Below are 53,980 nucleotides of genomic sequence, written 5' to 3'. Positions count from 1 at the left end.
TGAGCCAGGGCGCAACGCTATGCCCTCAGAGCCACTTACGACGTTTGAAATACCCCACCAGGACCAACCCGATCAGCAGCATCACGGCCAGGGTGGCGTGGTATCCGAGCGGCCACTTCAGCTCCGGCATGTTCTCGAAGTTCATGCCGTAGACACCGGCGATGAATGTGAGCGGAATGAAGATCGATGACATGATCGTTAGGGTCTTCATCACCTCGTTCATCCGGTTGCTGATGCTGGAGAGGTAGGTGTCGTGCATGCTGCCGAGAATGTCGCGGTAGGTTTCCACCATGTCGATCACCTGGATGCTGTGATCGTAGAGATCGCGCCAGAACACCTTCGTGGCGGGCCGAAGAACCGTTGATTCACTCTTCTCGATCGCTCCCAGCACTTCTCGGCACGGCCAGGCGGCCTTGCGCAGGCCCAGGATGCCGCGCTTGAGATGGTGAATCTCATTCATGTCGCCTTTCTGCGGGTCTTCCAGGATCCGGTCGTCGATCTCTTCAATGCGATCGCCAACGCGCTCGATCGCCAGGAAGTAATGATCCACGATCGTATCCATGAGGGCAAACGCGAGATAGTCGGCCTTCATCAGGCGCACCCGCCCCTTGGCGGCGCGCAAGCGCTCCCGCACGGAATCGAACACGTCCCCCTCGTCCTCCAGGAAGGTGAGCAGATAGTTGTTGCCGAGAATCATGCTCACGTGTTCGGTGGCGATCGTCTGGCTTGCCTCGCTGAACTCCATCATCTTGAGCACGATGAAGAGATAGTCAGGGAAATCTTCGAGCTTGGGGCGTTGTGCCGTGTTCACGAGATCTTCCAGCGTCATTGGATGCAGGCCGAAGTGCTCCCCGATCGCCTGGATCACGCCGATGTCGTGAACGCCGTTCACGTTGATCCAGACCACGCTGCTCTCATCGATGTTGAGGTCGAAGCAGTCCTGCAGCCCGACATCCGGGAGTTCTCTCACCGCCTCGGCGTTGAAGTCGAAGATCTCGATCCGCGGTCTGGCGAGCTTCTGCTCGCCGATGAACACCATCGTGCCAGGGGCCATCCCGGCCTTCCCGGAGGCTTGCCTGATCGCCTTCGCGATGCTCTCGCCTCGCACTTTGCGCTTCTGAGCTCCCACTTGGTTCGAACGTTTTCGCGAGGAACCGGGCATGGCGTGTTCTCCGGGTTCAGCTTTCATTCGATACCACCAGCTTGCCGATGGTGGATCCGGTTTCGAGCTGGGCGTGGGCCCGCCTCAGGTTGGCGGCATCGATCGGCCTGAGCACGGAGGTCAGTGTGCTGCGCAGCTTGCCGCTGTCCGCCAGCGTGGCGATGGCCTCCAGGATCGTGCCCTGCTCCGCCAGATCGGGCGTCCCGTAGAGCGAGCGGGTGAACATGAATTCCCAGGCGAAGCGCACGCTCTTGTTCTTCAGTTGGTCGAGATTCACGGGCTGGTTGCAGCTCACCAGTGCCGTGATCGCCCCCTGCGGCCGGATCACCTCGGCCATGGCGTCCCAGTAGGCAGCGGTGTCGTGGAGGTTGGCGATCGCATCCACCTGCGGCAGGCCAAGCTCTGCCAGCTGCGGCGGCAGCGCGGCGTTGTGGTCGATCACGAAGTCGGCCCCAAGTTCGCGCACCCAGGCCTGACTCTCGGGTCGCGAGGCGGTGGCGATCACGGTGAGGCCGGCCTGCCTGGCCAGCTGGATGGCGATCGAGCCCACCCCACCGGCTCCGCCGATCAGCAGCAGTGAGCGGCCAGCGTCGCCGCCGTCGGGATCCAGCCCCAGCCGCTCGAACAGCGCCTCCCAGGCCGCCAGGCCCGTGAGCGGCAGGGCTGCCGCCTCGGTGAAGGAGAAGGAGCGCGGCTTGCGGCCCGTGATCCGCTCGTCGACCAGCGTGAATTCGGAATTGGTGCCGGGCCGGTTCAGGGCTCCGGCGAAGATCACCGCATCACCGGCCCGGAAGCGGCGCACCGCCGGACCCACGGCCTCCACAACGCCGGCGGCATCCCAGCCGAGCACGCGCGGTTCAGGGTTGCCGCCGGCGGGCAGTGACGCCCGCACCTTGGTGTCGATCGGGTTCACGCTCACCGCCGCCACCCGCACGAGCAGGTCGTGCTCGCCGGGCACCGGCAGCGGCAGTTCCAGATCGATCAGGCAGGCGGGATCGTTGCTGGGCAGGGATCGGATGGCGGCGACGGCTCTCATCGGCTCAGCTCGAAGGCCTCCGGGCCTGACGGCGCGAAGTTGACGCTACGCCCCCCGCCCCGGCCGGCGGCGGCAGCCTCCGTAACCTCTTGGTCGCCCTCCACCGCTTGCCATGTCCGTGCTCGATCGCTGGTCGGACGCCGAGGCCGCGGCGGCGGTGACGCGCTACGCCGCCGAGGGCGTGGGGGAGGATCTGGCCCTGCGCACCTATTCGGCCCGGCTGCTCGGCGCCGACCCTGCCCTGGTGCTGCATGGCGGCGGCAATACGTCCGTCAAGACCACCGTCACGGGCCTCCTGGGCGAGACGATCCCAGTGCTGTGCGTGAAGGGTTCCGGCTGGGATCTGGCCACGATCGAGCCCCCCGGCCACCCGGCGGTGCGCCTCGAGCCGCTGCAGGCCCTGCGGGTCCTGCCGGCCCTCAGCGACGAGGAGATGGTGGCGGCCCAGCGCTGCAACCTGATCGATCCGGCGGCCCCCAACCCTTCGGTGGAGGCTCTCCTGCATGCCTTCCTGCCCCACAGGTTCGTTGACCACACCCATTCGATCGCCCTGCTGGCTCTGGCCGATCAGCCGGACGCCGCCGAGCTGTGTCAGGCGGTGTATGGCGAGCGGGTGGCGCTGGTGCCGTATGTGATGCCTGGCTTCGATCTGGCCCTGGCCGCGGCCAGCGCCTACGAGCAGGCCGCAGACCGGGCCCGCTCCGCTGGTGTGGAGCTGGAGGGGATGGTGCTGCTCAAGCACGGCCTCTTCTCCTTCGGCGCCACTGCGAAGCAGAGCTACCAGCGGATGATTGCGCTGGTGAGGCAGGCCGAGCAGCGCATCGAGCAGGCGCGGGGCGCCGGGGGCTTCAGCCTGCCGCCGTCCGTGCCGGAGCCCGCGGGTGGCGCGGCGGCTGTGCTGCCGCTGCTGCGCGGGGGGCTCAGCCGGGCCGCCGAGGCGGAGGGGGCACCAGGCCGCTGGCTGCTGGCGCTGCGTGACACGCCGCTCACCCGCGCCGTGACCGACGATCCCCGTCTCAGTGACTGGGCCAGCCGTGGTGTCGCGACCCCCGACCACGTGATCCGCACCAAGGCCCGGCCGCTGGTGCTGCCGGCCGGGCTCGGGGCTGGCGCGGGGGCCGCGATCGAGGCGGCGCTCGCGGCCTATGGGGCCGACTACAGCAGCTATTTCGCGCGCCAGAACGCCCGCGCCGGAGGCCAGAAGAAACCGCTCGATCCGCTGCCGCGACTGGTGGCGATCCCCGGCCTGGGGCTCGTCGGCATCGGCAGATCGGCCGCTGAAGCGGCCGTGGTGGCCGACGTGGCCGAAGCCTGGGCGCAGACCCTGCTGGCTGCCGAGGCCGTCGGCCGTTTCGAGCCGGTGAACGAGGCCGACACCTTCGACATGGAGTACTGGAGCCTGGAGCAGGCCAAGCTCGGCAAGGCAGCCGAGAAGCCCCTGGCCCGCCAGGTGGTGCTGGTGACCGGCGGGGCCGGCGCCATCGGCGAGGCCACCGCACGCGCCTTCGCCCAGCGCGGCGCCGATGTGGCGGTGCTGGATCGCCAGGGGGAGCAGGCGGAGGCGGTGGCCGCCGCCTGCGGGCGCCGCGCCCTGGGTCTGGCCTGTGATCTCACCGATCCCCAGGCGGTGCGTCAGGCGCTGGCGGCGGTCGCGGCCCACTTCGGTGGCCTCGACATCGTGGTCAGCAATGCCGGTGCGGCCTGGAGTGGTGCCATCGCCGAGCTCAGCGACGCCGACCTGCGCGCCAGCTTCGAGCTCAACCTCTTCGCCCACCAGAGTGTCGCCCAGGCGGCGATGGCCATCTTCCGAGCCCAGGGCATGGGTGGTCAGCTGCTCTTCAACGTCAGCAAGCAGGCGCTCAACCCCGGCCCCGGCTTCGGCGCCTACGGCATCGCCAAAGCGGCCCTGCTGGCCCTGATGCGCCAGTACGCCCTCGAGGGTGGCAACGAAGGGGTGCGCGCCAATGCCATCAATGCCGATCGCATCCGCTCCGGCCTGCTTGATGAGGCCATGATCCAGGAGCGGTCGGCCGCCAGGGGCGTCAGCGAGGAGGCCTACATGGCCGGCAACCTGCTGGGCGAAGAGGTGCGGGCCAGTGATGTGGCCGAGGCCTTCGTGGCCCTGGCCCTGCTGCAGCGCACCACCGGCGCGGTGCTCACAGTTGATGGGGGCAACGTGGCGGCGATGGTGCGCTGAGGGCCTCAGCTGGCGCTTCGGGAGCCGGCCATCAGCCCCAGCCCTAGGCCGACCCAGATCAGCACCAGGACCAGGCAGAGCCCGGTCCAGGCCGGCAGGCCCCAGCTGCTCACCGCCAGCGGCGCCACCACGGTGATCAAGCCGCCGGCCACGAACGGTTGCAGCAGCAGTTGCTTGATCGAAAAAGGCTGCAAAGCCTCGCTCTGATCCAGAGGATCAGCCATGCGCAGCAGCAGCAGGCCGCTGGCCGCCACTCCGGTGGCCTGGCCGAATTCGAGGATCCCCCGCTCGAACCAGGCCGAGGGCAGGATCCGCGGACCCAGCAGCAGCACGACCCCCAGATTCCAGGCCAGCCCTGCCACGGCCAGCGTCGTCAGTGACTTCCAGTCGTGGGCCAGCAGGGACAGATCCAGGCAGGCCGTTGCCGCCGCGATCAGCAGATCAGCCGACACAGTTGCCAGGCGGTTCTGCACCCGGGTCGAAACCCAGTGGTCCTTGCCGAAACGCTCCAGCAGCCAGCGCACCAGCAGCGATCCCACCAGGGCCAGGGGAAACACCGGGAACACATCGACCACCAGCGCCAGTCCACCGCCCACGTGGTCGGAGACGAGGCGAAGGGCAGCCAGAGCCACCACGCCGATCGCCACGGCGATCCCCGTCAGGGCCAGGTTCACGGCCAGGGCCGAAAATCTCAGCTCCGGTGGTGGTGGCAGCGGCAACATGGCCTGGGCTGGCGCGATGTTCCCCTGATCGGAGCTTGCACCGGGTTCTGCTTCGGGGGGGGGCGCCACCCCTGAGGCGATCGTGGAGCCCCCCATCAGCCAGCCCCGGCTGCGGGCCAGCAGCACCACCAGTCCCCCCACCACCGTGGAGATGAGCAACCCCACCGTGGCCATGGCCAGACCCAGGGCCTCACCGCCTTCGAAGCCCAGGCTGGCGTAACTGGCGCCCATCGCGGCAGCCGAGCCGTGCCCACCCTCGTAGGCCACTTCGATCAGGCAGGCCATGAGGGGATGGACTCCCAGCCATGGCTGGAGCACCAGCAGCACCACCAGGCCTCCCACCATGTACTGGCCGAAGGCAAGAGTGAGGGCCAGCAGCACCTGGGCTGACAGCGGCCGCCAGAGCCCGGCCAGCCTGGGCAGGGGCTTGGCGAGCAGCAGCGTGCCGAACACCAGGGTGAGCAGCACCATCGGCAGCTGCTCCCAGATTTCGATCACGGGTTGGCTGAGCAGGGGCACCAGTCCCGCCGGTGCCACCAGCAGGCCCAGCACGCCGGCCAGGAGAGCTTCCGGGATGCCCCAGTGGCGCAGCCCGAGCACGTGGCCCAGGCTGCGGCCCACCACCAGCACCAGGCCCAGAGCCACCAGCGCCACGGCTGGGGTCTCGACGGCTTCCACCAGAATTCTGATGCTGACGGGTAAGAAGGGCATCAGAGGGCGAGGTGTTTCCGGAAGAAGGCTTCCGTTGACTCCAACACCTCAATCTGCACGGCGCCGCTGCGGAATCCATGCCCTTCAGCGGCAAATCGATGCAGCTCCACCGGAATCCCGTTGGCGGAGAGCGCCGCGACGATCCTCTCGGTCTGCTCCGGGGGCACCACCTGGTCCTGGAGTCCCTGAAAGAAGATCACCGGGCAGCGGATCCGATCGGCATGGCTTAAGGGTGAGCGAGCCTCATATGTGGACCGCTCCGCTGGCCATGGTCCCACCAGACCATCGAGGTAGCGGGCCTCGAAGCGGTGGCTGCTGCTGGCCAGGCCGGCGAGGTCGGCCACGGCGTAGCGGCAGGCACCCACACGGAACACATCGCTGAAGCAGAGGGCGGCCAGCACGGTGAACCCGCCGGCGCTCCCCCCCTCGATCGCGATCCGCTCTGGGCTGGCCCGGCCCGCCGCCACCAGGGCGCGGGCCGCCGCGTCGCAGTCGGCCACATCCACCACACCCCAGAGCCCATCGAGCCGTTCGCGATACGCCCGCCCGAAACCCGTGGAGCCGCCGTAGTTCACATCCACCACGCCCCAGCCCCGGCTGGTCCAGTACTGGATCGCTGGGTTGAGGCCGGTGTGGGCCATGCCCGTGGGTCCGCTGTGACCCTTCACCAGCAGCGGCGCGTTGGCGTTTCCCCCCCTCTGGGGCGGGTGATACCAGGCATGGGTGGGGCGGCCGCCGTAGCCATCGAACCAGAGCGCCTCAGCCGGGCTGCCGCTCACCGCTGCCTGGCCCGGCGCCGCCGGCTGGTGCCTCCAGCGGTAGCTGTTCAGATCCAGGCTGAGCAGGCCGGCCTCGGTGCTGCCGTTGGCGGCCACTGCCACCAGCTGGCCGTTCTCGGCCCAGAGCGCCTCAAGATCATCGAATGGACAGGGGATCGGCTCCCAGCGCGCCAGGGCCCCATCCTTCGAGCCGCCTGGAACTGGGTCATTGAGCAGCACGCGGCCCAGCTGCCAGCGGCCCTGCACGCAGGCGGCAGCCACCAGCTGCTGGCCATCCCAGGCAGTGGTGCGCATCCCATACACCCACTGGGGCATGGCGAACTCCGCTTCCATCGGCAACAGCCGCTGCCATGGCCCCGAGCCGTCGGCCTCCAGCCGCTCCAGGTTCCACCAGCCATACCGGTCGTTGGCCACCACCAGATCCCCGTTCGGCAGCCAGAGGGGCTGGAAGACCGAACAGGCCACCGGCTGCCCTGGTGCGCCTGAGCCGGCGATCAGACGAGCAGGGCCCAGTCCTCCCCCGGGCTCCACGTCCGCCAGCCATAACTGGCTGCGGTCCCAGGGCATGTGCGGCTGCTGCCATTCCACCCAGGCCAGCTGGGAGCCATCGGAGCTGAGCGCGGCATAGCCGCAGAAGTCGAGGGCCTGGCGCAGCAGCTGCGGTTCACCCCCCTCCAGCGGCACGGCCACCAGCTGATCGAGCCCACCGGCCTCCATCACTCCGATCCAGCGCCTCCGCCGTCCATCGATCAGCCCATCGGCAAAGGCCCGCTCCCCCGGCTCGGTGAGCCGCCTGGGCGCCCCTTGCGGCTGGTCGGTCTCCAGCCGCCAGAGGCAGCGATCGCGATCGTTCACCACCACCACCAGTTCGCCCGTGTCAGGCCCAGCGGGCCCCCGGTCCACGGCCACCACCCCGCCGCCGTACTCATGGACGCGGCTGCGCAGGTTCCACTCGCCGGGGGTGAGCTCGATGGCCTCAGCTTCCGGCGAGGGCCTCAGCATCAAGGTGGTTCGTCCCTGCTCGGTGGGGCGTTGCTCCAGCCAGAACAGCCGGCCTCGGTGTAACTGGGGCTCCTTGATCCGTGGTGTGCGACCCACCACAGCCCTTGCCGGCAGGGGGCGGCCCGGGTTGGCGCCTGAACCCTGGCTTGAACCGTGCCCCACCAGCGGCTCCTACAATCACACCATCGTTTCAGGTGACGCTTTGGCCAGCAGCTTCGCCAAAATGGCCCGCCAGGCGGAGCAGACCAGCCGCACGGTCCAGGTTCCCAAGCAGGTGCTGGACGCCCCACCGCTGACGATCCACAAACTTGGTGATCAGGTTTTGCGCCAACCCGCAAAGCGCATCAGCAAGGTGGATGAAGCGGTGCGCGAGCTGGCCCGCGACATGCTGCGCAGCATGTACAGCGCCCACGGCATCGGCCTGGCCGCTCCTCAGGTGGGCGTCCACAAACAACTGCTGGTGATCGACCTCGATCCGGAGAATGCGGCCACGCCGCCGATGGTGCTGGTGAACCCGGAAATCAACACCACCAGCGCAGCGCTCACTACCTATGAGGAAGGCTGTCTGAGCATCCCCGGTGTGTACCTCTCTGTGGTGCGTCCGAGCGAGGCGGAGGTGAGTTATCGCGATGAGCAGGGCCGTCCTCGCCGCATCAAGGCCGATGGCCTGCTCGCCCGCTGCATCCTGCACGAGATGGACCACCTCAAAGGTGTGCTTTTCGTCGATCTGGTCAGCGATGAGCTCAGCCTCAACGAGGAGCTCAAGGATCACGGGTTCCACCGTGATGATGTCCACTCCCAGCGCTGATCCCCCATGCCGATGCAACCCCTCGCCGGGGTCTTTCTCGGACTGGCCTGCCTGCTTGGCATCGCCGCCACCGGTTCCGTTTTCGAGCTTTCCTACGGCGACCCGGACCTGGGCGTACTCACCACACGGCTGATCCTGGCGGCCTGCCTGCCGGGCACGGTGATCAGCCTGCTGGTCGCAATTCGTCTCAACAAGGCCAGCTGATCCCCCCTGGCGCCGCTGGATCTCACTTCTACGATCGGGCTCACCTTGCCTCGTCCGCCGATGCGCGTCGCACCATTGCCGCTCCTCCTGCGATCGCTCAGCGCGCTGGTGCCGACCCTGCCGGTATTGCTGGGCCTCGCGGCTGTTGGACCCGTTGCGGCCCAGGGGGCTCTCTTCAGTGCCCGTGATCTGGATCAGTCGAAGTTCGTGCTGGTGGCGGCACCGATCGGTGATGGTGTGCGCGCCCAGCTGAACATCTACGAGCAGGTGAGCGATCGCCGCCCCTGTTTTTCCACCAGCGGCTCGTTCCCGGCCCGGGTGGAGCCCCTGCTGGGCAGCTTTGATTTCACCGGAATCTGCTCCCGCTACATGGATGCCAACGGCTACTCCCTGCGGGTGGGTGGCAGCGATCTGGCCACTGTGTACAGGCTGAGCGTGGTGCGGCAGGGCAGCGACAACATCCTGCTGGCGGCACCGGGCCGCAACCAGGCGGGTCCCGAGGTGGTGGTGGCCCGCACCCAGGGTCACAGCGATGGCTTTCTGCAGTTCGTTCCCGAACCGGGCTGGAAGCTCATGCGCCGCCACTACGGCAACCGCGCACTCGGCCACGTCTACATCTACCGAGACACCTGGCCCGGCCAGGAGACCTCCTTACCCGAGGCTCAGGCCCCAGCCCTCACCACTCCCTCCAGCCAGGCTCCCGCAACCATTCCGCCTGTCGTTGGTGCTTCAGCAACCAATCCTCCTGCTTCCGTCGCGCCTGGGGCCCCTGTGACCCCGGTTGCCCCTTCACCGATGCCCATCCCCAGCATCAAGGCCCAGCCGTGATTGGGACCCGCTGAGCCGATTGCTACATTGACGTTCAACTTGCCCCACTGCGTGGTTCATGACCCAGGTCACCGTCGGCGAAAACGAAGGCATCGAATCGGCCCTGCGCCGCTTCAAGCGGCAGGTGTCCAAAGCCGGCATCTTCGCCGACCTCAAGCGCCTGCGTCACCATGAGACACCCACCGAGAAGTACAAGCGCAAGGCCCAGCAGCGCCGTCGTCGTCGCTGATCACCTTCAAACGGTGCTCGGCAAGAGCTGAATCAGTCCCGAAAGCTGATCAGTTCCGAATCTTCCTCTGACCGTGTGCTCTCATTTGCACTCGGCTTCAGCCCTTCCAGCCGTTGTCAGCGACGAGTCGTTGCCGATCTGGTCGAACGATCGGTACGACAGCGCTTCGCCCAGGTGCTGAGCGCTCACTGCCTGGGTGTCCTCCAGATCCGCCAAGGTGAGGGCCACCCGCAGCAGGCGTTCTCCAGCCCGTGCACTCAGACCCCGACGGGTGATCGCCTGCTGCCATAGCTGCAGGGACCCTTCACCGAGCTGCACCACGCTCCTGAGGCATCTGCCCGTCAATTGGCCATTGGCCCTGCCATCAGGATTGCGACGGACCATCCTCTGTCGTGCTTTCAGTACCCGCGCTGCCACCACAGCAGAGTTCTCGGGCCGCTTCCCCCTCCCGGCCGCCCGCTCTGCCTCCAAGCCGTAGCTGCGTGTCAGGGCGGCGGGCTCCAGCCTGCCCATCACCACCTGCAGATCGAGGCGATCGAGCAGAGGGCCTGAGAGCCGTGACCAGTAGCGCCGCTGCTGAGCCTCGCCGCAGACACAGGTCCGCTCAGGATCGCCGAACCAGCCGCAGGGACAGGGGTTGGTGGCTGCCACCAGGGTTGCGCGGCAGGGGAAGCGGCTCTGCTGCCTTGAGCGGCTTATCCACACCTCTCCCTCCTCCAGGGGTTGGCGCAGCTGCTCGAGCACCTCGCGGCGAAACTCCGCCAGTTCATCGAGGAAGAGCACGCCGTGGTGGGCCAGCGACAGCTCCCCCGGTCTTGGCATGGCGCCGCCGCCCACCAGGGCCGTGGCCGTGCAGCTGTGGTGGGGCGCGCGGAAGGGCCTTGAGCCCATCAGGGCGCCACCCTCAGGCAGCAGTCCTGCCACCGAATAGAGCTGGGTGAGCTCGAGAGCCTCCTGGCGTGGCAGGGGCGGCAGCAGACCCGCCAGGCGTCGAGCCAGCATCGTTTTGCCGCTGCCCGGTGGACCCACCAGCAGCAGGTGGTGGCCACCGGCCGCGGCGATCTCCAGGGCCCGCCGGCCGTGGGCCTGACCGATCACCTCGGCGAGGTCTGGTTGGCCTGAGGCCGGCTGGGCCAGGGCGGGCACCGGGACCGGTATGCCCCGTGGATCGGCCAGCCAGCCCATCAGCTGCGCCAGATCATTCGCCGGCCACACCGCCAGCTCCGTCACCAGCGCCGCCTCGCCGCCATTGGCCTTGGGCACCACCAGGGCCCTAGCCCCGCCACGCCTGGCGGCCAGGGCCAGGGCCATCACCCCTCGCACGGGCCGCAGGCTGCCGTCGAGACCCAGCTCTCCGGCGCTCCAGATCCCCTTCATTCGCTCGGGCGGAAGCTGGCCAGAGGCCAGCAGCAGCCCCAGGGCGATCGGCAGATCGAAAGCCGGCCCCTCCTTGCGCAGATCCGCCGGGGCCAGGCTCACGATCACCCGGGTGAGGGGCACGCGAAAGCCGCTGTTGCGCAGGGCGGCTCGCACCCGCTCACGGGCGTCGCGCACAGTCGCTTCCGCCAGACCAACGATCTGGAGCCCGGGCAGACCTGGGGCGATGTCCACCTCCACCGCAACCTCTCGGCCTTCCAGTCCCTGGAGGGCGGCGCTGCTGCAGCGTGCCAACATCGGCATTGGGGCATCGGACACCCAGTGAGTGCCCTGCCTGTCTCATCCTCATCCGTTGCCGGGTTCCGGCGGAGGCGCCATGGCCGAGAGCGAGACGATCTTTGCGCGCATCCTGCGCGGTGACATCCCCTGTGATCAGGTTCATGCCGATGAGCTGTGCCTGGCCTTCCGCGACATCCAGCCCCAGGCACCGGTGCATGTGCTCGTGATTCCGCGCGAGCCCCTGGTGAACCTCACCGACGCCGAGCCGCGCCATCAGGCCCTGCTGGGCCATCTTCTGCTGGTGGCGGCTCAGGTGGCGAAGCAGGAGGGTCTTGTCGGCTGGCGCACCGTGATCAACAACGGCGCTGAAGCCGGACAGACGGTCTTTCACCTGCATGTGCATGTGATCGGAGGCCGGCCCCTGCTCTGGCCCCCCGGCTGACGCCCGCCAGCGGCGACAATGAGCCGACTTGTAACCATTCATGCGACCCCTCAAGGCCCTTCGCGAGCAGTTGGCCAAGCTGCAGCGCCTGGCCCAGCCCTACTTCCTGCCTCTTGACGAAGGCGGCGGTGGCAACGGCCAGTTCCTGCTTCTGGTGGTGGCCCTGCTGGCGGTGGTGGTGGGCTTCACCCTGCTGCTGCTCACCGGTGTGGTCGCTGCGGCCGGTGCCTGGATCCCCGAGCTGCGCAATCGCTTCCTGCCCGGGGTGCCCGAGCAGGTGGCCGCGGTCTGGAGCGGGCCGATCGGCATCGTGGTGATGGTGCTGTTTGCCGCTGGGCTTGCCGCCTTCATCAGCCTGCGGGCCAAGCTGCGTCAGGGGCGCTGGCTGCCCTGGTTGCTGCTCGGTGTGATCGCCCTGCTGATCCTGGTGATCAACGGCATCAACGTGGGCATCAGCTTCATCGCCCGGAACATCGAAAACGCCTTGGTGGGCTACAAGGAGGAGGAGTTCTGGAAGATCGTCGCGATCTACGCCTTCTGCCTGGTGCTGGCCCTGCCGATCCGCGCCATCCAGAGCTATCTGATTCCCAAGCTCGGTTTGCTGTGGCGGGAGTGGCTCAGCGGACGCATGCTGGGCCGCTACCTCACCAACCGGGCCTACTACGTTCTCAACCCCAACGATGAAAGCGTTGAGGAGATCGATAACCCTGACCAGCGGATCTCCCAGGACGCAGCCAGCTTCACCGCCACCAGCTTGAGCGTGACGGTGGAGATCATCTCTGCCCTGCTTACTTTCTTCAGCTTCATCATCGTTCTCTGGAGCATCAACCAGACGCTGGCCCTGTGGCTGCTGGGCTATTCGGTGGGCGGCACGGCTCTGATCGTGTTCGCCAGCCGCAAGCTGGTGAATCTGAACTATCAGCAGCTGAAACTGGAGGCGGATTTCCGCTACGGCCTGGTTCACATCCGTGACAATGCCGAATCGATCGCCTTCTACCAGGGCGAGCGCCAGGAGCAGAAGGAGGGCGAACGCCGCCTTGACGGGGTGATCGTCAACTACAACCGGCTGATCATCTGGGAGGCGCTGATCAGCGTCATCCAGCGTTCCTACGACTACTTCTCCCGCTTTCTTCCCTGGTTGGTGATTGCGCCGATCTACTTCGCCAAGCAGGTCGACTTCGGTGTCTTCGGCCAGGCCAGCATCGCCTTCTCCCAGGTGCTGTTCTCGGTCAGCTACATCGTCAACAACATCGATCGTCTGGCCGCCTTCTCCGCCTCCATCAGCCGCCTCGAGGGCTTCCAGGGAAAGGTGGAGGCGATCAGTGAAGAGATGGCCGAGTTCGTGGCCGCCGAGCAGGCCTCAGCTGGTGGCGCCATGGGCGCCGGGGCCGGCGCGGTGCGGCCCGAATCGATCCTTGTGAGCCACGTGGATCTGGTGCCGCCCCGCACCAACCGTCTGCTGGTGAGCGATCTCAGCCTGGAGGTGACCGCCAACCAAAGGCTGCTGGTGGTCGGGCCTTCGGGTTGCGGCAAGACCTCCTTCCTGAGGCTGGTGAGTGGGCTCTGGCCTGCGGCCGCGGGCCATGTGCAGCGCCCGCCTGTGGGCGAGCTGATGTTCATTCCCCAGAAGCCCTACATGCTGCTGGGCAGCCTCAGGGAGCAGCTCTGCTACCCCCAGCCCGCCGATCGATTCAGCGACGAACAGCTGCGCCACGTGCTCGAGGAGGTGCGCCTGCCCGAACTGGTGGGGCGCTACCCCGATCTGGACATCAAGCAGGACTGGCCCCGGTTGCTCTCGCTCGGCGAGCAGCAGCGCCTCGCCTTTGCCAGGCTGCTGCTCAACTCCCCCCGCTTCGTGGTCCTCGATGAGGCCACCAGCGCTCTTGATGTGAACACCGAGAAGGCCCTTTATGAATTGCTTGTGGAGCGGGAGATGGCTTTTGTGAGTGTGGGTCACAGGCCCACCCTGGTGGCCTTCCATGACACCGTGCTTGAGCTCGACGGCCAGGGTGGCTGGCGGCTGCTGCCAACCGACGGCTATGACTTTGGCCGCAACCGTGAGACCTGAATGCCTTCCCCAGCTCCTCCTACTGAACCTGAGGCAACCCCAACCACCAGTGCCACCACCTCTGACGTTCCGGCGTTCGGCTGGAGTGGCTATGCGGAGCGGGTCAACGGCCGCTTCGCGATGCTCGGCTTTGCTGCCGTGCTGCTGATCGAGGCCCTCAGCCGCGACACCTTCCTGCACTGGGCGGGCCTGGTGCCCTGATCTTCAGGGCAGCTCAATCAGGTCCACCTGCCAGAGGCCGCCGCGGCTGACCTGAACGGCCAGCACGCGCCCATCGGCGCTGAGCTTCACCTGCCTGGGCACCCCTGGCGGCTCCAGAGGCAGCGGCTGCAGATTTTCCCTGCTGCGTCGATAGAGCGCCAGTTCGGTGCGGCCGTCGCGCTGGCGGATCAGGGCCATGCGCTCCCCTGCGGCATCGACACTGACGTTCAGGGGCTGGGCATCAGGGCGGTTCAGGCCCGGCAGGGGTACGGGCCGGTTCTGATCCAGGTCCACCAGTTCAATCCGCTCGCGCCCGTCGCGGCCTCTGATCAGGGCCAGCCAGCGACCGCCCAGGGAAGGGTCGCGGTTGCCGCCACTCTGCTCCAGCTGTTGGTTGATGGCGGCCAGGGGGCGCATGGGCGTGGATACACAGGCTCCGAGCAGGCTGACGGCCATGAGGGCCAGGCCCAGCTGCACCAGCCTGATGGCCTTGGCGATGTCATGGTCATGGCGCTCCAGGGGTGTCACGGTGGCGCCACAGCTGGAGTGCGCAGCACCTCTCCAGCCGGCGGGTCGATCTCAAGGATCCCGCCCAGATCGAACAGCTCCACTTGCCAGCGACCAGCGGCCACCAGTTGAAGCGCCAGGCGCTGGCCGTCGGGTGCCAGGCTCAGCCTCACCGGCTCCAGTCCGCCCGGCAGGGGCAAAGGCACAAGCCGATTGGTGAGGCGGTCTTCAATCACCGCCAGGCGCCGGTCACCCCGCTGCACGATCAGGGCCAGATAACGGCCCCTCCAGCTGAGGGAAGGGGAGCTGTGGGGCTGCCAGCGGCTGAGGTGGCGCAGAGGCAGCACCCTTCCACTGATGCGCTCCTGAAGCAGCACAGTCGATCGGCCCTGGCGTTCGATCACGCTGGCCAGGAGGCGGCCGTCACCACTCAGGGCTGGATCCTGACGGCTGAGGTTCGATTGCCAGCCAGGCGATGGAGCCGGACGGGAACGGCCGGACCAGGGAAGTGAGCAAGCACCTAGAAAAGTTGCCAGGGCTGCCGCCACGATCGCCGCCAGGGAGGCGGTCCTCGGTGTTGTGATCAGCTGTCGAAACGGGAGCTGTTGTCCCGAGGGCGGCTGCTGGAGGGGGCGGGCCGCAGGGGGGTGTAGTCGGCGTCGCTCACGGGGGTGGCAGGGCTGGCTGCAGGGCCGGCACCGGCAGCGGAGCTTGAGATCGGGTTGTTGGTGGTTGCGGCGCTGGGGCGGCTGCGGATCGGTGTGCCCTGGGGAACACCAGGGGATGGGCTGGAGGGTTCAGTGGCACCCGCAGGTCCGGGTCGGCGGCTGGAGCGGGGCATGGACTCGGAGCTGGGCATCGGACGGCTGCCGCGGCGGGGCTCTACCCCGCTGTCGCGCTCGCGGCGGCGGGAGCCAAAGGCCGCTCCTGAGGCTGCGGCACTGGATGGGGCAACGCTGCGGCTGCCGTAGGACTCAGATTCACGGCGGGGGCTGGGCTCGTCTGCATCCCAGCTGCTGTCGGTTGGGGGGCGACGGCTGGCGGCCCGCTCGGGAATGGCAGGCCTGGCCGCCTCACGACGGGGCCGGTAGAAGCTGGCATCGTCCTCCAGTTCTTCGGTGAGGGGTGATCGGATCCGTCGCCGCAGGGGCTGGGGTTCCTCGAAGCGGTCAGTGTCGTCGTCCCAGCCGGCGCGGCCGCCCATCCTGGGTTTGGCAGGCAAGGGTTCGTCGTCGTCGAAATAGGAGGAGCGCCGCGCCTGCTCAGTGGTCACGCCCCGCAGGCGAACGCTTTCGTATGCGAAAAAGACCGTTGTGCCCGCCAGCAGGAACTGGCCGAATTGAAGGATCGGATCGAGCCGCCAGCCCTGGAAGAAGAGAATTCCGCCGCAGAGCAGACCGATCGCAGCGAAGAAGACGTCGTAGTCGCGGGCGAGGGCTGGCTTGAAGCTCCTCATGAAATAGAGGAACGCACCACCGACGGCCAACACGATGCCGACGATGCTGGCCCAGTTCAGGCTGGCATTGACCACGTCTGAAACCTCAGGCGAACGACTTTTCCCGTCCGCCAGGGGTGAACGGTTGAAACCAGTTTAGGGACCTTGACCCGCGATACCAGCGTCAACTCAAAGCTTGCGGTCAACTTGGTCGTTCTGGCTGATCAGAACCAAGGCGATGCTGATCGGAATCACAACGATCATCGCTCCGTAGACGAGGCTGCTCAGGAAGTTGGAGAGGGAGGGGGTCATGGCGCCATGAGATCCGAGTGGGATCTTAGGCAGCTGCGCCCACTTCCTACGATGGCCCCGCCCCTGCTTACCGCTTTGTGACGGCCGTTTCCGTGCTGGCGTCTGGCCTGCCGTTGCTGCATGCCGTGTTGGCCCTGGCCCTGGCGGCCTGGACCCTGCTGTTCCTGTTCCGCATCGTGCTCACCTGGTATCCGCAAGTGGACCTGAACCGGGGGGCGATGCAGCTGATCGGCTTGCCGACGGAGGGTCTGCTGCGCTTCAGCCGGCGATTGATCCCCGCCATCGGCGGTGTCGATGTGACCCCGGTGATCTGGGTGGGGTTGATCAGCCTGCTGCGGGAGCTGGTGGTTGGTCAGCAGGGATTGCTCACCCAGGTGCTGCGCCACAGCCAGTCCCTGGGCTGAGCCTGGAGTTTCGTGACCGAACAAAGCCAGCGGATCAGCTGGGCGGCAGCATCTCCTGCTCCACGAATTTCGTGTGCAGATCGCCGCGCTGGAACTCGGGCCGATCCAGCAGGGCCAGGTGGAACTCGATCGTGGTGGGGATGCCCGTGATCGCACATTCGCTCAGGGCCCGGCGCATGCGCTTGATGGCCGCCTCTCGATCGACCCCCCAGACGATCAGCTTGCCGATCAACGAGTCGTAGAAGGGGGGGATTTCGTAGCCCGTGTAAACGTGGCTGTCGACCCGCACGCCCGGCCCACCCGGTGGCAACCAGCCGGTGATGCGCCCCGGGGCAGGCCGGAAATTCTGCTGGGGATCCTCGGCGTTGATGCGGCATTCGATCGCATGGCCCCGCAGCTTCACGTCCTCCTGGCGCATGCTCAGGGGCTCACCTCCGGCGATGCGCAGCTGCTCGGCAATCAGATCGAAACCGGTGACCATCTCGGTGACGGGATGCTCCACCTGGATGCGGGTGTTCATCTCCATGAAGTAGAAGCTGCCGCTGCGATCCACCAGAAACTCAACGGTGCCGGCGCCCTCGTAGGTGATGCTCCGGGCCGCCGCCACCGCCGCCTCGCCCATGCGCCGGCGCAGCTCCGGATCCAGGGCCGGACTTGGGGCTTCCTCCAGCAGCTTCTGGTGGCGCCGCTGGATCGAGCAGTCGCGCTCGCCGAGGTGAACCACGTTGCCGTGACGATCGGCCAGGATCTGCACCTCAACGTGGCGGGGCCGCTCGATGAACTTCTCCATGTAGAGGCCCGGGTTGCCGAAGGCCGCTTCCGCTTCACCCTGGGCCGCCTTGAACAGGCCCTCGAGCTGCTCGGGCTCCTGCACCAGGCGCATGCCACGACCGCCGCCGCCGGCCGTGGCCTTGATCATCACGGGGAAGCCCATGCGCGCCGCCAGCACGGAGGCCTCCTGGGCGTCCTCCAGCAGACCTTCACTTCCGGGGATGGTGGGAACGCCCACCCGCTGCATGGTGGTCTTGGCGGTGGATTTGTCCCCCATGGCCCGGATCGCCTCTGGGGAGGGACCGACGAAGGTGAGGCCGTGGGCCGCGCAGATCTCCGCGAAGCGGTCGTTCTCGGCCAGGAAGCCGTAACCGGGGTGGATCGCATCGGCGCCCCTGGAGATCGCCGCGGCAATGATGTTGGGGATATTGAGATAGCTCTTGCTGCTGGGAGCTTCCCCCACGCAGACCGCTTCATCGGCCAGCTGTACGTGCAGGGCGTTGCGGTCGACGGTGCTGTAGACCGCCACCGTGCTGATGCCCATCTCGCGGCAGCTCCGCAAGATACGGAGAGAGATCTCGCCACGGTTGGCGATCAGCAGCTTGCCGATGGGCATCCGTGGTGGGTCCAGGCCGCTGCGGACTGTATCAGCGCTGACCCTTGGCACCTCCGTGGGGCGGAGTCCGGAACGGGTGATGGGTATATTGACGAGCCGAAGGGAGTTCAGACTCCTGACGGCCACGCGGATGTGGTGGAATTGGTAGACACGCACGTTTGAGGGGCGTGTGGCTTCGGCCTTGCGAGTTCAAGTCTCGCCATCCGCATTTTTCTTTCCCACAACTTGAGAGAGCCGCCCCCGAGCCTCCCGCCCACCACAGCGATCGTGCTGGTGTGCAACGGACCGGGCGAGCTCACCACCTGGGTACGCCCCCTGGCCCAGCGCCTGCACAGGCAGCTCGCGCTTCAGCCTCTTGTTCCTGGAGCGGCCTGCTCTCTGGAGCTGGTGCTCGTGCCCTGTCCCAACGCCACCGGATCCGAGGCGCGGGTGGCTCGCGAGCTTGGCTTCTTCTCCCGCATCGTGCCCGCCCGCCGGTTCTGGGGGCTCCTGCTCAGCCCCCGCCGCCATGGGCCCTGGCCGGCCCATGGAGTGGTGGTGTTCCTGGGGGGTGATCAGTTCTGGACCGTGCTGCTTTCGGCTCGCCTTGGCTACCGCCACCTCACCTACGCCGAGTGGGTGGCCCGGTGGCCGCGCTGGAACGACCGCATTGCTGCCATGGGCCCCGAGGCCGCCACCCGGTTGCCTCCCCGCTGGCGCCAGCGCTGCACCGTGGTGGGTGATCTGATGGCCGATCTCTCCGAGGAGGCGCGGGCGGTGGCCCCCCTGCCCGAAGGCGAATGGGTGGCCCTGCTGCCCGGCTCCAAGCGGGCCAAGTTGCAGGTGGGCGTTCCCTTTTTGCTCGAGACAGCCGATCGCCTTGCCCGCCTGCGGCCTGGGTGTCGGTTCCTTCTGCCGGTGGCGCCCACCACCAGCGTGGCCGATCTGCTGGCCTATGGAGACAGTGGTAACCCGATTCAGCGTTATTACGGCGGCCAGCCGCCGCGGCTGCTGGTGCCGGAGCCGGATTCCGGCCAGCGCTGGCTGATCAGCGGTGCCGGCACGCCCATTCTGCTGTTCGAGCAGCACCCGGCCCACGCCGCCCTCAGCCAGTGCGCTCTGGCGCTCACCACCGTGGGGGCGAACACCGCCGAGCTGGGGGCCCTCGGGGTGCCGATGATCGTTCTGGTGCCCACCCAGCATCTGCAGGTGATGCAGGCCTGGGACGGCTGGCTCGGTCTGGTGGCGCGCCTGCCCCTGTTGCGCTGGTTGCTGGGCCTGGCGCTGACGGCCTGGCGGATGCGCCAGCGGGGGTTTCTGGCCTGGCCGAACATCTCGGCAGGTCGTGCCGTGGTGCCTGAGCGGGTCGGGGCGATCACGCCGGCGGAGATTGCTGCCGAGGCCAACGAGTGGCTGGCCCACCCCGAGCGGCTGCGGGGTCAGCGCGACGATCTGCGCAGTCTGCGGGGGCAGCCCGGGGCTGTGGCGGCCCTGGCGGCGATGGTGCAGGAGCTTCTGCCCGCTGCCTAAATTGACACCAACAGAATGTTGCGCACCATGGCCAGCCCCGACGCGGTCGCCGACTCGCCATCCCCTTCAGATCCCGACTGGCGCGAGCGCCTGACTCCGGAGCAGTACCAGGTGGCCCGTTGCGGTGGGACCGAGCGGGCCTTCACAGGCGCTTACTGGAACACCAAGCAGGAGGGCCGCTACGACTGCATCTGCTGCGGGTCTCCCCTGTTCGGCTCCAATGCCAAGTTTGATTCCGGCACGGGCTGGCCCAGCTTCTGGGACGGGCTCGATCCCGCGGCGATCACCACCATCGAGGACCGCAGTCACGGCATGGTGCGAACGGAAATCCGCTGTGCCAAGTGTGAGGCCCACCTCGGTCACCTCTTTCACGATGGCCCCGGTCCCACGGGCCTGCGTTACTGCGTCAACTCGGCTTCTCTGAACTTCAACCCGGCCTCGTAAGGCCTGGCTGGCCGCCGGCTGGCCGATCCCTGGCCTCACTCACCAGGGATCGCTGAACCGCTCCTCATTCGTGCGGGGCCGAACTGGGGTATCCAGCACCTCCGGTTCAGGGTCCTGCATCTCCCGGTAGGGCTCGGGCTCCACATCGAGGGGCTGGCGCTCATCTTCTCTGGGGCGCAACGATGCCTGGCGGGGCTGCTGGGGCAAGGGGCTGCGGCGGCGCGGCTCGTCGTCGTACTCGTCCTCGTCGAGGTAGCGACGCTGGCGCAGGGGTTCCTGCCGGCGGCGTTCAAGCTCCACATATTCCAGTTCCTCCTGCTCCTCCACCTGCACGGCGCGGCTGGAGGCGGGCTGGATCCTGCGTTGCTCCTGCGCAATGGGCTGACCGGAGGCCAGCTGGTTCTCGACCGGCACCATGGTCTGGCGGAAGCGATCCCGTTCCTCCTGCTCCCAGCTGGGTCCACCGATGCCCAGTTTCTCGAGCAGGCCGCTGCCCAGTTGCTTGAGTTTCTCTTCGGCGCCCTCGTAGACGATGATCCGATCAGGGCCGCTGCTGACGATCTCCTCGACGCTCAGTTCCCAGGTGCTCAGCACCCCTTCGCCGAGCAGGGGAACACCGAGGGCTCCCAGCACCAGGGTGGTGAGCTCGCCGGTTTCGATGTCGAAGCTGAAGCCGAGCACCCGGCCCAGTTGTTCGCCCGATTCGCTGATGACCTGGCAGTTGATCACCTTGCTGTAACGGTCGGGGTTGAACCCCTCGGCCAGGGAATCGGCGGAGTCAACCAGCACCACGTCGCCTACCTGGCGTATCCGGTCCAGTGGCATCCAGCGGGGCAGGCCCGGCAGGAAGCGGGTGAGGGGGTTGTCGCGCAGGCCGAGTGCCACGACCTCACGCCGGTCGATATCGACCACCACTTCGCCCACCACCCCCAGCCGGCGGCCGGTGTCGCGGGTGATCACCTGAGTCCCCATCAGCTCGGAGCGCAGCCAGAGCCTGTCGCTGGGGGCGCCGCCGGAAGGATCGGCGGACGGAGGGAAAGAAGAGGTCAAAGGCCAGTTCCCGGGCGGGTGTAGGCAGGGTGGGTGCTCAAGTCATTGTGGCTCACCGCACCGGGTCAGGCGGCGGTGGGCATCCCGACCACCTGGGTGTGGGCGCCGCGGGCCTGGGTCACCCCCACCGTGCGGGTGGCCGCGGCGATCATCGGCCGGCGGTGGCTGACCACCAGGAACTGGGCCTGATCGGCCTGGCTGGCGATCAGTGCGGCCAGCCTCTCCACATTGACCCCATCGAGAAAGCTGTCGACTTCATCGAGGGCATAGAAGGGGGAGGGACGGAAGCGCTGCAGGGCGAACAGGAAGCTCAGGGCTGTGAGAGATTTTTCCCCGCCCGACATCGAAGCCAGACGGCGCACGGTCTTGCCCTTGGGGTGGGCCACCAGGGTGAGACCGCCCTCAAGCGGCTGGGTCTCGTTCTCCAGCTGCAGGTGCCCTTCGCCTTCGGAGAGTCCGGCGAAGATTGTGCGGAAATGGCCATCCACAGCGTGGAAGGCCTCGAGGAACGCCTCCTGGCGCAGCGTGGCGACCGTTTCGATGCGCAGCAGCAACTCCTCCCTTTCGCTGGAGAGAACCTCCAGCCGGGCGGCCAGGTCGGCCAGACGCTGCTCCAGCTGCTCCAGTTCCTCCAGGGCCAGCATGTTCACCGGCTCGAGGGCTTCCATGCGCTGCTGCAGCCGCTGCAACTCCTGCTGAAGCGCCTCGAGGCCTGCTGAGCGCAGCTCCTCGGGGATCTCGGGGAGAGGATCGGGCAGGGTCCGTTCCATCGCCTCCAGCCGCAGGGCCAGGGCCCGCTCCTGCTCGCTGAGCGACAGACGCTCCTCCCCCAGCCGTTGCAGCTCCCACTGCCGTTGCTGGACGGCCTGCCGCTGCTGGCCCACCTGGGCTTCGGCGGCATCGCGAGCCCGGCGCCGTTCGCCGAAGCGTTCCTGCAACTGCTGCTGTTGCATCTCCAGTTCCGCCCGCCGCTCCTCGCCCTGGCATTCCTGCTCGCGGCGCAGGCGGTGTTCCTCGGCCAGGTTGAGCACGGCCTGCTGCAGCCGCGATTCCTCCAGGGTGAGAGCTTCGAGTTGATCACCAAGACGGGTGAGGCTCAAGCTGCGCTCCCGCTGGGCCAGCAGCAGAATGTCACGCTGCTCGCGGGCGGCGGCCAGCCGTTGATCGGCCGTCTCCAGGTCGTGCTGCAGGCCCTGCCAGCGGGCACTGTCTCCCGACTCCTGGGCCTCGGCCTCGGCTATTTCCAGTCCGGCCAGCTCCAGCAGCAAGGGGGCCAGCTCTTGCTCCAGCTGCTGGCTGCGCTGGCGGCCGCTCTCCAGGCTGGCCTGGTGTTGGCTGCAGCGTTGCTGGAGCTGCTCCAGCCGTTGCAGCTGGGGCCCCAGGGCGCGCTCTGCCGCGGCCCGCTCCGCCGTCAGAGCGGCCCTGCGCTGCTGGCCCTCCTGTAGCACAGGGCGCAGCTGCTCCAGCTGGCGGCCCAGGTCGGCCTCGCGGCGACGGCAGGCCACCAGGCTCTCCCCCAGCTCCAGCAGGCGCTGCCGGTGGGGCTCCGCCTCGTCCTGCTCCCCCGCACGCCCGAAGCTGAGCTGGCCGGAGCGTTGCTGCAGGCTGCCGCCGGTCATGGCCCCGCTGCGCTCCAGCAGTTCCCCCTCCAGGGTCACGGCCCGGCAGCGGCCGAGCTCGCGGCGGGCGCTGGCCAGGTCTTCGAACACCAGGGTGTCGCCGAAGACGTGGCGGAAGACCTCCGTGTACACGGGCTCGAAGCGGAGCAGATCGACGGCGCGCCCCACCAGTCCGCCAGCGCCGGAGCGGCCACCGGCACCGCCCCGCTCCAGGGCGGCGCTGCCGCTGCTGCTGCCGCCACTGCCGCCGCCGCGGATCTTGTTGAGTGGCAGAAAGGTGAGTCGACCGGCCCGGCGGCTCTTGAGCAGCTCGATCGCCTCTGAAGCGATGCGGTCGTCGTCGACCACCACCTGGGCCAGGCGGCCGCCGGCGGCCACCTCCAGGGCCAGCCGGAAGCGCTCCTCCACCTCGGCGAGCTGGGCCACAGGACCATGCAGCCCGCCGAGGCCGGCCTCCAGCAGCAGGCGCAGGGCGCCGGTGCCACGGCTTTCCTGGAGAGTGTCGCGGCGGCTTTCGATCCGGGCAATCTCCCGCTCCAGCTGGGTCTGCTCCTGCTCCAGTCGGGTGCGGGTGCGTTGCTGCAGGGCGAGGGCTTCGGCCAGGTCCTGGGCCTGGCGTTGTTGCTGGTCCACCAGGGCCTGGACGGCTTCGGCTTCGCTCAACAGCTCCTGCAGGCGCCGCTGCTGGTCGTGGTCGGCGCTGTCCCCGCTGGCCAGCTCCGCCTCCAGTTCGATCAGGCGTTCCTCGGCCTGGCGCAGCCTCTCGCTGAGCTGCTGCTGTTCCGCCAGCAGGGGAGCCACCGCCTGCTGCAGCTCCTGCCGCCGCTGGCTGCGGCGCTTCTGCTCCTCCAGCCAGGTGCCGGAGCGGCCCGCCACCTCCCCCAGCCGCCGGCGGGAGAGCTCCACGGCACCTTCGGCGCTCAGGCAGGCCTGAGCCGCAGCATCCAGGGCGGCGGTGTGCTGCTCATCGGCGCTGAGCTCCAGCCGCTGACGCTGCAGGTCCAGCCGCTGGCGCTGCAGGTCCTGGCGCTGGCCCTGCAGCGCCTCAGCCTGCTGCTGCTGTCGCTCCGCCTGGCGCTGCAGCTCGCGGGCGCTGGTCTCCAGGCCGGCCAGCTCCGCCTGCACCACCAGCAGGCTGTCTTCGCCGAGGGCCTTGACTTCGGCCTGGAGAAGGGCGAGCCCACTGCTGGCCTGCTCCAGGGCTTCCTGGGCAGCGGTCAGGGCCGTGCGGTCGCTCTGTTCCTGGGCCTCGAGGGCCTGCTGACGCCGGCGCAGGGCCTCCAGCTGGCCGCCAGCCTGCTCATGGGCGAGCACCTGCTCCTGCAGACGGCCGAGCTGCTGGCGCAGGCGCAGCTCCTGGTAAGTGCGGGCCTTGGCGCAGTCGCGCTCCAGCCGCTGGCGGCTCCCCAGCAGCTCCTGCTCGACGATTCGGCAGCGTTCCTGGCGCTCCTGCACCTCATCGAGCTTGGCGCGGGTCTGCTCGATGCGGGAATCGAACAGGGCAACCCCGGCCAGTTCATCGATGAGGGCGCGGCGGTCGCGGGCACTCATTGAGACGATCCGGGTCACATCCCCCTGCATCACCACGTTGCTGCCCTCGGGATCCACCCGCAGCCGGCGCAGCTGGGTCTGCAGCTGCTGCAGGTTGCAGGGGACCCCATCGGAGCTGAAGCTGCTGCTGTAGGTACCGCCGGGAGCCAGCCGCAGCCGCCGGCTCACGGTCCATTCCTTCTGCCCGGTCTGAATCCAGGGGCCCTCCGCCGGGGGCTCAAGTCCCGCTTCAGCTGGGTCGGGCTGCCAGTCGCTGAGGTCAAAGCGCACGCTCACTACCGTTTCGGCAGCTTTGCCCTGGCGAACCGTGGCGCTGTTGATCAGATCGGGGAGTCGCTCTGCGCGCATGCCGCGGCTGCTGGCCAGGCCCAGGCAGAACAGAACGGCATCGAGGATGTTGCTCTTGCCTGAGCCGTTCGGACCGGTGATCACCGTGAAGGATGGCTCCAGCCGGATCGCCATCGCTCCACCGAACGATTTGAACTGGGCGAGTTCGACCTGATTGATGTAAACCAACAGGCCCGCGTGCAGTGCTGAGCAGCTGAAACCTAGCGGAGCTGCTGACGATCTCAAGCCCCTACCTATCGTGGGAGCAACAGTCCCCCCAGGATCGTCACGTCATGGAACCTGAAATCCCCACCATCAATCGGGATCGCTTCCGGGAGCGCTTCGACGCCCTTCTCCCCACCATCCAGCGTGAATGGCCCCAGGTGGCCCGCGAAACCCTCGAGGCCACCCGCGGCAGCCTTGATGAGGTGGTGTCGGTGATCGCCGAGCAGACCGGCCGCACCGCCCACGGCGTGCAGGAGCAACTGCTCGACCTGGTCCATGTGGCCGGTGACCGCACCCGCGATCTGGTGGATCGCATCGGTCCGCTTGAGGAGCAGCTCGAGAATCTTCTCGACGAACTCAACACCAGCCTGAGGCCCCGGATCGAGAAGCCCGTGCGCGAGCGGCCCCTGCTGGCGGTCGGCGTGGCGGCGGCGGTGGGCCTGATCGTCGGGTTGATGCTGGCTCCGGGCCGGCGTTCCTCATGAGTTCGGCCGACGACGAGCGCCGGAGGAGGCGCTCCGCCGGCGCTGGTGTGGGCCGGGTGGCAGCTGGTCGCGTCACGGCCCTGGTGACGTCTGTGATGGACCTGCATGTCCGCATCGCCCTGCAGGAGGTGGACCAGGAGAAGCGCCGGCTGATCAGCGGAGGCGTTCTGCTGGCGGCAGGCGGTGTGCTGACGTTATTGGCCGCTGTGGCCGGCCATGTCGCCCTGGTGTTGTGGCTGCACCAGAGCTTTGGCTGGGGGTGGCTGCAGGCGGTGCTGCTGCTGTTGCTGGGGGATCTGGTGCTGGCGGGTGTGCTGCTGCGTATCGGCGGGCAGCTGATCAAGGGCCCCTATCTGCCCCAGACCACCGCCGGTCTCAGCAAGACCACCCGGGCCCTGCTGGGCCGCTGAGGCTGTCGAGGTCCACGAAGCGATACCCCTGCCGCTTCAGCTCCGGCACCACCTGGCGCAGGGTGGTGAGGGTCTGCCTGTTGAGCTCGGGCGTGTCATGCAGCACCAGGATCCCGCCGGGGTGGGCGTTGGCGAGGATGAACCAGCGCTGAAACCAGGTCGGCGGCTGAAAGGTGTCCCAGGGAAAGATCGATCCCAGCACCAGGCGGTAGTTCCGTGCCGCCGCCCAGGCCAGCAGCGGCGGATGGAACCAGCCACCACCAGGACGCAGCCAGTGCAGTGCGGGCATCTGCGGTGCGGCGCAGCGGCGGATGCGGTGCTCGGTGCCGTCGCACTGGCGCAGGAACTGCCGTCTCGGTAACAGGGCCGTGCGCGAATCCACCCAAAGATGGTTCCCCAGCTGTTGCCCCTCGGCCACCGCCCGCCGCGCGAACTGGGGATTCCGGCGCAGGTTGGACCCGATCAGAAAGAAGGTGGCCGGCACCCCCAGCTCCCGCAGCAGATCCAGCATCGCGTCGGAGCCCAGGCCGCTTGGCCCGTCGTCGATGGTGAGCGCCAGCTCAGGCTCGGCAGCGGAACCGCAGAAGGTCACCCCGGGGGTCCAGGGGAGGCCATCGCTTCTAGGGTCAGGGTCATGGTGATCGCCCATCAAGCCGATCCATGCTCTCCCGGCCCGGCCTCGCTGGCCTGCCGGCAGCTGGCCACCTACTTCGTCGACAGCGGCCGGGTAGTGCCGGGCCTGGTGGTGGATCCCGATGGACGCCTGCGGGCCCAGTGGTGGCCGCTGCCCGCCGCCGGCGATCGCGAGCTGCTGGCGGCTCATCTGACAGGGGAAAGCCCGGAGGAGCAGCAGCAGCTGGCCGAATCCCTGGCGGATGCTGTGGATTGGCTCGTGCGTCACCGCCTCGATGGCTCCGCCGCACCGCCCCCTGCCCGCCGTCGTCGCCCCGGACCGGCGACTTTGCCCCAGGCCTGGCTGGCGGCCCTGGTGGGTCCTGATCCCCATCTGGTGGCGACGGCCGATCTCGCCGCTGAGGCGGCCTTCGTCACCGGGCTTCACCAGTGGGTGCGGGAGGGGGCCGGCGGCGGCGGCGCGCTGCAGCTGTGTCTGCGGCTGCATGAACCCAGCAGCCCCCGTGTCCGTCGCTGGCCGCTCGAACTGCTGTTGCGCTCAGCGACCGATCCCAGCCTGATGGTGCCCCTGGCGGCGTTCTGGGACGGCGAGAGTCCCTTCCCGGTAGACCGCTTCGATGCGGTGCTGGCCCAGCTGGGCCTGCTCACCCGCCTTGCGCCCGAACTGGCTGGCCTGCTCGAGCAGCAGGCACCGGCCGGCTTGGAGCTGGCTGAAGGTGCCCTGCTGGCCCTGTTGCGGCAGCGGGCGAGTGTGCTCGATGAGGCGGGGTTCGGCCTGCTGCTGCCCAGCTGGTGGCGCCATGGCCACCGCCTGGGCCTGCGCCCCAACACCAGCCGGCGCTCTTCCACCACCACCCCCGCCGGCGAAGGGGCCGGCCTCAACCTCAACGCCCTGGTGTCGTTCCAGTGGCAGGCGGTGCTGGGCGATCGGCCCCTCAGCACCGCCGAGCTGGCCAGCCTGCAACGGGCCGCTGCGGCCAAGCGCAGCCTGGTTCGATTGCGGGGCGAATGGACGCTGATTGATCCCGACGCGATTACTTCCCTGCTGCGTCACGCCGGCCTCGAGGGTGAGGCCAGCGGCACGGCGTTGCTGCACGCCAACCTCGGCCTCTCCCGTCTCGACCTGCCGGATGACCTGGCCCTGGTGGGGGTGGAGGCCAGCGGCCCCCTCGGAGAGCTGCTTGGCGGCGAGCTCCACAGCCGCGCCACACCGATCCCCACGCCGGCCGACTTCGTGGGGGAGTTACGGCCGTACCAGGAACGGGGTTTGGGCTGGCTGGTGTTCCTGGGCCGACTGGGTCTGGGCGCCTGCCTGGCCGATGACATGGGCCTCGGCAAGACGGCCCAGCTGATCGCCACCCTGCTGGCCGATCCGCTTGAGGCCCCCACGCTGGTGGTGGCGCCGGTGTCGCTGCTGGGCAACTGGAGCCGGGAACTCCAGCGCTTTGCGCCCCAGCTGCCGCTGCTGATCCACCACGGGCCAGGCCGCTTCCGCGGCAGCGCCGCCGCCCTAGCTCGCCAGCTGGCCAGCGAAGGCGGCAAGGGTCGGCCGGCGTCGGTGCTACTCACCACCTACGGCATGGTGAGCCGGGATCTGCCCCTGCTGGCGGGGATGGACTTCGGACGGCTGGTGTTCGATGAGGCCCAGCAGCTCAAGAATCCCTACACAGCCCAGAGCAAGGCGGCGGCGGCGCTTCGGGGGGAACGCCGCATCGCCCTCACCGGCACGCCGGTGGAGAACCGGCTCAGCGAGCTGTGGGCCCTGATGCAGCTGCTCAATCCAGGCCTGCTCGGCAGCCTGCGGCAGTTCCGCGACCAGTTCGCCCTTCCGATCGAACGCGACCACGATGCGGAGGTGGCCGCCCGGCTGCAGCGGCTCACGTCCCCCTTCCTGCTGCGCCGCCTCAAGAGCGACCGCGGCATCCTGCCCGACCTGCCGGGCAAGATCGAGCAGAGCGAACCCTGCACCCTCAGCGCCGAGCAGGCCAGCCTGTATCAGGCGGTGGTGGAGGAACTGCTGGCGGCGGCCGAGAGCAGCGACGGCATCGAACGCCGCGGCCTGGTGCTGGCCGGCCTCACCCGGCTCAAGCAGGTGTGCAATCACCCGGCCCACTACCTCGACGACGGCTCGGCCCTGCCGCGGCGTTCCGGCAAGCTCGATCGCGTCGAGGAGCTGCTCGATGCCATCCTCGACGCCGGCGAGAAGGTGCTGATCTTCAGCCAGTTCGCGGCCTGGGGGGAGCGGCTGCGGGCCCACCTGCAGGGTCGTTATGGCGGCGAACCGCTGTGGCTGCACGGTGGGCTGACGCGGCGGATGCGGGACGCCATGGTGCAGCGGTTCGCCGAGGCCGATGGTCCGCCGATCTTCCTGCTCTCGCTCAAGGCGGGCGGCACCGGCCTCAACCTCACCGCCGCCGCCCATGTGATTCATTTCGATCGCTGGTGGAATCCGGCGGTGGAGGATCAGGCCACCGACCGGGCCCACCGCATCGGTCAGCGGCGCACGGTGCACGTGCACAAGCTGGTGTGCAGCGGCACGATCGAGGAACGCATCGACGTCATGATCCAGAGCAAGCGCGACCTCGCCGAGCGGGTGGTGGGCACGGGGGAGCAGTGGCTCACCGAGCTCTCTACCACCGAACTGCGGGAGGTGATCAGCCTGCGCCGCGAGGCGCTCACCCCATGAGCCCGCGCCAGCAGGCTCCGGCCCGGCGCTGGTGGTCGCAGCGGTTCATCGACGTGCTCGAGGGCTATGGGCTGGGCGGCCGGATGGAGCGGGGCCGGCGCTACGCCAGGAGCGGCCAGGTGCTGAGCCTGGAGGTGGGCCCGGGGCGGCTGGCAGCCAGGGTGCAGGGTTCGCGGCGCACCCCTTACAAGGTGAGCGTGGAAACCGAGCTGCCTGATGAAGAGGGGTGGCAGGCGATCGAGGCGGTGTTCCGCCAGCGGCTGGGCTGGGCGGCGAAGCTGCTGGCCGGCGAGGTGCCAGAGGATCTAGAAGCAGGCTTCCGCCAGGCGGGGGTGGATCTGTTCCCCGCGAGCTGGAGTGACCTGGAGGCCGAGTGCAGCTGCCCGGACTGGGAGGTGCCCTGCAAGCACATCGCCGCCAGCCTGCATGTGTTCGCCCAGCAGCTCGATGACGATCCCTGGCAGCTGCTGGCCTGGCGCGGGCGAGAGCGGGAGGCGCTGATGCAACGGCTGCGGCCGACCGCGAAGGCCGCCGCGGCCGCAGGATCCGAAGAGGGGTTGCCCCCCTGGTGGCCCCAAGGGCTGGTGGCTCGCCCCGGCGAGCGCCTGGTGATCCCCGACGCCCTGCCGCCGGATCCACCGGCTCGGGTGCTGGAGCGCCTGGGGCCGATCCCCGTGCCTGAGGCGTTGGCGCCGGGGCTGGTGGAGCTGTACGGGGCTATCACTACTCCGTTACCGGATGGGGAGCCAGCACCGGAACCGGACGTCGAGGCGCAGGGCTGAAGGCCACGGCGAGGCCAACCCCCAGGCTGCTTGCTGCCAGGTGACGAAAGCCCAGGGCACCATTCCGCAGCCGGTTCGCGCCGCCCTGCATCTCCAGGCCTCCGATCCCTTCGGCTCATTCAGCGAATGGCATTCCGTCGCCGATGTGAAACCTATGGCCAGCTTTGAGCAAGGCGACGTGATCAAGGTGCCGTTCCCTTACATCGATCGTCCCACCCGTAAGTTTTGCCCGGCGCTGGACGTGTCGAGTAACGCTACCGACGAAGCCAACGTATTCCTATGGGTGGTGATGTTCACCAGTGCCGACAATCGTGGCTGGCCAGCTGATGTGCTTGTGAGCAACCTGCCCCCAGCAGGCCTGCCGGTGCCGTCGCAGATCCGCACGGCCAAGATCCCGACCATCGAAGCGTCCGAAGCCACGAAGCTCGGCAACGTGCCGCGGGCCCTGTTCCTGCAGGTGACCAGGCGGATCTAGGGCGTGCTCGGTGGCTTCGCTTCAGGCCGCTTAAGCAGACGCTGTTTCGTGCCCAAGGAGGACGACATCCACCTGTAGATCCTCAGCTTGCCAGCCTGCAGCTGCCTGCCCTTGATCCTGGAGCCAGTGCCCCTTTGCTCAGAAGGTCTCCCCCAGCGCCGCCAGCGCTGACTCCTCTACCCAGACAGACACAGAGCCGCCGTTGCAGCGCCATTCCGCCCAGCCATCGCCATTGCTGGTGATCGGCTCGGAGATTACACCGGTGAGGTCGCGGAACACGGTGTTGGGCTTGCCCACCTCCATCCATTTGCTGCCGGCACCGCCATCGCTCATCAACACGGCCATGGAATGGGGATGGTCCTTGCTGCCGAGCCGGGTCCAGCCGATCGTGTTGTAGTGATCGAAGTAGTCGTACTGATCGCCATAGGCGAAGTGTTTGCGGGCAAGCAGCAGCTTGTCGAGGATGGCGCGGTGGCTGTCGAGCCAGATTTCGTACTCGTTGCCGTCACGGCCTTTGTCCTTGTAATGGGCGCCGTAGTAATCGGGGTGGAAGATGCAGGGATAGCCCTCGCGGCGCAGCAGGATGATGCCGTAGGCAAGTGGTTTGAACCAGCTTTCCACCACTGATTCCAGCGCCTGCAGCGGCTGGGTGTCGTGGTTGTCCACCAGGGTGACGGCCAGCAGCGGCATCTCCTTCATCAGGGTGCCATCGAGGATCGTGCGCATGTCGAACTTGCCACTGGCGCGGCTGGCGCGGTGGAAGTTGTTGTGCAGCGGTGCATCGAACATGCACATGCGCCCTGCCGTATTGCCGGCGTACCAGCCGAGTGTATTGATGTCATAGGTCCAGTATTCGCCCACGATGAAGAGATCGCGCTGGGCGTAGTTTTCCAGGTATTGGATCCAGTCGCTGAAGAAGTCGCTGTTGATGTGCTTGATCGCATCGAGGCGGAAGCCATCCACCCCCACATGATCCAGCATCCACTCGCCCCAGTGCTTCAGCTCACCCCGCACTTCCGGATGGTTGATGTCGAGGTCACAGCCCATCAGGTAGTCGTAATTTCCACTTTCGAGATCCACGTTGCCTTCGAACTGCTTCTCCTTCATTCGCCAGATCGCCTTGAAGCCCGGATCCAGGCTGTTGTAATCCACGGAATCAAAGTGCCACCAGTGCCAGTCCATGCTGGAGTGCAGCTTGTTGCGGCCCGGAAAGGTGAAGCCCGTCCAGGAGCGGATCGTACGGGCATCACCGAGGGGGTTGTAGCGGTTGGTGGGGTCGAAGGGAATCGCTTCGAAATCCTCTTCGAAATCCGCTGCCATCTTGTGGTTGAACACGGTATCTGCGTAGATCTGAATGCCCAGATCCCGGCAGAGTTTCACGCCGGCCAGATACTCGCCCTTGGTTCCGTACTTGGTGCGCACCGTGCCCTTCTGGTCGAATTCGCCGAGATCGAACAGGTCGTAGGTGCCGTAGCCCACGTCGTTGGCGCCGCCGATCCCCTTGTTGGCCGGCGGCAGCCAGAGCCCGGTGATGCCGGCTTTCGCCAAGGCCGGAGCCTCGGCCAGCAGCCGGTTCCAGTGCTGCCCGTCGGCCGGGGTGTACCAGTGGAACCACTGCATCATCGTGCCGTTGTAATCGCCGATCCCCTTCTTGCTCAGCAGGGTCTCGGTGTGGGTGTCGAGCCACTGGCGCAGCAGGGCAACCGCTGCTTCGCCGGTGTCGCGTTCCGGGTCCCTCTCGGCCTCCAGAACAAGGTCCCTGAGCTCCTGGAAGATGGCGTCCATGAGGTCCTACACGTCTGCGCGAAGGCTATCCGCGGTTGGGCAAGGCGGCTGTGGCTGCGGCGCGCTGGATCAGCGAAGCTCGTACTTCAGCCAGCGGCAGTCGATGCCGCCGTTGCTCACCGGGATCCTGCGGCTGGCCTTCATGCGCAATGCACCAGTGAGTTCGGGGTTCCCGCTCAACAGCCAGAGGGTCCAGCCGGAACAGCGTTCCTTGGCCATCCGACCCAGATCGGAGTAGAGCGCCTCCAAGTCCTCCCCATCGCCGAGCCGCTCGCCGTAGGGCGGATTGCACACCAGCAGACCAGCTGCACCGCTGGGCGGCTCGAAGTTGCGGCAATCGCCCTGGCGTAGATCCAGCCAGGGCCCCACGCCAGCTGCGGCGGCATTGGCGCGGGCCTGCTCCAGCACAGCCGCTTCCGCCTCCATACCCACGATCGGGGCCAGCGGGCGACCATCGGCCAGCCCGTCGCGGGCCAGGGCTGTGGCGGCCTCCACCTCCTGCTGCCAGAGGATCGGATCGAAATCCGGCCAGCGCTGCAGGGCGAAACTCCGGGCGCGGCCTGGCCGGTTCGCCCCGCCGCCCTCCAGGCCTGCAGAGCGGCCCAGGGCCATGCAGGCTGCTTCGATCAGCAGGGTGCCGGAGCCGCAGAGGGGGTCGGCGAGGGGCACACTGCCATCCCAGCCGGTGAGGGCGATCAGCCCGGCGGCCAGGTTTTCCTTGAGCGGGGCCAGCCCCATGGCGGCCCTGTAGCCGCGGCGGTGCAGGCTGGCGCCACCACCATCAAGGCTGAGCACCGCTTCGGCTGCTGCCCCCCAGGGACCGCCGCCCCCTCTGGGGGTGCCCAGGTGAAGGTGGAGCACAAGGTCTGGGTCGTCCAGATCGATGGAGGATCGCTGCCCCCAGTGCTGCCTCTGGAGATCCACCAGGGCGTTCTTCACCTGCAGGGCGCTGTAGTGGCTGTGGCTGAGGCCTGGTGCGCTGCCACTGGCTTCCACCTTGAAGCTGCGCTCCGGGGGCAGCCAGTGCTGCCAGTCGGCCGACCGCTGCACGCCGGCGTGGAGATCCTCTCGACCTCTGCAAGGAAAGCGGGCCAGCTCGCGCAGGAACCGGAAGGGCAGTCGTGCCTGCAGATGCAGTCGGTAGAACCCGGCCAGGTCCGTACGGCAGGCCACGGCCCGCCGCAGCGGCTGCACCGCTTCAGCGCCAAGGGCCGCCAGCTCGATCGCGCTTGCCTCCTCCAGACCCGGCGGCACCACGGCGATCACGTCTAAGGGCCGATCGGGGTGGGGGGTTTCCATCGCTCCATGGTGGCCTTCGGCATCGGTTCGGGGATGCCCACCTGCTCGGTGTTGGGCCGTTGGCAGGCGCAGGTGCCACAATGCAAATGTCCGTCTTCGGGCGGACTAGGTGGCTCACACCGGTTCTTCGGACAGCGGTTCGATTCCGCTCAGCTCCACTTCAAGGGGCTGCAATGGTTTCGACGGGGTATGAGGAGGGTGACTGAAGCCTGCTCGGTAAGAGCAAATCCGTAACAGCGAACAACATCGTTGCTTTCTCCCGTCAGCCCGCCCCTGTGGCCGCCTGACTCCTTAGGGAGATGGGGTAAGTCAGCCTTATCACCCAATTGACTCACGGGGGCTGGAAGGCCCCCATTTCATTGGCGATAGCCAGGCTCAGTGGGGCAGAAGTTCGATGGCCACCCGCAGCTCGAAGTTGACGACCTCGGCATAGCGGCACAGAAGGCCCAGGCAGGGCTCATGATTTCTTCCGCTCTCTAATCGTGAAATGGCCGTGCGGGTTGTTCCCATGCGTTGGGACAGTTGTTCTTGCCAGAGGCAGAGGTGGTGTCGGGCACTCATCAGCTGGTCGAACAAGACGCACTGGTGAATAAACCATGCCTTCAGCCCCGCCGGCCACTGTTGAACACGATCGATTCGCTGGAGCGCTTTGCGGCAGAGATGGTGCAGCTCTCGGCGGAAAACCTGCGGAAGAAGAAGGGGGCGAGATTCGGTTGATCAAGGCCGTTTGCACTTGCCCACAGCGATCAGAACTTCCGCAATTCCCGGCGGGGATCGCGCTGGGTTCCCTTCTGCCCGTGGAACACCTGCACCGCCAGTCCCAGTCCCAGGAGCAGTAGGGCCAGTATTGGCCAGGGATTACCGCGGTGTGAAGCCATCGAGCCAGATGCGGGAGACCATGCTGCCTGAGCGCGGTCCGCGCCCCCTCAACCCTCGGGGTTCTGGGGGTTGACGATCCTGGCCAGCGTCCGCTCCAGGGGCGCCAGGCTGATGTTCTCGCAAGAGGAGAACTCGCCATGGCCGAAGGGATTGTCCAGATCCCAGATCATCAGCAGGATGAATACCATCAGAAAGGCGATCGCACCGAGATAGAAGAAGATCTCCGCCCAGCCCTCCATGCGGGTCAGCACCAGGCCGGCGCACAACACGGCGGTGCTGGCTGCTGATAACCAGTACACCGTGGGGACAAAGGGAATCGAGCGGATCGTCTCCATGCGCAGTAACTGGCTCCGAAGCGACGCCAGCTCCTGAAGCAACCGTGTCATGAAGGGTGACTCACATTTGCCGCGGAGCTGAGCCAGATCGGCATTGAGCCGATCCATCAGCTCGAACAGGTCGTTGGCGCAGGAGGTGCCATGGAACCACCCCAGGAAGCCTGGCCCGAGCTGAGCCAGGGTGGCCAGGGCCGCCGACGGGTCGGCTTCCGGCCGTGCCCAGCCCAGCGCCTGTAACTCCGCAACCAGGTTCAACAGGGTCTGGGCGAGCTGGGCGGGACACTTCTCACTTTCTTTGTAGTCGGTGAGCACGCCGTTGAACAGGAAGCCGATCAGAAAGACATTGGAGGTGATCAGTCCGGCGAACAGGGGTGTGGCCGCGAGCACCTCCCAACCCCGGGCCATGGCCAGCACCTTGAGCGCTGCCAGGGGCACCAGAACCAGGACCAGCTTCAGCAGCATGCCCAGGCGGCGCATCACCATTGCGATAGGCCCCCTTGATCCTTCACGGTGTCCCGCACCGGTCTACTCAAGGGATTGTCGGCCGGCCTCAAGGCAACAGCGACGAGTCGAGGCGACTGACGTGGCGCTGAGCCTTTCGATGTGCCGGCTGGAGCGGCCGGTGATCTCCCCGCCCGGGACCATGCGGAGAAGACTCTGCTGACATCGCCGAAATTCGAGATACAGCGGCCCCACCGCTGCGGTGGGGGATCAGCGCACCGGCAGCATCAGATGGGCGTAGGGAGTACCGGCCCACATCACGTAAGCCTCTCGGGTGTCTGGCCGCGGAGCCTTGGGGTAGCCCGCCAGGGTCTGGGGGGAGATGCCCACGAGCATCACGTGGGCGCCTGTGTGCACCCAATCTTCACCAGGGGAGGGTGTCTTGGCCCATGGATCGGTGTTGCTGGCGTCGGTACCACCGGCGAGCATGTACATGAAGCCCGGCTTGTTCTGGTTCGGTGCCTTCCGTCCCACCCACTGCATCACCCATTCCATTGCATTGGCGTCCGCGCACATCGGATCCGGTCCTGGTGTCGCCGGGTTGTCCGGCAGGCAGATGAAGTTGTTGCTTCCCTTGCGTAGCTGCTTCATGGATCCGTCGGCATTCATGAGCATCACACTGGCCTTGGCGGCAATCGCTCGCGGCGCGGCTGATTCGGCACTGCGGATCGGATCCGGAGCAAAGGCCAGTGCCGTGCTGCACGGTGCAACCGCCAGCGCGGTGGCCACGGCCAGCATGGACGGGGTGAGCGGAAGGGTTGCCCGGATGGTCATGGCAGATGCTCCTTGGCTTTTGACCAGCATCACAGGAAAGTGAGGACGGAAGACTGGGTAAAAGCTCTCAAGACATCAACGAAGACACTTGATGACATGGTCCCAGTCATGACGCAGGAATCCAGGACGGCAACTAAGCCTGCATGGCCGATCATCGAATGTCTCAACTTTGACAAGGTCTCCGCCATTTGCAGGAGTACTGAGAATTTGGTTGTTTGCTGCCATGCTGCGATTTTCAATGGGTGTTGTTTAGCCATCAACAACGGGCCGGCACGTGCCGTTCGCAGGCCTGACTAGAAACGACCAGCCCATAAGTTTGTGATGAATAGGTTTCGTTCATCGCGAAAATTTTTCTATATTTCACCAAAATGCAGCAATTTGTGGGCGGGGCGCTCCAGCGGCCTAGGCTGAGCTTGACTCAGCTCACAGTGTTCCACTGAGGCCAGGGTCATCATGCCCTCAACGAGTCAATCGGCAAGAATGTCAACAAGATTTTTGAGCATGTTCAAGCAGCCTGGCCGTGGCCTCTGTGCTGGGGCCGGTGCGGGCCTGCTTGCCGTCGCGGTAGCGGCAGTTGGGCTCCCCGGCGCGAGTGCGGCAGAGGCTGAAGCCCTGGCGTTACTCAAGGGGATGACCACCTACATGGCGGCTCAGCAGGCCATGTCATTCCGTTACGACGCCGATCTCGATGTCGTTACCACTGAACAGCAACGACTCACGTTGGCCAGCTCCGGAACGGTGTCGCTGGCTCGCCCCGGTCGTGTCCGTTTCACCCGTTCCACCGGTTTCACCGACATTGAAACGGTCTTCGATGGCTCGACCTTCACCCTTCTGGGTAAAAAGGCCAACGTTTACATGCAGGTTCCTTTCAAGGGCACGATCGAAACCATGGTGGATGAGCTCAAGGACAAGTACCGCAGACCCCTCCCCGCAGCTGATTTGCTGCTACCGAAGGCCTACGCCGAACTCACCGAGGGCGTCACGGATGTCAAGGATCTAGGCAGCGGCGTGGTCGGTGGTGTGGAGTGTGATCACCTTGCGTTCCGCAAAAAGGATGTCGATTTCCAGATCTGGATTGCCCAGGGACAGCGTCCCTATCCCTGCCGTTACATGATCAGCTCTACGACGGTGCCTGGCTCACCTCAGTACAGTGTTCAGATCAGCAACTTTCAGACGGGATCCGCGGCAGTCGGACAGAGCTTCAGCTTCGTGCCACCTAAGGGGGCGAGGGCCATCAGTAAGGATGAATTGAAGACGATCAAGTCCATGGGCGAACTGCCCAGTCACTTCACTCAAGGAGGAACTCCATGACCACCACCCGCAAGACTGCTGCTCTGCTTGTTGCCCTTGCCCTTGCTGGCTCAGGCTCTCTGCAAACGCTCCCGGGTCAGCTCCTGAATGCCCTGGTGCCGTTGGCGCAGGCCCGCGTCGGCCGTCCGCTCACTCCCGTCAGCGTGGCTGGAGTGGCCCGACGCACCGTGCGTCGTTGTGCCGTTGGTGTCTACGACTGCTGAACCAACGGCCCGCCATGAGCCGTCCTGAATTGCCCCACCTTCCCGATTGGTCCGCCCTGCCGGCGGATCTGAGGAAGCAGGTGGAGCAGTGCAATCCTGAAACCCAGTGGTTCTGGAAGGGATTGGAAGACAGCGATGGTTTTGATCGGTTACTGATCACCATCCGCCATGCCCTCGCTGAATCCGGCTGCCTCCAAGCCACGCACCAGCTGGATGAGCCCCCACTTTGACGACATAATTGATTGCAGGACAGCGCCATCGCTTCCGCACCCAACGGTCTGATCAGACTTCAGGCCGCCATTCCCCCAACCCCATGACCAGCGCGGCCATACAAGAAAAGCTGCTGAGGCTTCAAACCGTCGGTATCTTCGCCGCCACGCCGGATGAAGTGCTGCTCCAGTTGGCTGAAGCTCTGGAAGAAGTGCATCTCGCTGCCGGTGAGCAGCTTTTTGCCAAGGGTGACCTCGGCACCTCCATGTATGTGATCGTGGCTGGCAAAGTGCGCATCCACATCGGTGAGCAGACCGTGGTGGAACTTGAGGATGGCGAAATCGTGGGAGAGCTTGCCGCCCTCGATCCGGAACCACGCTCGGCATCCGTGAGCGCGATCGATCCAACCACGCTCTATCGCATCGAGCAGGCTACCTTGCAGGCCTTGATGGCTGATCACCCCGAGATTGTTCAGGCCGTAATCAAGGAGCTGGCCCAGCGGCTGCGGGACACCACCGCTCCTTACGGTTTCAACTGATCGTTTCAGCGGCTGCTGGAGCTGCCCCCGGCCTTGGTCTTGAAGCCACTCCAGACAGCCAGTTCCTCGATGGTCAGCAGTCCTTCACGGCGCTCGCCACCAAGATCCCAGGTGGGAAAGGCGCGGATCTTGGCCGCCTGGCAGCGTTCTCGCCCGGCCTGGTCCTTGTCGCATTCAACGTAGGGCAAGCGCTGGCCCGCCTCAGTGCCGAAGAGGTTCTTCTGGTGGAAACAGTGGGGACACCACCAGGCGCCGTAAAAGATCGCTCCGCGTGTGCGCAGATGTTCCACCAGAGCCTTCTGCTCCGGCGTGGATGGGCTCACGGCTTCGCCGAGGCTGCCACTGTCCGATGGGCTGCCCTCACGGGCGAGTGCCTGGTTGCGGCCGCTGCCTGAGGCCCCCACCATGACCAGGCTCAGGCTCATCAGTGCCAGGGAAAGCAGCCGGATAGCCCGGGGGTGGCCGGGGGTGGCATCAGGCATCAAGGTTCCAGTCTCAGGTGCCTCGAGATTAGGGCTGCGTTCGGGCTTCCGCCCTTTCGGGGGGCACCTGTTCGAACCTTTGGCTGGGACACTGGAGCTCATGCGACGTCTCGCGTACCGATGGGCTTGTCTCGATGAATGCCAACGGCTACCGCGACTACTTCAAGGTTCTGGGCGTTGAGCGCAGTGCTGATGCCGATGCCGTCAAGCGCTCGTTTCGCAAGCTGGCCCGCCAGTACCACCCGGATGTGAACCCCGGTGATGCCACGGCAGAGGCCAAGTTCAAGGAGATCAGTGAGGCCTATGAGGTGCTCTCCGACCCCGACAAGCGTCGGCGCTATGAGCAGTTCGGCCAGTACTGGAGCCAGGCCGGCGGAGGTGCCGGCGCAGCCCCGGGCTTCGATGTGGATTTCGGCCGCTACGGCAACTTCGACGAATTCATCAACGACCTGCTCGGCCGCTTCGGCGGGGCCCAGGGAAATACCGGTTTTGGGGCAGGCCCCGGTGGGTTCGGGTTCTCGGGCGGTTTCCCCGGAGGCTTTGCCAGCGGTTTCGGCGGGCCAGCGACAGGTCGAAGCGGCGTCCTCAATCTGGATGCGGAAGCCACCATCAGCCTCAGCTTCGCTGAAGCCTTCCGTGGCTGCGAGCGCACCTTGGCCGTCAACGAGGAGCGGGTACAGGTCCGTGTTCCGGCCGGGGTGCGGAGTGGCAGCCGCCTGCGGCTCAAGGGCAAGGGCAACCTGCAGCCCGGCACCGGCCGCCGCGGCGATCTCTACCTCAATCTTCAGCTCCAGGACCACCCGATCTGGCGCCTGGATGGCGATCAGCTCCGCGCCGACCTGCCTCTCAGCCTTGATGAGCTGGCTCTTGGCGGTGAGGTGAGGGTGGCCACCCCCGATGGGGAAGCCACCGTGCAGGTACCTCCCGGTGTAGCCCTGGGCCGCAGTCTGCGTCTCAAAGGCAAGGGTTGGCCAATCAAGGATGGGCGGGGTGATCTCCTGCTGAGCCTCACCCTCAAGCTGCCGGAGCTCTTCAGCGACACAGAACGGAAGCTGCTGGAGAAGCTGCGAGAGGCCCGCAGCCTCGATCCCCGCCGTGACTGGATGAATGCCGCCAGGCTCTGAAGCCACGCAACGGACCATCGGTTGATCCAGCAGACTTCTCCCGAGAGAAATTGGTCAGAGTTTGGGTCTGCAACGGCGGTGGCTTTGGCTTTGGTTGGCGCTCCTGGTGATCGGGGTTTTGGTGGCCGTTAAGGCAGTTGTGCCGCTGGAGCGAGGTTTGCCAACGGCACTGGTTCATGAAGAAACCAGGTTGGTGAATCCTGGGAAAGAACTTGCCGACTCGAACGGAATCGGAATTGAGGTCGGCACGTTTATCGAGAACCTTCACAGCTTGTCCTTGCGGCAGAGGATCTTCAATGCTGAGGGTTTCTATTGGTTGGAATGGCCAAGGCAGGTGCAGAACCTGATGGAGGCTGAGGGAATCACCCCGCTTCAGCTGGTGGAGATTACCAATCAGGTGAACTCGTCGTCGGCCCTGATCCAGCCTGATACGGCGGCCCCGTTGCCCAGGCCTGGAGATCGTTTTTATCAGCGCTTTCGTTTTTCCACGAGTCTTTACATTCCCGATGTCGATCTCAGGCGATCACCTTTTGAACGCTTGGTGTTGCCACTGGTTCTTGAAGTTGTTCCTGACGCATTGGCGCGCCAACAGGGAAATGTTGTGCTTGTTCCCGATACCGATTCAGGCAACAGCAAGGTTGGCAGTTATGCATCGATCAATGGTTATGATATCGAGTCCATTCGATCTGTATCGTCGCTCCACTCCTACGGGACAAGCTGGGGGCTGGATCAGGGCGATCTGGACTACTCGCGCCTCAGTGTTCAGGTGGTGATGAGGGGCGATCCGTTCTCCAGTTTCGTGACCTGGATCCTGCCGCTTCTGATCGTGATGCTGATTGTGTTGCTGGCTCCCCTGTTGGATGGGGGGCTGGGTGAGATCCGCCTGGCGATTCCTTCTACCGCCCTGCTGACTCTGATCTTTCTCCAGCAATCATACAAGGCCGAATTGCCGTCCCTTAGCTATCTTACCTTTCTCGATTGTCTCTATGCGTATTCTTGTGTTGTTTGTGCTCTTCCTGTGGGGCAGCAATGTATATGCGGCAACTCATGGCCATCAGAAAAGTGACGCACTGAAAAGGATTAACGGCGTGGACAAAGCTTATCAGCTAAGTGCGCTGGCTGGATTCTTCGCTGTTGCCATTCTTGCCTGGCTAATTTAAAAGCCCGTTGCCTTAAATTGTTTTTTAAACTATTCTGAGCCTGTGGGGCTTTACGATCGAGATACCCATTCTGGTTGCATGGAACTCACCTACCGTCCGCGGCGCCTGCGCCGCACGCCAGCCCTCAGGGCCATGGTGCGCGAGTTCCAGCTCAGCCCCGCCGATTTCATCTACCCCCTGTTCGTGCATGAGGGGGCCAGCAATGAGCCGATCGCTGCCATGCCCGGGGCTCAGCGCTGGAGCCTGGACGGGCTGGTGGAGGAGGTGGGCCGTGCCTGGGATCTCGGCATCCGCTGCGTGGTGCTCTTCCCCAAGGTGGCCGATGGCCTCAAAACCGAGGACGGCGCTGAATGCTTCAACGAGGGTGGCCTCATCCCCCGTGCGATCAGGCGGCTCAAGCAGGATCATCCCGGCATGGCGATCATGACCGACGTTGCCCTTGACCCCTACTCCTGCGACGGTCACGACGGCATCGTCAGCCCTGAAGGCGTGGTGCTCAACGACGACACCGTTGCGATCCTCTGCCGCCAGGCGGTGGCCCAGGCCAGGGCAGGCGCTGATCTGATCGGCCCCAGCGACATGATGGATGGCCGTGTCGGCGCCATCCGTGAAGCCCTCGATGAGGAGGGTTTCGAGCACGTTGGGATCATCAGTTACACCGCCAAGTACGCCTCCGCGTATTACGGCCCGTTCCGTGAAGCCCTGGATTCCGCCCCGCGCACCGACTCCAGCAAGCCCATTCCCAAGGACAAGAGCACCTACCAGATGGATCCGGCCAATGGCCGAGAGTCGCTCACCGAAGCCCTGCTCGACGAACAGGAGGGGGCCGACATCCTGATGGTGAAGCCAGGCCTGGCCTACCTCGACATCATCCACCGCCTGCGCGGCGAAACCGAACTGCCGATCGCCGCCTACAACGTCAGTGGTGAGTACTCCATGGTCAAGGCGGCCGCCGAGCGGGGGTGGATCGATGAGCGGGCTGTGGTGCTGGAAACCCTGCTCTGCTTCAAGCGGGCCGGGGCCGATCTGATCCTCACGTATCACGCCTGCGAGGCAGCCAGCTGGTTGCGGGAAGGCTGAGCGCGGCGGCGTGCAGCGACGCCGGACCAGCCCCGGTCGGGCCCACCGGCCGATCAGAATGGCACCAGCGACAGTGAACGGCCATGGCCGTGCAGCGACTGGGCCATGTGGCCGTGCAAGTACAGGACATGGCCCGGGCCAAGGCTTTTTACGTGGCGCTCGGTCTGCGTGTCACCTGGGATGCCGACGACTGGGCCTATCTCCAGTCGCCTGAATCCGGCGACGGCATCGCCCTGCTCGCCCCCAGCTACCGCCAGGCTGGCCCACACTTCGCCTTCCACTTCGAGGACCGCGCCGGGGTGGATCAGGTCCATGCCCAGCTGGAGGCTTCCGGGCACCGGGTCGGGCCCATTCATGACCACCGTGACGGCACCGCCTCCTTTTATCTGCAGGATTCCGAGGGCAACTGGCTCGAGATGCTTTATGAGCCACCAGCCGGCATCGCCTCCAACACCGGCCAACCGGTGATGCCGCTTCAGGCGCGAGGGCAGGCCGCGCCTGGGCAGGAGCCGGTTTGAGCCCCTCCGCCACGACGGCGATCGCAGCCGAAGCCCTTGAGCTGCTCGAGTGGGAGCGGCTGGGGCAGCACCTGGCGAGCTTCGCGAGCACCAGTGCCGGCGCTGCCCACTGCCGCTCACTGCCCCTTGCTGATGATCGCGCCGAGAGTCTGCGCCTGCTCGCGGAAACCAGCGAGCTCCTCGACCTTGATGGCCTGATCGAGGGGGGGCTCAGCTTCCTGGGCGCCGCCGATCTCAGCGGCACCCTGCGCCACTGCGCCAAGGGAGGCACGGCCGCAGGCGAAGATCTGCTGGCGGTGGCCTCCACCCAGGCGGTGGCCCGCCGCCTGCGCCGCCAGATCGAGGCTCCAGAGCTGCGCCCCGTCTGCGGCCTGCTGATGCGCGATCTGCGCACCCTGCCGGAGTTGGAGCAGCGCCTGCGCTTCTGCCTGGAGGAGGGCGGCCGGGTGGCGGACCGAGCCAGCCCCGAGCTGGCCGGCGTCCGCCAGCAGCTGGCTGGCCTGCGTCAGCAGCGGCGGGATCGCCTCCAGGAGTTGATGCGCCGCCAGGGGGGGCTGCTTCAGGACAGCGTGATCTCCGAGCGCAATGGCCGCCCGGTGCTGGCGGTGAAGGTGACAGCCGCCTCCCAGTTGCCGGGGCTGGTGCATGACAGTTCCGCTTCGGGCAGCACGGTGTTCATCGAGCCGAAGGCCGTGATCACGCTCGGCAACCAGATCCGGGAGCTGGAAGGACGGGAGCGTCAGGAGGAATGGCGGGTGCTCTCCAGCCTCAGTGCCCTGGTGGCCGAAGAGGTGCCAGCCCTCGAGGAGCTGCACCGGGTGCTGGTGGCCCTTGACGTCGCCCTTGCCAGAGCCCGCTACGGCCGGTGGCTGGGTGCCGTGCGCCCGGAACTTTCCGCCGACCCTCAGGCGCCGGTTCTGCTGCGTGATCTGCGCCACCCGCTGCTGCTCTGGCAGGAGCAACGCGGCGGGGAGGCCAGGGTGGTGCCCGTCACGGTGTCCGTGAGCGAGGAGTTGCGGGTGGTGGCGATCACCGGCCCGAACACCGGTGGCAAAACCGTGACCCTCAAGAGTGTGGGCCTGGTGGCTCTGATGGCGCGGGCCGGGCTGTTCCTGCCCTGCTCCGGCACTCCCCAACTGCCCTGGTGCTCCCTGGTGCTGGCCGATATAGGTGACGAACAGTCGTTGCAGCAGAACCTTTCCACCTTCAGCGGCCACGTGCGTCGCATCGCCCGCATCCTCGAAGCCCTGGACGCCCCCCCGTCGTCGCCGGGAGCCACTCTGGTGCTGCTGGATGAGGTGGGTGCCGGCACCGATCCCACCGAAGGCACGGCCCTGGCGATCGCGCTGCTCCGCCACCTGGCGGAACGGGCCCGACTCACCATCGCCACCACCCACTTCGGTGAACTCAAGGCGCTCAAGTACACCGACAGCCGCTTCGAGAACGCCTCGGTGGCCTTCGACAGCGACACCCTCTCCCCCACGTATCACCTGCAATGGGGCATCCCCGGCCGCAGCAACGCCCTGGCGATCGCCAAGCGGCTGGGGCTGGATTCGGAGGTGATCGCTGAAGCCAACAGCCTGCTCGTGCCCCGGGGCGAGGGGGAATTGAACCAGGTGATCCGGGGCCTCGAAGATCAGCGCCGCCGTCAGCAGGAGGCGGCAGAGGAGGCGGCGGCCCTGCTGGCGCGCACCGAACTGCTGCATGAGGAGTTGCTGCAGCGCTGGCAGCAGCAGCAGGAGCAGTCGGTGGAACTCCAGGAGCAGCGGCGTCAGGCCCTGGAGCACTCGATCCGCGACGGGCAGCAGGAGGTGCGCCGGATCATCCGGCGCCTGCGCCAGGGCGGTGGCGATGGCGAGCGAGCGCGCCAGGCGGGCATGCGGCTCAAGCAGCTCCAGCTGGAGCACACGCCCCAGCCCCAGCGCCGGGCCACCAGCGGCTGGCGGCCGGTGGTGGGGGAGCGCATTCGCCTGCTTTCCCTGGGCAAGGCGGCCCAGGTGCTGGCGATCAGCGCCGATGGCCGCGAACTGAGCGTGCGCTGCGGCGTGCTGCGGCTGCAGGTCGATCTCTCCGGCATCGAGAGCCTGCAGGGTGAGAAGCCCGCTCCGCCAGAGCAGGCTCAGCCCGTGATCGAGGTGCGCGCCAGCGGGCGCCACCTGGGCGGCTCAGGCCCCCAGGTGCGAGGCGAACGCAACACCGTGGACGTGCGCGGGATGCGGGTGCATGAGGCGGAAGCCGCTGTGGAGGAGCAACTGCGCAACGCCAATGGCCCGCTCTGGGTGATCCATGGCATCGGTACAGGCAAGCTCAAACGCGGACTGCGCCAGTGGCTGGCCACCGTGCCCTGGGTGGAGCGGGTCAGTGATGCCGAGCGTGGCGATGGCGGCCAGGGCTGCAGCGTGATCTGGCCGAAATGAGGCGTCGCCTCAACCCAGTTCCGGCAACACCACCTCCATCTCGTCCTGGTGTCCCTTGGCGCCGCCCTTCACAGGCATGGGCTCCGGCCTGGGCAGGGCCTCGCCGTCGGACTCGAAGAAGCGCCATCCCTGCGGATCGATCTCCAGGTGGATCCTCTGACCTGCCTTCAGGCGCTGGTCAGGGTCCGTGCGCACCTGAATCAGATGGCTGCCACCGATCAGCCGGCAGCTGATCAGCAGTTCGTTGCCAAGGGCCTCGAGATGGGTGACTTCCGCCTCCAGGTTGCGGTTGGTGGCGGGCGCCAGCTTGAAGTGCTCCGCCCGTAGCCCTGCCGTGAGACTGCCGCCCCCTCCGCCACCGGCCCGGGCTTCGAGGGCCAGGGCCATCTCCCCTTCCACCAGAAACCGACGACCGGCGAGCTGGACCTGATCGGCTCCAACCTGCTCCACAGGCAGGAGGTTCATGGGCGGGCTGCCGATGAACTGGGCCACGAACAGGTTGGCGGGATGCTGGTAGAGCTCCATCGGCGTTCCCAGTTGCTGGAGCCGTCCCTGGTTCAGTACGGCGATGCGGTGGCCCATGGTCATCGCCTCCACCTGGTCATGGGTGACGTAGAGGGTGGTGATGCCCAGCTCCCGCTGCAGCGCCACGATCTGGGCCCTGGTGCCGGTGCGGAGCTTGGCGTCGAGGTTGCTGAGCGGTTCATCCATCAGGAACACCTTCGGCTGACGGGCGATGGCCCGGCCCAGGGCCACCCGCTGCTTCTGGCCGCCGGAGAGCTCCTTGGGCAGACGCTCAAGCAGCGGGGTGAGTTCCAGTTGCTCGGCCACAGCCTTGATCCGCTCCTCAATCCGCCGCTCCCGCTCGGAAGGGACCCGCAGCCCGGCGGGCAGGCGCCGCGTGAACTTGTGAAGTCCGTCCTGCAGCTGCTGGATGGTGTTTCTGGGTCGGCTGCGCCGAAGCCCGAAGCCGATGTTGTCGGACACGCTCAGGTGGGGGTAGAGGGCGTAGCTCTGAAACACCATCGCCACATCGCGCTGGGCCGGCCGTAAGCCGCTCACGGCGCGCTCTCCCACCCGGATCTCACCGCTGCTGGGAGTTTCGAGACCCGCCAGGATGCGTAGCAGGGTGCTCTTGCCGCAGCCCGAGGGACCCACCAGCACCAGGAATTCGCCGTCGTGCACGGTCAGATCCAGCTGCCGCAGCACCTCCACCGGCGCACTCCCCCGCCGGGGTGGGAAGGTCTTGCTGACCTTCTGGAAGCGCACCTCAGCCAAGATCAGCCCTCCGACCGGCCGATCCTAGGGTTGGTGATCCATCTGGCCCAGTCCCTGCGGTCTTCCCTTGCAGTTCATTGATCAAGCCCGCATCGCGGTCCAGGGCGGCCGTGGCGGAGATGGCATCGTCGCTTTCCGACGTGAAAAGTATGTGCCCGCCGGTGGCCCCTCCGGCGGAGATGGCGGCAATGGCGGCACCGTCTGGCTCGAGGCCGATCCGAACCTGCAGACCCTGCTCGACTTCAAATACAAGCGGTTGTTCGAGGCCCCGGAAGGTCGCCGCGGAGGGCCTAACAGACGCAGTGGTGCCAGCGGCGACGACCTTGTGATCCGGGTACCCTGCGGCACCGAGGTGCGTCTGCAGGAAAGCGAGCAGTTGCTCGGTGACCTCACCGAACCCGGCGACCGGCTGCGGGTGGCGGCTGGGGGCCGCGGCGGCCTGGGAAATGCTCACTACCTCAGCAACCGCAACCGGGCGCCGGAGAAATGCACCGAAGGCAAGGACGGTGAGGAGCGCCAGCTCCAACTGGAGCTCAAGCTGCTGGCTGAGGTGGGCATCATCGGCCTGCCCAATGCCGGTAAGAGCACCCTGATCAGCGTGCTCTCCGCCGCCAAGCCCAAGATCGCCGATTATCCCTTCACCACCCTGGTGCCTAACCTGGGGGTGGTGCGCCGCCCGAGCGGGGATGGCACCGTCTTCGCGGATATCCCCGGCCTGATCGCCGGCGCTGCCCAGGGAGCCGGTCTGGGCCACGACTTCCTGCGTCACATCGAGCGCACCCGCCTGCTGGTGCATCTGGTGGATGCCTCCAGCGCAGATGTCACCAGCGACCTGGCAGTGGTGGAGCAGGAGCTGGTGGCTTACGGCCATGGCCTCGATCAACGCCCCAGGATCCTGGCCCTCAACAAAAGTGAGCTCTTGCTGCCCGATCAGCTTGAGGCAGCCCGCGCCGCCCTGGCTGCTCTCTGGGGCGGCGAGGTGCTGCTGATTTCTGCAGCCACCAACTGGGGCCTCGATGGACTGCTTGCTGAGGTCTGGAAAGAGCTGGGGATCTAGTGAATGCTAGGAGGCCAGCGTGGGGTTCCATGAAAAAACCCCCGCTCAGGGGGGTGAGGGCCGTATGGCAACAGGTCTGGCGACCAGTAGAACGTGAAGGCTGATCAGTCGTCGTAGACCCGGCACTCGGGAGCTTCGGGGTTGAGATCGCAATAGACCTCAAGCGAATTGGGATCGTGATCGTCTTCGGGGTGATGCGATTTGTATTCCTCGAGCGACTTGAGCTCTTCTTCGAGGTGGCGCACTTTCGCCTCGTTACCGACGGCCTTCGCCGTTTCGATTTCGATCTGATCCTTGCGGATGTGCTCGTCGATGGAAGTCATAGGAAGGCCGGCCTTCGGCTACCGGGGCTTATCGAGTCCACCATACGGGGGCCCTCCCGGGCCATGGGGGCAATGTGATCCAGAGCTGATCAAGTGCCCAGCTCACTGAGCTCCAGCCAGCGCTCCTCACCGCGCTCGATGCGCTCCAGCAACGCAGCCAGGTCGTGGGTGAGGCTCTCGAGACGGGAGTAGTCGCCGCCTGCTCCTGCTGACAGCTCCTGCTCCAGCTGCGCCCGCCGCGCTTCCCACTCCGGCAGCGACTGCTCCAGCTCCTCCAGCTCCCGGCTCTGCTTGAAGCTGCGCCGCCTGGGCGCTGGGGTCACCGACCCTTTCAGTGCCGCTGCCGGGGTTCTTGATGGAGTCGCTGCCGCCGCCGTGCGTGCTTCGGCCCCTGCCGCCATCCGCTCCAGGTAGGCGCTGTAGTTGCCCTCATGACGCCTGAGCTCACCGGCTTCGAAGCAGAACAACCGGTCCACGGTGCGGTCGAGGAAGTAGCGGTCGTGGGAGACCACCACCACACAGCCGCGGAAATCCTCCAGGAAGTCTTCGAGCACCGTGAGGGTGTGCACGTCGAGGTCGTTGGTGGGCTCATCGAGCAGCAGCACATTCGGGGCGCTGATCAGCAGCCGGCAGAGGTAGAGCCGCCGCCGTTCGCCGCCGGAGAGTCGTCCGATCGGGCTGTGCTGCTGGGCGGGGGGGAACAGGAACCGCTCCAGCAGCTGGGAGGCGCTGACGGCCACTCCATCCACCTCGATGCGGCTGGCCTCCTCCTGCACGTAGTCGATCAGCTTGCGCTCCAGCCCCCGGTCGCTGGAAAGCCCCTCGGCCTGCTGATCGAAGTAGGCCACTCGCACCGTGCTGCCCAGCTCCAGGCGTCCCTGCTGGGGTTGGCGGCGGCCGGCAATCAGATCGAGCAAGGTCGATTTCCCTGAGCCGTTGGCCCCGATGATCCCCACCCGGTCTTCGGGACTGAAGTCGTAGCTGAAATCGCGCAGCAGGAGTCGGCCAGTGTCTGGCGCCCCGTCGGCAGGGACGGGGCCCGGTTCGGCCCAGACGCTGAGATGCTCAGCCGTGATTGCCTTCTTGCCGAGACGGCGATGGGCGCTGACCAGGCTGAGCTGTCCCTTGCTCTGGCGCTTCGGGGCCTCCTGCATCGCCTCGATCCGCTGGATCCGGGCCTTCTGCTTGGTGCTGCGGGCCTGGGGACCGCGGCGCAGCCATTCCAGCTCCCGCCGCAGGGCCCCCTTGAACTTCGTGGCGCTGGCCGCTTCGATCGCCTCTTCTTCGGCCTTGGTCTGCAGGTAGGTGGCGTAGTTTCCGGGATAGTTACGGGCCACGCCTCGGTCCACCTCGACGATGCGGCGGGCAACCCGGTCGAGCACGTAGCGGTCGTGGGTGATCAGCACCAGGGCACCGGGGAAGCGCTCCAGCTGCCCCTGCAGCCATTCGATGCAGAGCGCGTCGAGATGGTTGGTGGGTTCATCGAGCAGAAGCACATCGGGCTCCGCCACCAGTGCCGCCGCCAGGGCCAGCCGCTTGCGGAATCCGCCGGAGAGCTCACCCACCCGCCGGTGCACGTCGCTGATGCCCAGGCGCTCGAGCACCTCATGGCACTGCTGCTCCAGGCTCCAGGCGTTGGCCTGGTCCATGCGCGCCTGCAGGTCGCTGAGCTCCCCGAGCAGGGCCTGATTCCCGGGGTCGTTCGCCAGGTCCTGGCTCACTTCGGTGAAGCGGCGCAGCAGCGCCATTTTCTCGCCGCTGTCCTCGAACACCTGCTCCAGCACGGTGCGCTCGGGATCAAGATCCGGCTCCTGGGCCACCATCACCACCTTCAGCCGCCCGGAGCAGCGCCGCTCGCCTTCCCCCGGCGGCTCCAGCCCCGCCAGCAACCTCAGCAGGGTCGATTTGCCGGCGCCATTGGGGCCAATCAGCCCCAGACGGTCTCCCTCCTGCAGGTGCAGGTCGAGGTCTTCAAAGAGGGTGCGAAGGCCGAAGTCCTTGCTGACCCCCACCAGGCTGATCAGGGTCACGCTCGCGAGGGAGGCCTCTGGCTCTCCAGATAAGCAAAGACGCTCTTGTCGCCCACATCGGCGGCGGCCTGCATCGGGAATTTGCGCAGGGTCAGGATCAGCAGCAACCCAGCTTCGATGGCCAACAGGGTGAAGGTGGTGCGGTCATCGAGCAGGCCCACCAGGCGGCCCAGCAGCGCCACCGGCAGCAAGAGGGTCACCCCGATCGCTTCGGGCCGCTGGAAGCAGAAGAATTCCTTGAAGCCCACCCCCGCCAGGGCCGCGAAGAACGGCCCCACAGCCCAGATCCAGCGGGAGTCGGCCGCCAGGGTTTCGAGCATGGCGGCCTGACCCGAGCGCAGGGCCAGGGACACCCCGCCGGCACAGCCCAGCAACCAGAACAGCTGGAGGGCCCGGTGCAGCGGCCGCAGGTAGATGTGAATCCAGCGCAGGGCCAGGCCCAGCCCCACGGCCATCAGCACCAGCCACGGCCAGAGCCCCCGGCTGCCCCAGAGCGCCCACTGCAGCAGCAGCCCCGCCTGGGCCAGGGCCAACCCCAGCAGGGCCAGGCGGTAGCCAAGCACCTCGCGCCGGTCGAGGGACGTGATCGTGAAAGGTCCATAGACGCCCTCGAACACTGGATCGTCCGGGCTGCCCTCGTTCTGGGATTGATCGGTCATGGCTGGGGTCGCGAGGGAGCTGGGCCTGCCACCAGTGTGGCCAGATCCGCCCCTGCCGGAACGATCCCTGATGGGTGGAGGGGAAAGAGGGCCCCGAAGTAGTCGTGGCGCCATGACTGGTCAAAGCAGGTGGAAGCCACCCCGGGGAGGGCATGCAGGCGGGCGCGCCAGCTCATCAGGGCAGGGAAGTTCCAGAGCGGCCGGCGGCTGCAGCCGAACAGGGGGGCATAGACCAGCTCCAGGCGGATCAGGGTCGGAAAGAGCACCACATCCGCCAGGGTGAGCCGCTCACCGCACAGCCAGGGACCTCCCTGCTCCAGGGCTGTCTCCGCCGCCTCCAGGCTGGCGAACAGTTCAGCTTCGGCCCGGTCGTAGGCGGCCTGGGTGCGCGCGAAGCCGCAGCGGTAGACCCCATCGTTAACAGTCTCCTGCAGCCGCTGCCGCCAGTGGCTGATCGCCTCCGCCTGCTCCTCCGGCAGCAGATCCGGAGCCCCCTGTGGGGCGGGCCAGCGGTTGAGCAGTTCGATCAGCCGGGCGCTTTCGTTCACAAGGATCCGGCGGCCGGGGCGGTCGTAGAGGGCGGGCACCGTGGCACGGGCTTTCGGGTCACCGCCACTGCGCCTGTAGAGCTCCACCAGGGCGTTGGCCCCCTCATAGGGGGTATCGAAGCGCCAGCGGCCTGCCTTGGGATCGGGTTCCACCACAACAAGCTCCAGGCTGCCGGCGAGCTGGCGCAGGCTCCACACCAGCCAGGCCCGGTGGGCCCAGGGGCAGCTGCGTCCCACGATCAGCCCGTGGACGCCAGCGTTGGCGGCCGTGGCAGGCAGTTCCGGGGTGGCGGCGAAGGCGCTCTCAGGGCGCCGGTAGTTCCCGGCGGCGTCGGCTGGGCCCAGGCCCTTCATCAGCTGGCGCCACTGGCAGCGCCAGGCGGCACGCACGCCGGCGACCAGCGGGGGAGGAACGGCCATGGCAGGGTTCAGCGCTGCCTGTGACTCTGGCCCGCAGCGGCCTCCCGCTGCGCCAGGCTGGCGGCAAATATGTTCCGCAGGAGGCGTTGCAATGGGCGCGGCACAGGTTCTGGTGGTGGCCGGCACCCATGGCAATGAACGCAACGCCCCCTGGCTGCTGGAGCACTGGCTGGCTCACCCCGGCGCCCTCGATAGCTCCGGCCTTGGGCTGCAGCTGGTGATCGGCAATCCAGCAGCTTTCGCGGCAGGACGTCGCTATCTCGATCGCGACCTGAACCGCTCGTTCACCAGCGCCCTGCTCGAGGCCCCCGGCCCAGCTGATCGGGAGGTGCAGAGGGCCCGTGAGCTGCTGGCCCTGCACGGGCCGGCCGGAACCCAGCCCTGTGCCCTGGTGCTTGATCTGCACAGCACAACAGCCGCCATGGGCAATTCCCTGGTGGTGTACGGGCGGCGACCAGCGGATCTGGCTCTGGCGGCGGGCATCCAGGCGTTGCTTGGCCTGCCGATCTATCTGCATGAGGACGATGCCAACCAACAGGGGTTTCTGCTGGAGTGCTGGCCCTGCGGCCTGGTGATCGAGGTGGGTCCGGTACCGCAGGGGGTGGTCAACTCCGCGATCTGCCACCAGACCCAGCGGGCACTGGAGGCGGCCCTGATGGTCCTGGCCTCAGCCAGGCGGGGTGATCTGGCCCTGCCCCGGGGGCTCACGGTGCACCGCCACCTGGGCAGCCTTGATCTACCGCGCCGCCCCGATGGACGCCCGGCCGCTTGCCTGCATCCGCTGCGACAGCACCGCGACTGGCAAGCGATCTTCCCCGGCGATCCCCTCTTCGTCACAGCGGGTGGTGAAACCCTTCGCTATGAGTCCGCCGATCCCGGGCCGCTCTGGCCGGTATTCATCAACGAGGCGGCCTACGGCGAAAAGGGAATCGCCCTCAGTCTGACCAGCCGGGAACGCTGGCCATGCGAATCGGACTGGGCAGAGGGCCTGCACCAGCTGGCGAAACAGCTGATGGCTGCACCTGGTTGAGCGTCCAGCGCTCAGATGGCCGCCCCGCCCGGGACAGGTTCAGCCGGTGGTGTCTGCTGGGGGCTCTGCCCTACAGGCCGGGGGGCTCCGTTGTAGATCAGCTTCACAACGGAGCGGCCATCGGCTGAGACTTCGATTTCGCTTTCGGCCGTTGGAGCCAGACCGAGGATCTGCCAGCCCGGAGGCCCTCCCAGAAAGCGGAAGATGTAGCCATTGGTATCGCCCTTGACCAGGCAGGCGCCACCACCACGGTTGTACATGCACGCGTCCGGCCGGTAGACCGTCAAGCCACCATTGAGTCGTTCGGCGTACATGCGGGCCACATTTGTGGCCCGCTGGCGGGTGAAGGGAAAGAGCTCGTAGCTGTCCTGGGCCACGGATGGTCTGGCCGCCAGGAGTGCGAGGCAGGCCGTGAGAGCAAGAAGTGGACGCATACCCACCACCATGAATCAGTTGTGCTCGGCTCAGGGGCGGGTCGTGTTCAGATCAGCCACAGGCCCAGGTCCCCTGCTCCTTGGTGCAGGGAAGATCGGTCGAGCTGCCATCGGCCCAGTAGATCCGCAGGCGGTCGTCCTGGCTGTCCATTCGGAAAGTCAGCGACTTGACCACACCGGCCGGGGGCTTGCCGGAGGGGTCAGCGGGATCGGGGCGCGCCGGACTCGCCAGGCGCTGTTCGATCTGCTGGAGCCGTTGCTCCAGTTGCTCCAAGCGTTGACTCTCCTTCGACGGAGAACTGGGACAGCCGGCCAGACCCAGGGCAAGCAGAGCAAGGCCTCCAGCAAGTAGTGGCCTTGAGGGGCGTGAACGCAAGGGCATCTCAGCGGCAGACCTGATGGGACACCGCACAACTAGCAAGACCGTCAGGCGTTGACCAGACGCTCGCTCCAGTAGATGACTGCCCCAAGGCTCTCCAGGTGGTGGCGGCGCCGGCGCAGCTGGTTCATGGGCAATGTTTCGGTGGAGCGGTTACCGCCCAGATCCCAGCAGATCAGGACCATGGGATCACCTCGATGGAACGGTCTGAAGAAAACCTTAAGCCTGCTTGGTGTGCATCGGTACGGATGCCCAGCGGAATGTCGCGAGGGCGACACATGGCCGGGCCAATCCGGGTCCTACTCAAAACCGCGAGTCTCCAGCCCGCTGAAGCCGCAAGCAAACCTTAAGCGCCTCACACATCCCGCAATGGTCTGTTACATTGCAGCAGGCGACAGGCTTTCGAGCCGAGCGGACAGAAATTTCTGATCCGGGTTGTCGTTCTACCTACCCGCTCCTTCCGGGGCACACACTCACGCTCTCATGACCACCACCCTTCAGCAGCGCCAGGGCGCGTCTGCCTGGAGCCAGTTCTGCGAGTGGGTCACCTCCACCAATAACCGCCTCTACGTGGGCTGGTTCGGTGTGCTGATGATCCCCACCCTGCTGGCTGCCACCATCTGCTTCATCGTGGCCTTCATCGCTGCACCTCCCGTCGACATCGACGGCATCCGTGAGCCCGTTGCCGGCTCGCTGCTTTACGGCAACAACATCATTTCCGGCGCTGTTGTTCCTTCGAGCAACGCCATCGGCCTGCACTTCTACCCGATCTGGGAAGCCGCCAGCCTCGACGAGTGGCTCTACAACGGCGGTCCCTACCAGCTGGTGGTCTTCCACTTCCTGATCGGCGTCTTCTGTTACATGGGCCGCGAGTGGGAACTTTCCTACCGCCTCGGCATGCGCCCCTGGATCTGCGTGGC

At 66.7% G+C, this 53,980-nt stretch carries 56 protein-coding genes, 1 tRNA gene and 1 pseudogene; 30 read left to right on the top strand and 28 right to left on the bottom strand.

Annotation, left to right across the window (positions count from 1 at the left end; translation table 11 throughout):
- Positions 1–25 precede the first annotated feature (25 nt).
- Together corA and CJZ82_RS13795 are read right to left on the bottom strand one after the other, a co-directional pair.
- Positions 26–1,162, bottom strand: a complete 1,137-nt coding sequence (gene corA, locus CJZ82_RS13800) for a magnesium/cobalt transporter CorA (protein ID WP_094556341.1) — start codon at positions 1,160–1,162, stop codon at positions 26–28.
- A 16-nt stretch (positions 1,163–1,178) separates the two neighbouring features.
- Entirely contained in the window at positions 1,179–2,198 is a 1,020-nt protein-coding gene (locus CJZ82_RS13795; protein ID WP_094556340.1) for a zinc-binding alcohol dehydrogenase family protein, read from the bottom strand.
- Between the two features lie 112 nt (positions 2,199–2,310).
- Here CJZ82_RS13795 and CJZ82_RS13790 point away from each other — a divergent pair, with 112 nt between their 5' ends.
- Positions 2,311–4,395, top strand: a complete 2,085-nt coding sequence (locus CJZ82_RS13790) for a bifunctional aldolase/short-chain dehydrogenase (RefSeq protein WP_094556339.1) — start codon at positions 2,311–2,313, stop codon at positions 4,393–4,395.
- A 5-nt stretch (positions 4,396–4,400) separates the two neighbouring features.
- On the opposite strand, the gene CJZ82_RS13785 is transcribed toward CJZ82_RS13790, so the two are convergent.
- Positions 4,401–5,828, bottom strand: a complete 1,428-nt coding sequence (locus CJZ82_RS13785; protein WP_094556338.1) for a sodium/glutamate symporter — start codon at positions 5,826–5,828, stop codon at positions 4,401–4,403.
- The gene (locus CJZ82_RS13780) at positions 5,828–7,708 is read right to left on the bottom strand and encodes a prolyl oligopeptidase family serine peptidase (protein ID WP_094556337.1); all 1,881 of its coding nucleotides are present in this window, start codon (positions 7,706–7,708) and stop codon (positions 5,828–5,830) included. The genes CJZ82_RS13785 and CJZ82_RS13780 overlap by 1 nt, the downstream gene beginning before the upstream one ends.
- A gap of 103 nt (positions 7,709–7,811) precedes the next feature.
- Here CJZ82_RS13780 and def point away from each other — a divergent pair, with 103 nt between their 5' ends.
- From def to rpsU, 4 genes are read left to right on the top strand one after another with little or no spacing between them, the layout of a single operon-like run.
- Positions 7,812–8,417, top strand: coding sequence for a peptide deformylase (def, locus tag CJZ82_RS13775; RefSeq protein WP_094556357.1), 606 nt, complete (start codon positions 7,812–7,814; stop codon positions 8,415–8,417).
- Positions 8,418–8,423: 6 nt separating this feature from the next.
- Complete coding sequence (locus tag CJZ82_RS13770; RefSeq protein WP_094556336.1) at positions 8,424–8,621, top strand: hypothetical protein; 198 nt, start codon at positions 8,424–8,426, stop codon at positions 8,619–8,621.
- Positions 8,622–8,681: 60 nt separating this feature from the next.
- Positions 8,682–9,449, top strand: coding sequence for a DUF3747 domain-containing protein (locus CJZ82_RS13765; RefSeq protein ID WP_094556335.1), 768 nt, complete (start codon positions 8,682–8,684; stop codon positions 9,447–9,449).
- 58 nt (positions 9,450–9,507) lie between these two features.
- Positions 9,508–9,678, top strand: a complete 171-nt coding sequence (gene rpsU, locus CJZ82_RS13760) for a 30S ribosomal protein S21 (protein ID WP_006172073.1) — start codon at positions 9,508–9,510, stop codon at positions 9,676–9,678.
- An 81-nt stretch (positions 9,679–9,759) separates the two neighbouring features.
- On the opposite strand, the gene CJZ82_RS13755 is transcribed toward rpsU, so the two are convergent.
- Positions 9,760–11,352 (bottom strand): YifB family Mg chelatase-like AAA ATPase, encoded by a 1,593-nt coding sequence (locus tag CJZ82_RS13755; RefSeq protein WP_094556356.1) that lies wholly within the window; start codon positions 11,350–11,352, stop codon positions 9,760–9,762.
- A gap of 79 nt (positions 11,353–11,431) precedes the next feature.
- On the opposite strand from CJZ82_RS13755, the gene CJZ82_RS13750 reads away from it, so the two are divergent.
- The 3 genes from CJZ82_RS13750 to CJZ82_RS13740 are packed head-to-tail and all read left to right on the top strand — an operon-like array spanning position 11,432 to position 14,045.
- Positions 11,432–11,776, top strand: coding sequence for a histidine triad nucleotide-binding protein (locus CJZ82_RS13750; protein ID WP_094556334.1), 345 nt, complete (start codon positions 11,432–11,434; stop codon positions 11,774–11,776).
- A 40-nt stretch (positions 11,777–11,816) separates the two neighbouring features.
- A complete protein-coding gene (locus tag CJZ82_RS13745) occupies positions 11,817–13,844 on the top strand; it encodes an ABC transporter ATP-binding protein/permease (protein WP_094556333.1) in 2,028 nt (675 codons plus the stop codon).
- Positions 13,845–14,045 carry a chlorophyll a/b-binding protein gene (locus CJZ82_RS13740; RefSeq protein ID WP_094556332.1) on the top strand — a complete coding sequence of 67 codons (201 nt, stop codon included), beginning with the start codon at positions 13,845–13,847 and terminating at the stop codon, positions 14,043–14,045.
- Between the two features lie 3 nt (positions 14,046–14,048).
- On the opposite strand, the gene CJZ82_RS13735 is transcribed toward CJZ82_RS13740, so the two are convergent.
- From CJZ82_RS13735 to psbX, 4 genes are all read right to left on the bottom strand, one after another.
- Positions 14,049–14,573 (bottom strand): hypothetical protein, encoded by a 525-nt coding sequence (locus tag CJZ82_RS13735; RefSeq protein WP_094556331.1) that lies wholly within the window; start codon positions 14,571–14,573, stop codon positions 14,049–14,051.
- Positions 14,570–15,100 (bottom strand): Tol biopolymer transporter periplasmic protein, encoded by a 531-nt coding sequence (locus CJZ82_RS13730; RefSeq protein WP_233130253.1) that lies wholly within the window; start codon positions 15,098–15,100, stop codon positions 14,570–14,572. The genes CJZ82_RS13735 and CJZ82_RS13730 overlap by 4 nt, the downstream gene beginning before the upstream one ends.
- A gap of 35 nt (positions 15,101–15,135) precedes the next feature.
- Positions 15,136–16,083 (bottom strand): Ycf66 family protein, encoded by a 948-nt coding sequence (locus CJZ82_RS13725; protein ID WP_094556329.1) that lies wholly within the window; start codon positions 16,081–16,083, stop codon positions 15,136–15,138.
- A 93-nt stretch (positions 16,084–16,176) separates the two neighbouring features.
- A complete protein-coding gene (gene psbX, locus CJZ82_RS13720; protein ID WP_006172065.1) occupies positions 16,177–16,299 on the bottom strand; it encodes a photosystem II reaction center X protein in 123 nt (40 codons plus the stop codon).
- 77 nt (positions 16,300–16,376) lie between these two features.
- On the opposite strand from psbX, the gene CJZ82_RS13715 reads away from it, so the two are divergent.
- Positions 16,377–16,703 (top strand): YggT family protein, encoded by a 327-nt coding sequence (locus CJZ82_RS13715; protein WP_094556328.1) that lies wholly within the window; start codon positions 16,377–16,379, stop codon positions 16,701–16,703.
- Positions 16,704–16,737: 34 nt separating this feature from the next.
- Here the strand turns inward: CJZ82_RS13715 and accC are convergent, their stop codons facing one another.
- Positions 16,738–18,090: an acetyl-CoA carboxylase biotin carboxylase subunit gene (accC, locus tag CJZ82_RS13710; protein WP_094556327.1), complete on the bottom strand. Its 1,353-nt coding sequence runs from the start codon at positions 18,088–18,090 to the stop codon at positions 16,738–16,740.
- A 126-nt stretch (positions 18,091–18,216) separates the two neighbouring features.
- On the opposite strand from accC, the gene CJZ82_RS13705 reads away from it, so the two are divergent.
- The 3 genes from CJZ82_RS13705 (at position 18,217) to msrB (ending at position 20,043) form a co-directional block, all read left to right on the top strand.
- A tRNA-Leu gene (locus CJZ82_RS13705) sits at positions 18,217–18,298 on the top strand.
- Between the two features lie 17 nt (positions 18,299–18,315).
- Positions 18,316–19,599: a glycosyl transferase gene (locus CJZ82_RS13700; protein ID WP_094556326.1), complete on the top strand. Its 1,284-nt coding sequence runs from the start codon at positions 18,316–18,318 to the stop codon at positions 19,597–19,599.
- 27 nt (positions 19,600–19,626) lie between these two features.
- On the top strand, positions 19,627–20,043 hold the full coding sequence (gene msrB, locus CJZ82_RS13695) for a peptide-methionine (R)-S-oxide reductase MsrB (protein WP_094556355.1): 417 nt from the start codon (positions 19,627–19,629) through the stop codon (positions 20,041–20,043).
- A 39-nt stretch (positions 20,044–20,082) separates the two neighbouring features.
- Here the strand turns inward: msrB and CJZ82_RS13690 are convergent, their stop codons facing one another.
- A complete protein-coding gene (locus CJZ82_RS13690) occupies positions 20,083–21,093 on the bottom strand; it encodes a PRC-barrel domain-containing protein (protein ID WP_094556325.1) in 1,011 nt (336 codons plus the stop codon).
- A 65-nt stretch (positions 21,094–21,158) separates the two neighbouring features.
- The gene (smc, locus tag CJZ82_RS13685) at positions 21,159–24,779 is read right to left on the bottom strand and encodes a chromosome segregation protein SMC (RefSeq protein ID WP_094556324.1); all 3,621 of its coding nucleotides are present in this window, start codon (positions 24,777–24,779) and stop codon (positions 21,159–21,161) included.
- 104 nt (positions 24,780–24,883) lie between these two features.
- Here smc and CJZ82_RS13680 point away from each other — a divergent pair, with 104 nt between their 5' ends.
- Both CJZ82_RS13680 and CJZ82_RS13675 read left to right on the top strand, forming a co-directional pair.
- Complete coding sequence (locus CJZ82_RS13680; protein ID WP_094556323.1) at positions 24,884–25,300, top strand: YqjD family protein; 417 nt, start codon at positions 24,884–24,886, stop codon at positions 25,298–25,300.
- The gene (locus CJZ82_RS13675; protein WP_094556322.1) at positions 25,297–25,710 is read left to right on the top strand and encodes a phage holin family protein; all 414 of its coding nucleotides are present in this window, start codon (positions 25,297–25,299) and stop codon (positions 25,708–25,710) included. The genes CJZ82_RS13680 and CJZ82_RS13675 overlap by 4 nt, the downstream gene beginning before the upstream one ends.
- On the opposite strand, the gene CJZ82_RS13670 is transcribed toward CJZ82_RS13675, so the two are convergent.
- Positions 25,676–26,359 carry a polysaccharide deacetylase family protein gene (locus CJZ82_RS13670; protein ID WP_094556354.1) on the bottom strand — a complete coding sequence of 228 codons (684 nt, stop codon included), beginning with the start codon at positions 26,357–26,359 and terminating at the stop codon, positions 25,676–25,678. The genes CJZ82_RS13675 and CJZ82_RS13670 overlap by 35 nt on opposite strands.
- On the opposite strand from CJZ82_RS13670, the gene CJZ82_RS13665 reads away from it, so the two are divergent.
- From CJZ82_RS13665 to CJZ82_RS13655, 3 genes are read left to right on the top strand one after another with little or no spacing between them, the layout of a single operon-like run.
- Complete coding sequence (locus CJZ82_RS13665) at positions 26,345–29,029, top strand: DEAD/DEAH box helicase (protein WP_143593676.1); 2,685 nt, start codon at positions 26,345–26,347, stop codon at positions 29,027–29,029. The genes CJZ82_RS13670 and CJZ82_RS13665 overlap by 15 nt on opposite strands.
- Positions 29,026–29,811: an SWIM zinc finger family protein gene (locus CJZ82_RS13660; protein ID WP_094556320.1), complete on the top strand. Its 786-nt coding sequence runs from the start codon at positions 29,026–29,028 to the stop codon at positions 29,809–29,811. Before CJZ82_RS13665 ends, CJZ82_RS13660 begins: the two co-directional genes overlap by 4 nt.
- A gap of 40 nt (positions 29,812–29,851) precedes the next feature.
- Entirely contained in the window at positions 29,852–30,286 is a 435-nt protein-coding gene (locus CJZ82_RS13655) for a type II toxin-antitoxin system PemK/MazF family toxin (protein WP_198949781.1), read from the top strand.
- Positions 30,287–30,424: 138 nt separating this feature from the next.
- Here CJZ82_RS13655 and CJZ82_RS13650 read toward each other — a convergent pair whose 3' ends face one another.
- The 3 genes from CJZ82_RS13650 to CJZ82_RS19400 form a co-directional block, all read right to left on the bottom strand.
- Positions 30,425–32,071 (bottom strand): alpha-amylase, encoded by a 1,647-nt coding sequence (locus tag CJZ82_RS13650; protein WP_233130252.1) that lies wholly within the window; start codon positions 32,069–32,071, stop codon positions 30,425–30,427.
- A 69-nt stretch (positions 32,072–32,140) separates the two neighbouring features.
- Entirely contained in the window at positions 32,141–33,370 is a 1,230-nt protein-coding gene (locus CJZ82_RS13645; protein WP_094556319.1) for a class I SAM-dependent RNA methyltransferase, read from the bottom strand.
- A 375-nt stretch (positions 33,371–33,745) separates the two neighbouring features.
- Positions 33,746–33,880 (bottom strand): hypothetical protein, encoded by a 135-nt coding sequence (locus tag CJZ82_RS19400; protein ID WP_255380937.1) that lies wholly within the window; start codon positions 33,878–33,880, stop codon positions 33,746–33,748.
- 3 nt (positions 33,881–33,883) lie between these two features.
- Here CJZ82_RS19400 and CJZ82_RS13635 point away from each other — a divergent pair, with 3 nt between their 5' ends.
- Complete coding sequence (locus CJZ82_RS13635) at positions 33,884–34,087, top strand: hypothetical protein (protein ID WP_143593675.1); 204 nt, start codon at positions 33,884–33,886, stop codon at positions 34,085–34,087.
- A gap of 29 nt (positions 34,088–34,116) precedes the next feature.
- On the opposite strand, the gene CJZ82_RS19395 is transcribed toward CJZ82_RS13635, so the two are convergent.
- From CJZ82_RS19395 to CJZ82_RS13625, 3 genes are all read right to left on the bottom strand, one after another.
- Entirely contained in the window at positions 34,117–34,248 is a 132-nt protein-coding gene (locus CJZ82_RS19395; RefSeq protein WP_255380935.1) for a hypothetical protein, read from the bottom strand.
- 48 nt (positions 34,249–34,296) lie between these two features.
- Entirely contained in the window at positions 34,297–35,067 is a 771-nt protein-coding gene (locus tag CJZ82_RS13630; RefSeq protein WP_094556317.1) for a hypothetical protein, read from the bottom strand.
- A 228-nt stretch (positions 35,068–35,295) separates the two neighbouring features.
- Complete coding sequence (locus tag CJZ82_RS13625; protein ID WP_198949780.1) at positions 35,296–35,859, bottom strand: hypothetical protein; 564 nt, start codon at positions 35,857–35,859, stop codon at positions 35,296–35,298.
- 501 nt (positions 35,860–36,360) lie between these two features.
- Between CJZ82_RS13625 and CJZ82_RS13620 the strand changes: the two genes are divergently transcribed.
- From CJZ82_RS13620 to CJZ82_RS13605, 4 genes are all read left to right on the top strand, one after another.
- Positions 36,361–37,170, top strand: coding sequence for a DUF2092 domain-containing protein (locus CJZ82_RS13620; RefSeq protein ID WP_094556315.1), 810 nt, complete (start codon positions 36,361–36,363; stop codon positions 37,168–37,170).
- Positions 37,167–37,373 carry a hypothetical protein gene (locus CJZ82_RS13615; protein WP_094556314.1) on the top strand — a complete coding sequence of 69 codons (207 nt, stop codon included), beginning with the start codon at positions 37,167–37,169 and terminating at the stop codon, positions 37,371–37,373. The genes CJZ82_RS13620 and CJZ82_RS13615 overlap by 4 nt, the downstream gene beginning before the upstream one ends.
- Positions 37,374–37,387: 14 nt before the next feature.
- Positions 37,388–37,603: a hypothetical protein gene (locus CJZ82_RS13610; protein WP_094556313.1), complete on the top strand. Its 216-nt coding sequence runs from the start codon at positions 37,388–37,390 to the stop codon at positions 37,601–37,603.
- Between the two features lie 83 nt (positions 37,604–37,686).
- On the top strand, positions 37,687–38,121 hold the full coding sequence (locus CJZ82_RS13605) for a cyclic nucleotide-binding domain-containing protein (RefSeq protein WP_094556312.1): 435 nt from the start codon (positions 37,687–37,689) through the stop codon (positions 38,119–38,121).
- 5 nt (positions 38,122–38,126) lie between these two features.
- On the opposite strand, the gene CJZ82_RS13600 is transcribed toward CJZ82_RS13605, so the two are convergent.
- Positions 38,127–38,603 carry a hypothetical protein gene (locus tag CJZ82_RS13600; protein WP_094556311.1) on the bottom strand — a complete coding sequence of 159 codons (477 nt, stop codon included), beginning with the start codon at positions 38,601–38,603 and terminating at the stop codon, positions 38,127–38,129.
- A gap of 134 nt (positions 38,604–38,737) precedes the next feature.
- Here CJZ82_RS13600 and CJZ82_RS13595 point away from each other — a divergent pair, with 134 nt between their 5' ends.
- The 5 genes from CJZ82_RS13595 to CJZ82_RS13575 all read left to right on the top strand — a co-directional run bounded on the left by CJZ82_RS13595 (position 38,738) and on the right by CJZ82_RS13575 (position 44,902).
- Positions 38,738–39,727 (top strand): DnaJ C-terminal domain-containing protein, encoded by a 990-nt coding sequence (locus tag CJZ82_RS13595; RefSeq protein WP_094556310.1) that lies wholly within the window; start codon positions 38,738–38,740, stop codon positions 39,725–39,727.
- Positions 39,728–39,821: 94 nt separating this feature from the next.
- Positions 39,822–40,793 carry a hypothetical protein gene (locus tag CJZ82_RS13590; protein ID WP_143593674.1) on the top strand — a complete coding sequence of 324 codons (972 nt, stop codon included), beginning with the start codon at positions 39,822–39,824 and terminating at the stop codon, positions 40,791–40,793.
- 172 nt (positions 40,794–40,965) lie between these two features.
- The gene (gene hemB / locus CJZ82_RS13585) at positions 40,966–41,967 is read left to right on the top strand and encodes a porphobilinogen synthase (protein WP_094556308.1); all 1,002 of its coding nucleotides are present in this window, start codon (positions 40,966–40,968) and stop codon (positions 41,965–41,967) included.
- Positions 41,968–42,050: 83 nt separating this feature from the next.
- Positions 42,051–42,485, top strand: a complete 435-nt coding sequence (locus tag CJZ82_RS13580) for a VOC family protein (RefSeq protein WP_094556307.1) — start codon at positions 42,051–42,053, stop codon at positions 42,483–42,485.
- Positions 42,482–44,902, top strand: coding sequence for an endonuclease MutS2 (locus tag CJZ82_RS13575; RefSeq protein ID WP_198949779.1), 2,421 nt, complete (start codon positions 42,482–42,484; stop codon positions 44,900–44,902). The genes CJZ82_RS13580 and CJZ82_RS13575 overlap by 4 nt, the downstream gene beginning before the upstream one ends.
- A gap of 9 nt (positions 44,903–44,911) precedes the next feature.
- Here CJZ82_RS13575 and CJZ82_RS13570 read toward each other — a convergent pair whose 3' ends face one another.
- Positions 44,912–46,180, bottom strand: a complete 1,269-nt coding sequence (locus CJZ82_RS13570) for an ABC transporter ATP-binding protein (RefSeq protein ID WP_094556306.1) — start codon at positions 46,178–46,180, stop codon at positions 44,912–44,914.
- Between the two features lie 67 nt (positions 46,181–46,247).
- On the opposite strand from CJZ82_RS13570, the gene cgtA reads away from it, so the two are divergent.
- Positions 46,248–47,237 carry an Obg family GTPase CgtA gene (gene cgtA / locus CJZ82_RS13565; protein WP_094556305.1) on the top strand — a complete coding sequence of 330 codons (990 nt, stop codon included), beginning with the start codon at positions 46,248–46,250 and terminating at the stop codon, positions 47,235–47,237.
- 104 nt (positions 47,238–47,341) lie between these two features.
- Here cgtA and CJZ82_RS13560 read toward each other — a convergent pair whose 3' ends face one another.
- The 4 genes from CJZ82_RS13560 to CJZ82_RS13545 all read right to left on the bottom strand — a co-directional run bounded on the left by CJZ82_RS13560 (position 47,342) and on the right by CJZ82_RS13545 (position 51,217).
- Positions 47,342–47,560, bottom strand: a complete 219-nt coding sequence (locus tag CJZ82_RS13560; RefSeq protein ID WP_094556304.1) for a CP12 domain-containing protein — start codon at positions 47,558–47,560, stop codon at positions 47,342–47,344.
- Between the two features lie 89 nt (positions 47,561–47,649).
- Positions 47,650–49,590: a ribosomal protection-like ABC-F family protein gene (gene abc-f / locus CJZ82_RS13555; protein WP_094556303.1), complete on the bottom strand. Its 1,941-nt coding sequence runs from the start codon at positions 49,588–49,590 to the stop codon at positions 47,650–47,652.
- Positions 49,587–50,249 (bottom strand): DUF2301 domain-containing membrane protein, encoded by a 663-nt coding sequence (locus tag CJZ82_RS13550; RefSeq protein WP_094556302.1) that lies wholly within the window; start codon positions 50,247–50,249, stop codon positions 49,587–49,589. Before CJZ82_RS13550 ends, abc-f begins: the two co-directional genes overlap by 4 nt.
- Positions 50,246–51,217, bottom strand: a complete 972-nt coding sequence (locus tag CJZ82_RS13545; protein ID WP_094556301.1) for a glutathione S-transferase C-terminal domain-containing protein — start codon at positions 51,215–51,217, stop codon at positions 50,246–50,248. The genes CJZ82_RS13550 and CJZ82_RS13545 overlap by 4 nt, the downstream gene beginning before the upstream one ends.
- A gap of 91 nt (positions 51,218–51,308) precedes the next feature.
- Here CJZ82_RS13545 and CJZ82_RS13540 point away from each other — a divergent pair, with 91 nt between their 5' ends.
- Positions 51,309–52,247: an aspartoacylase gene (locus CJZ82_RS13540; protein ID WP_094556300.1), complete on the top strand. Its 939-nt coding sequence runs from the start codon at positions 51,309–51,311 to the stop codon at positions 52,245–52,247.
- Positions 52,248–52,258: 11 nt separating this feature from the next.
- Here CJZ82_RS13540 and CJZ82_RS13535 read toward each other — a convergent pair whose 3' ends face one another.
- Genes CJZ82_RS13535 through CJZ82_RS18710 form a run of 3 tightly spaced genes read right to left on the bottom strand, consistent with a single transcriptional unit; the run spans position 52,259 to position 53,245 of the window.
- Positions 52,259–52,681: a hypothetical protein gene (locus CJZ82_RS13535; protein WP_198949778.1), complete on the bottom strand. Its 423-nt coding sequence runs from the start codon at positions 52,679–52,681 to the stop codon at positions 52,259–52,261.
- A gap of 52 nt (positions 52,682–52,733) precedes the next feature.
- Positions 52,734–53,063, bottom strand: coding sequence for a carbohydrate porin (locus CJZ82_RS13530; protein WP_094556298.1), 330 nt, complete (start codon positions 53,061–53,063; stop codon positions 52,734–52,736).
- 44 nt (positions 53,064–53,107) lie between these two features.
- Positions 53,108–53,245, bottom strand: a complete 138-nt coding sequence (locus CJZ82_RS18710; protein WP_198949777.1) for a hypothetical protein — start codon at positions 53,243–53,245, stop codon at positions 53,108–53,110.
- Between the two features lie 298 nt (positions 53,246–53,543).
- On the opposite strand from CJZ82_RS18710, the pseudogene CJZ82_RS13525 reads away from it, so the two are divergent.
- Positions 53,544–53,980, top strand: a pseudogene (locus tag CJZ82_RS13525) (photosystem II q(b) protein); the annotation flags it as partial.

This window comes from Synechococcus sp. 1G10 (genome assembly GCF_002252625.1).
GTDB lineage: Bacteria > Cyanobacteriota > Cyanobacteriia > PCC-6307 > Cyanobiaceae > Regnicoccus_A.
The sequence above is the reverse complement of the archived record's forward strand: the minus strand, read 5'-3'. Positions and strand labels throughout refer to the sequence as shown.

Excerpts from the sequence above, each read along its gene's own strand:
- accC (WP_094556327.1), bottom strand. The coding sequence starts at position 18,090 with ATGCCCATCGGCAAGCTGCTGATCGCCAACCGTGGCGAGATCTCTCTC.
- CJZ82_RS13770 (WP_094556336.1), top strand. The coding sequence starts at position 8,424 with ATGCCGATGCAACCCCTCGCCGGGGTCTTTCTCGGACTGGCCTGCCTG.
- rpsU (WP_006172073.1), top strand. The coding sequence starts at position 9,508 with ATGACCCAGGTCACCGTCGGCGAAAACGAAGGCATCGAATCGGCCCTG.
- CJZ82_RS13740 (WP_094556332.1), top strand. The coding sequence starts at position 13,845 with ATGCCTTCCCCAGCTCCTCCTACTGAACCTGAGGCAACCCCAACCACC.
- CJZ82_RS13665 (WP_143593676.1), top strand. The coding sequence starts at position 26,345 with ATGGTGATCGCCCATCAAGCCGATCCATGCTCTCCCGGCCCGGCCTCG.
- CJZ82_RS13540 (WP_094556300.1), top strand. The coding sequence starts at position 51,309 with ATGGGCGCGGCACAGGTTCTGGTGGTGGCCGGCACCCATGGCAATGAA.
- CJZ82_RS13660 (WP_094556320.1), top strand. The coding sequence starts at position 29,026 with ATGAGCCCGCGCCAGCAGGCTCCGGCCCGGCGCTGGTGGTCGCAGCGG.
- CJZ82_RS19400 (WP_255380937.1), bottom strand. The coding sequence starts at position 33,880 with ATGGGAACAACCCGCACGGCCATTTCACGATTAGAGAGCGGAAGAAAT.
- CJZ82_RS13675 (WP_094556322.1), top strand. The coding sequence starts at position 25,297 with ATGAGTTCGGCCGACGACGAGCGCCGGAGGAGGCGCTCCGCCGGCGCT.
- CJZ82_RS13550 (WP_094556302.1), bottom strand. The coding sequence starts at position 50,249 with ATGACCGATCAATCCCAGAACGAGGGCAGCCCGGACGATCCAGTGTTC.
- CJZ82_RS13620 (WP_094556315.1), top strand. The coding sequence starts at position 36,361 with ATGTTCAAGCAGCCTGGCCGTGGCCTCTGTGCTGGGGCCGGTGCGGGC.
- CJZ82_RS13795 (WP_094556340.1), bottom strand. The coding sequence starts at position 2,198 with ATGAGAGCCGTCGCCGCCATCCGATCCCTGCCCAGCAACGATCCCGCC.
- CJZ82_RS13755 (WP_094556356.1), bottom strand. The coding sequence starts at position 11,352 with ATGTTGGCACGCTGCAGCAGCGCCGCCCTCCAGGGACTGGAAGGCCGA.
- CJZ82_RS13650 (WP_233130252.1), bottom strand. The coding sequence starts at position 32,071 with ATGGACGCCATCTTCCAGGAGCTCAGGGACCTTGTTCTGGAGGCCGAG.
- CJZ82_RS13610 (WP_094556313.1), top strand. The coding sequence starts at position 37,388 with ATGAGCCGTCCTGAATTGCCCCACCTTCCCGATTGGTCCGCCCTGCCG.
- CJZ82_RS13680 (WP_094556323.1), top strand. The coding sequence starts at position 24,884 with ATGGAACCTGAAATCCCCACCATCAATCGGGATCGCTTCCGGGAGCGC.
- CJZ82_RS13745 (WP_094556333.1), top strand. The coding sequence starts at position 11,817 with ATGCGACCCCTCAAGGCCCTTCGCGAGCAGTTGGCCAAGCTGCAGCGC.
- CJZ82_RS13765 (WP_094556335.1), top strand. The coding sequence starts at position 8,682 with ATGCGCGTCGCACCATTGCCGCTCCTCCTGCGATCGCTCAGCGCGCTG.
- msrB (WP_094556355.1), top strand. The coding sequence starts at position 19,627 with ATGGCCAGCCCCGACGCGGTCGCCGACTCGCCATCCCCTTCAGATCCC.
- CJZ82_RS13645 (WP_094556319.1), bottom strand. The coding sequence starts at position 33,370 with ATGGAAACCCCCCACCCCGATCGGCCCTTAGACGTGATCGCCGTGGTG.
- CJZ82_RS13615 (WP_094556314.1), top strand. The coding sequence starts at position 37,167 with ATGACCACCACCCGCAAGACTGCTGCTCTGCTTGTTGCCCTTGCCCTT.
- CJZ82_RS13595 (WP_094556310.1), top strand. The coding sequence starts at position 38,738 with ATGAATGCCAACGGCTACCGCGACTACTTCAAGGTTCTGGGCGTTGAG.
- CJZ82_RS13625 (WP_198949780.1), bottom strand. The coding sequence starts at position 35,859 with ATGACCATCCGGGCAACCCTTCCGCTCACCCCGTCCATGCTGGCCGTG.
- corA (WP_094556341.1), bottom strand. The coding sequence starts at position 1,162 with ATGCCCGGTTCCTCGCGAAAACGTTCGAACCAAGTGGGAGCTCAGAAG.
- CJZ82_RS13545 (WP_094556301.1), bottom strand. The coding sequence starts at position 51,217 with ATGGCCGTTCCTCCCCCGCTGGTCGCCGGCGTGCGTGCCGCCTGGCGC.
- CJZ82_RS13535 (WP_198949778.1), bottom strand. The coding sequence starts at position 52,681 with ATGCGTCCACTTCTTGCTCTCACGGCCTGCCTCGCACTCCTGGCGGCC.
- CJZ82_RS13600 (WP_094556311.1), bottom strand. The coding sequence starts at position 38,603 with ATGCCTGATGCCACCCCCGGCCACCCCCGGGCTATCCGGCTGCTTTCC.
- CJZ82_RS13790 (WP_094556339.1), top strand. The coding sequence starts at position 2,311 with ATGTCCGTGCTCGATCGCTGGTCGGACGCCGAGGCCGCGGCGGCGGTG.
- CJZ82_RS13560 (WP_094556304.1), bottom strand. The coding sequence starts at position 47,560 with ATGACTTCCATCGACGAGCACATCCGCAAGGATCAGATCGAAATCGAA.
- CJZ82_RS13670 (WP_094556354.1), bottom strand. The coding sequence starts at position 26,359 with ATGGGCGATCACCATGACCCTGACCCTAGAAGCGATGGCCTCCCCTGG.
- CJZ82_RS13630 (WP_094556317.1), bottom strand. The coding sequence starts at position 35,067 with ATGGTGATGCGCCGCCTGGGCATGCTGCTGAAGCTGGTCCTGGTTCTG.
- CJZ82_RS13785 (WP_094556338.1), bottom strand. The coding sequence starts at position 5,828 with ATGCCCTTCTTACCCGTCAGCATCAGAATTCTGGTGGAAGCCGTCGAG.
- CJZ82_RS19395 (WP_255380935.1), bottom strand. The coding sequence starts at position 34,248 with ATGGCTTCACACCGCGGTAATCCCTGGCCAATACTGGCCCTACTGCTC.
- CJZ82_RS13605 (WP_094556312.1), top strand. The coding sequence starts at position 37,687 with ATGACCAGCGCGGCCATACAAGAAAAGCTGCTGAGGCTTCAAACCGTC.
- hemB (WP_094556308.1), top strand. The coding sequence starts at position 40,966 with ATGGAACTCACCTACCGTCCGCGGCGCCTGCGCCGCACGCCAGCCCTC.
- CJZ82_RS13750 (WP_094556334.1), top strand. The coding sequence starts at position 11,432 with ATGGCCGAGAGCGAGACGATCTTTGCGCGCATCCTGCGCGGTGACATC.
- CJZ82_RS13580 (WP_094556307.1), top strand. The coding sequence starts at position 42,051 with ATGGCCGTGCAGCGACTGGGCCATGTGGCCGTGCAAGTACAGGACATG.
- psbX (WP_006172065.1), bottom strand. The coding sequence starts at position 16,299 with ATGACCCCCTCCCTCTCCAACTTCCTGAGCAGCCTCGTCTACGGAGCG.
- CJZ82_RS18710 (WP_198949777.1), bottom strand. The coding sequence starts at position 53,245 with ATGGTCCTGATCTGCTGGGATCTGGGCGGTAACCGCTCCACCGAAACA.
- CJZ82_RS13530 (WP_094556298.1), bottom strand. The coding sequence starts at position 53,063 with ATGCCCTTGCGTTCACGCCCCTCAAGGCCACTACTTGCTGGAGGCCTT.